Source organism: Xenorhabdus aichiensis (assembly GCF_028598775.1).
GTDB classification, from domain to species: Bacteria; Pseudomonadota; Gammaproteobacteria; order Enterobacterales; family Enterobacteriaceae; genus Xenorhabdus; species Xenorhabdus bovienii.
Genome location: NZ_JAQRFO010000011.1, coordinates 1 through 57671, shown reverse-complemented (window position 1 = coordinate 57671; position 57671 = coordinate 1). Strand labels below are relative to the sequence as shown.

Genomic DNA, 57671 nt, shown 5'->3' with positions numbered 1-57671 from the left:
GTAGTAATTCCCCTGATAGTCAGCGCGTAAACGCCAGGCACCATAATTTGCTCCTAGCGTGCCGTTTAGCCAGGCATTTTGTGATTGTGCATCATCAGTAGGCTTTGTGGCGTTTGCGCTAAGGTTATAATCAAGCAGCAGTCCCGGTATGCCATTATCCCAGAGGGAAGGGGGAGACCAAAAGGGATCGGAGTATTCCAGATATAACTGGGGAATGGTCATATTGAGCTGTGATTCAGCCATATCCGCGGAAAATTTCACTCCCTTTAAGGGCAAAAAGTCGACACACTGTCCTTGATGCCACAGGCCGGTATTATTAAGTGCTTTTTCTGTCAAACCGATTCTGTCGCGTAATTTTGGTGAAATACAGATTTCTGAGACAGTTTTATCTTCTATCTTTCGTGAATAAAAAGGAATCGCTGTTTCGTGGCTAATATCTTGCTCATTGACTCTCAGTGCTAATTGATATTGACCCGGCATCACATAACCCGCTTGTGAAAAACGAGATAAATCAATATTTTTCTTATCTTCGAGATCCAGCATATCGGCATTGAATTCCATTGCACCTGATTCTTGAATGTATAAAGTGATTAGAACTGATAATGCCAGCGGATAATTTATCTGCCGTCTTTTTGTTTTATTCATTTATTACGATTCCTGCATCAGATTCAAATGGGCTATTGTCAGCACAATTAGAAATTTCAGCCCTTATTCGTAATTGAGCTTAAAACGCAGAGCGGTATAATAATTACCGGGTGACAAGGGTTCTCCATTCGGAATTAAACTCAGTGTGTATTTCAGTTCGTGTCCATTACCATAAACAGGTATTGCCGGTAAACTTTCACCTGAACGCACCAGATATCCTCGTGAATCATGTATGGTTAACGCGGCTCCCTGTGTACTGCCAGATAAATGAAACCAATGAGGTTTCAGATCTCTCTGCCCTTCAAATGTTATTCGTGCAGGAAGTTGATATTCAGAATTTGATTGCTTTGCCAAAGAACAGTTAATTAACTTAATGACGATATCTTTTTGATTGCCTACGCCATCTTGATTGAGTTTTTTTGCAGGTATGACGCCCATATCCAAGGACTGCCAGGCATCTTCTAATGCGATGGTGCAGCTTGTAGAAACGACACTTCCACTGACATTGACCCAACTTTCATTCGGATTAAGCCCTCGTGTCCCTGCAATTCCGGATGCAGATAAACATAACCAGGACAAAGCGACAATACTGCTTAAGATAAGGTTTGGGTTTTCACTCATCATCACTGAGTCTCCTGCATTTTTGCAAAAACAGAAAAAAATGCCCCTGAAAATGGCGACCTGTGTCGTGCAGCACGCCATACTTCCGGTTGAGGCCATGTTTAAGGGTCAGTTATAGGTAATATCAAAGAGTGCCTTGCCTTGGAAATCACCCTCAGTCACTTCGGTGGCACCTTCTGCTTTTTTGGCATAAGCGATAAAGCCCAATGTATTTGTTCCTTTCTTGAGCCCCATAGAATCAATATCAGTTCCTATTAATATCGCCTTACCTTCATCCGTTGTCAGTTTAACCGAGACGTTTTTAGCCGCCCCAATCATCTTCAATTCTGATTTATTCGTGTCACTCATTCCCTTAAACTTAATGGTGAAATTTTTATCTTGATTAAAAGCACATTGTTCCAATTTGATTTTGAACTCTTGGGCATATTCATTCCCGGCATCGAGGTTGGCTTTTCCGATATGACCGAATTTAACCGTTTGATCAACGGAGTCATTTGCAATATTGCAGGGAGAATTTGTCACTATGCCTTGAAAATTTACTGTACCTGATTCTATGGCCGTTGCGCTTGTATTCTCTTCTGCCGCTTGTGCGCCAAACACGCCCATGCTGGCTATTGTGGTTGTAACTATGAAAAATTTTGTCAGTTTCATCTCGTTTCCTTAGTCGTGTTCACCTGTAGCTTGAAGAATTCACACCTTATTTTCGGGTAATGGAGAGCAACATCAGCATTGAATATCAATAATAAAAATCGATCAGTTATCAATAGTTGACAATTAGAACCAATTTGTTAACTGAAGATAATTAATCTAAAAAAATTAATTTATTTAAATAATAAAACCATCATATTGGATTAAATGAAATATTGATCTTTCGATTTCGAAAGTTGAATGATTTTTTAAAATTGGAAGCGAAATGATGAAATTTATCCACATTTAAATGTTAGATTGTCTAATAATAAACTCATGTTATTTTTTTAAGTTAAATCAATGGAATAAAGAAATGATTTTGCGGAATTTTAAAATTTGAACTACTTTAATATATAGAAATGTATGAGGTTACAGTTTGGTTCTAATTGTTAACTATTTTCGTTTCTTTTTATAAGCCAAAATCCTTGTGAAATACTTCTCATGAGATAGAGTACATCGCCTATTGCGGGATATGTCATTGCTAATTAAGTTGATAAAATCAATCTGTTATGTTTTTGTTTTTTTTCGGCTGATGATTTAAATAGATTATTTAAATGTTCGGATTTGCTCAAATCGCTCAAGTTATAGGATTTTTATTGCTGATTTTCTTTTTCATTCAGATTAATCATTGTGTTATCCATGAGTATCACAGTGATTACCTGAATTTAAGCATCAGCATATGCCAGCCAAACACTAACTGGCATACCTCACTAATCCTTAACCAACCAAATACGTCAGCATCTGCTGCTGCGGCATTAGGATCTCCTTGTAATATCGCAATGTGCTATATTAATAATATTTGAAAAAACCTTAGTATTTTATGTTTATATATGATAATGACTAATGAAACTTCCTTAAATTCAATGTAATCTATAAGAAGTTCTATAGATTGCGTGGTGAAATAGTATTTTTTCGGGAGGGAGGTAATAGATGATCAGTTTATTTTCGATAAAAAATTTTGGTCCAATAGAGGCTTGCGAAGGAGAACGTCTGGGTAAGATTAATCTCTTTATAGGGGAAAATAGTTGTGGAAAGACGTACTTATTGAAAATACTTTATTGTATTCTTCGTACGGAAGAAGAAACTGGACGAGGTAATGATAGGCGTGAATTTTTTGAGGTTCTGAGTGACAAATTATATTGGACATTCCAGACAGAAAAATTGGGAGAAATGGTAAGAAAAGGTAGTAGAAATCGGTTGTCTATATATACCAGAATGACTAATGGTGGAGAATTGAATTTTAAATTTGGACCGGACACGACTAATACAATTAGACCCGATCTCAATTCATTGACTGGCAGAGAGGCTAATTCAATATTTTTGCCACCTAAAGAAGTCCTTTCACTTTGGAATGTGATTATGAAAAGTGCATTGCAAGACAAAGTATTTGGTTATGATGCAACTTATTCTGATTTGGTTCTTGCACTCCAAAACCAAACACAGAAAGGGAGGAATTTTGAAAATTTTAAACAATCACGAAAATTACTGGAAGATATGTTCCAAGGTAAGATAGTGTTTGAAAGCGATAGATGGGTATATAAAAAAGGAAACGCAAGATTTTCAATTCATAATACTGCGGAAGGGATAAAAAAAATAGCTATTTTAGATACATTATTGGGTAATCGTTATCTTACACCTGATTCTGTCATTTTTATTGATGAGCCGGAATCTGCTTTACATCCAACAGCTATTGTACAATTGTTGGATATTGTTAAGCTGTTGGCACAGCAAGGTATTCAGATATTTATGGCCACACATTCTTATTATGTCATTAAGAAACTTTTACTTATTGCCAAATATGAATCAATGCCTATTCCTTGTTTCACTCCTGATGATAATGGTATTTGGAGACAAACCTGTTTACTAAAAGAGGGTTTGCCTGATAATGAGATTATAAATGAATCCATTCGCTTATTTGAACAAGAGTTTAATGGGATAAAATAATGGAACATATGGTAACGGTATCTGAATCAGGTATAGAGTTTGGCCCATTCCATCGTTCGAATGTATTTCAGATTGAGAATGTTCCTTATGTTAAAACTTTACAAGGTATAAAATCATGTGAGTTTGTTCTCTGGCGTGATGAGCAAAGGCATCTAATATTTTTGGAAGCTAAATCTTCTATTCCGAATAATACAAAATTACCTGACGAATATAATTTATTTTTTGCTAATATTTGTGAGAAATTTGATAATTCTGTTCAATTAATGACATTTGCTAGTTTGAATGCTTGTAGTGATATACGTGAATCACTGTCAGAGATTATGCGTAATATTGATTGGAAAGATATTAAGATACATTTGTATTTAGTTATCCCAAATGCACCTGATCAATTTTTATCACCGTTAACCGATAAAGCAAGGAGTGTTTTGAAACGCCAAATCAAGCTATGGAAAGCAGAGTTGTTTGTTATTAATAAACGATTGGCAAAAGATAAACACCTTCATAATACCCAGTGAATAGTGTTTATAAGCTGATTTTTATAATGTTGATACCCTTCATTTTTCAAATCACAGCTTTGTTGGCCGCAATTTGAAAGATGAAGGTAAAAATTTATTGGGTATATATTATCGGTATTATTACATGCCAGAAAACCGTGAATTGGCATGTATGATTTCTGTTTTTCATCCCACAATATACGTCAGCACCTGCTGCTGTGGCATCAACACAAAATTCCCATGAAATTGCGAGCCAGCCTGATATTCATCAGATAACGTTTTCAGCAATTTGATGCTTACTGTGTGATGACTCCAATCAATGGCTGTAATTTCTGCGGCATGAAAATCAAAAAAACGTTTCACATGGGGATAGAGTGCTTTGAAAAGGCTTTCTTTGATGGAAAAGGTAAGGGTGAATGCTTGAGCAAAAGAGAGTGTACATTCTTTCAGCAATTTTGCTTCGGTTTCACTAATGACAGTGCGTGAAACACTATCGATAGTATCCTGTTTAATTTCTTGTTCGATATCCACCCCAATTATCTGATATTTCTCGCGGGAAGCGGCAAAAACAATGGCGCAGTTGGCGGAGTGGGACAGGGAGCCGCAAACCTTATCAGGCCAGACAGGAGAGCGATCTGGCGCATTTATGACCTGAAATTCAGGATAGTCCATGCTATTTAAGATCTGTTGAGTGCAGTAGCGAGCCGCCAGATATTCAGCTTTCCGCTTGTTCACTGCGTTCTGTAGCCTTGCTGGATAGGTAATACCGTACTTATCAAATAATATATCCTGATAGCAAGCCTGATCATAATAAGTCTGCATGACCTGAATATCAGGGTATTTGGGTAAGTTGCCTCTCTGAATGATGGTGAAGAAGGGATCATCGATGGCAGTGGTTTTAACTGGGGTAAAAGTAATTTCTTTCATGATCAATAGAATATTATGGGTGAGTTATTATCTATTAATTTTGCCATACTTTAGTATTTGTTCACTAACTTACTGACTCTTTTTATACTCTTTCTTGTTATCATTTTTATTGTGTGAAACAGTGACACTAACAGAAACTGGCACACGGAAGAATGTGATATCGTGTTTATCGAATCTTTGCATGAGTCAATCAGATTGAGAAAGAGGTTAATATGGAAATATTAGTGACAGGTGGAATGGGATATATCGGCAGTCATACGTGTGTTCAGATGATGGAAGCGGGAATGACGCCGATCATTATCGATAACCTGTGCAATGCCAATCGCGAAGTATTGGCGCGCATTGAGGCATTGACGGGTGTGATGCCCCTGTTTTATGAAGGGGATATTCGTGATGAATCATTCCTCGATACTATTTTTTCCCGCCATCAAATTCAGTCGGTGATTCATTTTGCAGGTTTGAAAGCGGTTGGGGAATCCGTCGCCAAACCTATTGAATACTATGATAACAATGTCAATGGCACGTTGGTGCTGGTGCGCAGCATGCATAAAGCGGGCGTAAAAAGCATTATTTTCAGTTCATCAGCAACGGTGTATGGCGATCCGGAGATTGTTCCAATTACAGAGCAATCCGCCGTAGGGAATACCACTAACCCTTATGGCACCAGCAAGTATATGGTTGAGCGTTGTCTGTCTGATCTTCATCACGCCGAAAGTGATTGGTCGGTAGTCTTGTTACGTTACTTTAATCCGGTTGGTGCACATCCTTCTGGCACTATGGGCGAAGATCCGCAGGGCATTCCCAATAATTTGCTGCCATACATCGCTCAAGTGGCAGTAGGCCGCAGGGAAAAGCTGTCCGTTTATGGCGGTGATTACTCAACGTATGACGGTACAGGCGTTCGCGATTATATCCATGTTATGGATTTGGCTGATGGGCATATTGCGGCACTGAATGCCGTTGGCAAGAAATCAGGTCTGCACATCTACAATCTGGGAACCGGAAAAGGGACTAGCGTATTGGAAATGGTTACGGCATTTAGCCATGCTTGTGGCAAACCCGTTCCTTATGAAATTTGTCCGCGTCGTCCGGGTGATATCGCCGAATGTTGGTCAAGCCCGGAAAAAGCGGAACGTGAGTTGGGCTGGAAAGCCAGCCGCACTCTTGTTGAAATGACGGCTGATGCATGGCGCTGGCAATCCCAAAATCCTAATGGTTATACCCAATAGGCTTCAAAAGGGAATCCCTCTCCTGAGTCACGTCAGCGTGAAGGTGAGGGAGGATGGTTAAACAGATACTGTGAATTTCTGCATTATTACCCATTTCTTTACCAACTGTTGTTATCCATCACAATAAGAGGAGTATGGTTATGAGTTCTAACCCGCAGCAAGAAACTAACCCGCAGCAGTGGACTGCCGTTGATCATTATCTCAAAAAAAGTTTGTTAAAATCGGCACCACATCTCGAAAAGACACTCGAATATAACGTCAGCCAAGGATTGCCTGCTATTGATGTTTCCCCGCTTATGGGGCAGTTTTTAAGAATGATGGTACAGATCAGTGGAGCAAAACGTATTCTCGAAATCGGTACATTGGGCGGCTACAGCTCCCAATGTATGGCTAAGGAATTGCCTGATGACGGGCTACTTGTCACATTGGAAAAAGAACCCAGGATGGCTCAAGTTGCGCAGCATAATATCGACCAGGCGCAGCTTGCACACAAAATAAAGATTATTGTGGGAGATGCTCGTGAAACCTTGCCGACGCTGGTCACTGAGCCATCTTTTGATCTGATTTTTATTGATGCGGATAAGCAAAACAGTGAATTGTATCTCGATTGGGCCATTAAGCTGGGACGTCCGGGAAGTATTATCATCATGGACAATGTCGTTCGTGCCGGGGCTATTTTGCATCAGCAGCGTGATGAGCAGGTTGAAGGTATGCGTAAGTCGTTGGATACCATGCTTAACCGTCCTGAAATCACAGTAACGGCTTTACAGACAGTCGGTGAAAAAGGTTGGGATGGCTTTGCGTTATTACGGATAAACACGGAAAATCATTAAGCTGTTATCCTCGATTTTTCGGATATTTATTTGTGTATAAATATTGAAGATGAGTATTAAGGTTTACAAAAAGGATGGCTTATTTAAATCATAAACCATCCTTTAAAATAATAAATGAGCATGGAGTCTTTAATAAGACTGATAATTAATCGATAGTTTCTAAAGAGCAACTCATTAAATAAAACGTAATATTATTGTTTTTTGACCGCAGTTTTTTCAGATTTCCGAGCTAACTGACAGGCTTTACGTTCATCAGGCTCTCGGTCTTTAATCACTTTTGCTGTTTCATCCACGGTAGGGAGGGCAAAACCCATATCATCATAAGCACTAAAACCAATCAGGCGATAGCCACTTAGTTGGGTATTTACGGGAATGCGGAATTCTTTTTTCTCTCCCGGTGCCAGTGATTCAAATGATTGTACTGTCAGAGCCTGAGGTTCACATTTGGTATCCAGAGGCAAAACCGCCAGATAGCCTCCTGCTACAGGTTTATCACCTTTATTTTCCAGCGTGCCCCCTACAAAGAATTTGCCATTGGCTCCCAACCCCATGTGGAACAACAGGTGCGCTTCGCCTTTCGCCCATAAGGCAGAGCTAAACAGGCTACCCGCCAGTAACATCGCTCCGTATGTGTAACTACGCCATTTCATTTTTATTCTCCTATTGAGTGAATTCCTGACATGAAATAGGTATTGCAGTGGTTAGAAAAAAAATCAAGTTAATCTGGCTGATATCAATTTGTATATCGGGTTATTTATTCATATTTACACAATGACTACTAGCTGTGCCATTACCTGTTGTAACTCGTGTGAATTCATCTGGGTCCAATATAGCAATGTAGCTGGTTAAATAGTGGTTGCAACCTATGCTGTCGGCTATGCTCAGCGCTTCTGGAGGATTAAGGAGGGTGATATTAGGTAGTGATTTGTATTCGTAGTCCCATTGCTGAGAAATATCAAGCACCTGAAAATCAGGCGGTAAATTGGGAACGATATCTTTTGCATAGTTGAATACTTCATAGTGGCTAAAATTATTATCAACATATTCAACAAATTCATTATTTCCGGGTCTCGGGCAAGCAAACAAACAGGCAGAATGATTGGGTGCTAAAAAAGCGATATCACACATCAAATAAGAAGCGATGGCGGCTCCAAGACTATGAGCGAGTATTGTGAATTGGCCGTTTATGCCTATGATTTGAGTAATCGCATCGGCCAGTTTTAGTTGGCTATAATCGCAATCACATTCAGAATTAAACGCAATGAGTTTCAGTGAGTCGTAAACGCTATAAAAACCGCGGCTTACTTTCCGTTCTGGGGCACTAGACCAAGGCGATGTAAAAATGGCAATGATATCATGGAGATCCTCCAGAAGGTTTGTGTCATCCGTTCCTCGGAATATAATGACATACTTTCCCGGTGCGTTCTTCTTCTCTGCAATATATCCGTAACAGACACTCTCCGGCAGTGTGAATAACATTTTTTTTTCTACTGAGAAAGAGGTGTCATCTCCGGAAATATAAGCGATAAGATTCCATCCATCTTCTTTGATACGTGGATCAGCGGGAGGAGTGGGATTATTGTAATGTTTTTCATTCATATCATAGGCATACATGATTAATGATGCTAATTTTGCTGCTTCAATGTGCGTATACATAACATATCTCCTCTGTATTATAGAAAAAGCAGAAAGATGATAATTTAAGCGAATTTCATCTTGAAGAAATTGTAGGGAATTTGGGCGTGTAGTGTGGAATTTTAAAGCGTCATTGATGATCTATTGATGTTAAAGAAATACCCTTTTCATCGGGTTGACCGGGTATTTAGTCAAAATAACGACCTATCTATTAATATAGAATTAATTACATTTTGTTATATATAGTTTTTATTTGTTCTTTTAAATTCATTGCTATGCGGCGTTATTCTTTACCAATCTGAAAGTTTTAGTTTGCAAATATCACTGATTATCAAGAGGCTAATATGGCTGTACCACGTTCGGTTCTTGAACTGATTGGGAATACTCCGCTACTGGAGTTGACCCATCTGGATACTGGCCCATGCCAGTTGTTTATCAAGTTGGAGAACCAAAATCCGGGTGGCTCTATTAAAGACCGAGTGGCCCTTTCAATGATTGAAAAGGCTGAAAAGCAGGGATTGTTGCAGCCAGGTGGAACCATCATTGAAGCGACGGCTGGTAATACCGGTATAGGGCTGGCGCTGGTTGCTGCCATGAAAGGCTATAAACTGATTCTGGTTGTGCCTGATAAGATGAGCCGAGAAAAAATTTATCACTTGCGGGCATTAGGGACGGATGTGCGTCTGACTCGTTCTGATGTCGGCAAGGGGCATCCTGAGTATTATCAGGACTACGCGCTGCGTTTATCAAAGGAAATCAGTGGCGCCTATTATATCGATCAGTTCAACAATTCCTCGAATTCATTGGCTCATGCGACGACGACAGGCCCCGAAATCTGGCAACAGATGGAGCATAACGTGGATGCTGTGGTGGTTGGTGTGGGTTCTGGTGGTACGCTTGGCGGTTTGAGCCAATACTTCAGGGAAGTCTCCCCCGATACGGAATTTGTTCTCGCTGATCCGAAAGGGTCAATTCTGGCAGATTATGTTGAGCACGGCCGTTACGACGAAGCCGGAAGCTGGTTTGTTGAAGGTATTGGCGAAGATTTTATCCCACCGCTCGGGGATTTTTCTCAAGTTCAGAATGCCTATCGGATTACTGATTCAGAAGCCTTTTCCAGCGCCAGAGATTTGCTCCTGCAAGAGGGCATTCTGGCGGGTTCATCTTCGGGAACTTTACTGGCCGCTGCTCTACGTTATTGCCGCGCCCAGAAGACGCCAAAACGGGTGGTGACGTTAGCCTGTGACAGTGGTAACAAATATCTGTCGAAGATGTTTAATGATTACTGGTTATTGGAGCAAGGGTTACGTTCACAGCCACAAGAGAACGATTTGAGTGATTACGTCACCTATCGTTATCGGGATGGTGCAACAGTTTCAGTTTCGCCGCAGGATACTCTGCAAATCGCTCATGGCCGAATGCGCCTGTATGACATTTCGCAGTTACCTGTGCTCGAAAATGAACAGGTTGTGGGCATCATTGATGAATGGGATTTAATGCATGCCATTCACTCAGATTCTCATAATTTCTCTTTGCCAGTCAGTAAGGCAATGACGGGTCAAGTTAATACCCTCAATAAAAAGGCTCCACTGGAGCAGTTGACTGCAACTTTTGATGCGGGTCATGTGGCTTTGATTGTGGATGATAACAATCGTTTTCTGGGTCTGGTTACCCGTACTGACGTGCTGAATGCATGGCGCCAACAACTCAATTGATTTCTCAGGAATAATTTAATGACTACAACTAAGTTTGATACAAAAAGCGTTCATGCAGGCTATGTCCCCGATCATACCGGTGCCGTCATGCCCGCTATTTATGCCACTTCCACTTATGCACAACCTGCTCCCGGCCAGCATACAGGCTATGAGTACTCTCGCAGCGGTAATCCAACCCGTGATGCTCTGGAACGTGCCATTGCTGAATTGGAGAACGGCACGCGTGGCTATGCTTTTGGTTCAGGGCTGGCCGCCAGTTCTACCATTTTGGAGCTACTGGATAAAGACAGTCATATTATTGCCGTAGATGATCTGTATGGCGGGACTTACCGATTATTGGAAAAAGTCCGTCGTCGGACGGCTGGCCTGCGTGTTACGTATGTTGAAGCGGGGAACACTGCTGCGCTGGAAGCCGCCATTGAGCCTGATACAAAAATGATTTGGGTGGAGACACCAACCAATCCACTGCTGAAACTGGCTGATCTGGCTGCCATTGCCCAGATCGCCCAGCGCCATAAGATTATCAGCGTGGCGGATAATACTTTTGCATCTCCCTATATCCAGCGTCCTCTTGATTTAGGTTTTGACATTGTTGTTCACTCAGCAACCAAATACCTGAATGGCCATTCCGATGTTGTCGCGGGCCTCGCCGTGGTGGGGAGCAATGCTGAGCTGGCGGAGCAGGTTGCTTTTCTGCAAAACTCCATTGGTGGCATTCTCGATCCTTTCAGCAGTTTCCTTGTCCTGCGTGGTATACGGACGCTGGCGCTGCGTATGGAACGGCATATCGATAATGCAGAGAAGATTGCACATTGGTTGGAGCAGCAACCTCAAATAGAGAAAGTGTTTTATCCGGGTCTGGCTTCCCATCCTCAGCATGAATTGGCAAAACGTCAGATGCAGGGTTTTGGTGGCATGATTTCCGTGGTGTTGAAAGGCGATGATGACTATATACGCCGAGTGATTAAGGAACTGAAATTATTTACGCTGGCAGAAAGTCTGGGTGGAGTAGAAAGTCTGATTGGCCAGCCATTTACGATGACCCATGCTTCGATTCCACTGGAAAAGCGTCTGGCATCAGGTATCACACCACAATTGATCCGTATTTCAGTCGGTATTGAAAACTCAGAAGATTTGATTGCTGATTTTGCTCAGGCGTTAGAAAAAGCCAGCCTGTAACAAAAATAAGATAATGAAAAACAGAATGCCAGCCGCTCTTCCTCGGCTGGCATTTTTGTGTTGCTCTTTTTTAGCGATTGTCTTATTGCCTTCTGCTGTAAATTATCCCTAAATATCTACTTGAGGATAAGGTATTATTCCTGCTGAATAAGGCAAAAAACTGACGTCAGATACCCAGTGAAAAGAGGATGATGTGTTATGGCAATTTTAAATATACTCACGATCCCTGATGAAAGATTGAGACAAAAATGTGTTGATGTCATGCATGTTGATGAAATACAAACACTGATTGATGACATGCTGGATACAATGTATGACACAGATAATGGCATTGGTTTGGCTGCACCGCAGGTTGGCCGAAAAGAAGCGGTGCTGATCATTGATATCTCACCCAATCGGGATCAGCCGATGGTGTTAGTCAATCCCAAGATTGTTGAAAAAGAGCGTCGGGTCGTGAATCAAGAAGGATGTCTGTCTATACCGGGATATTACGCGGATGTAGAAAGATTTGAAAAAGTGAAAGTGGAAGCACTGGATCGTCATGGCAAAGCGATTACGGTGGAAAGTGAAGATTTTCTATCGATTGTTATGCAACACGAAATTGATCATTTGAATGGCATTGTTTTTATTGATTATTTGTCACCCTTGAAAAGGCAGATGGCGCTGAAAAAAGTAAAGAAATTTTTGAGTAATAAGGCAAGTTAGCTATATAACGGAAAAGGAAAATATCACCATTCGTTTCATGGTAATATTATTCCTTAACTCAATATTTTAATTTTATATATCAGCGTTATTTAAATTATTACTGATAAATAAAAATAAAAAAGATACAGATTTATTTATAAATAATAATTATACGGGTTTGAGTACGGAATCTTGTGCTGTTTTAAATTAGAGTGGGCAATGTTTATCTAACTGAATTTAAATAAAATTATAGTATATGATATAAAAGAGGGAATTATCGTGGCTGGAAAAAATGATATTACATTTTATCAACAACCCAATTTTACTATCAGCTTGAGTTTGATAGATACAACTGATGCTAAGATTGGTGCCTATTTGATGATACTTGATGCTGAAGGGATCAATAACGCGCAGGTTTTCTCGATTAAAAGTGGAAGTGAAATGGAATATGTTCACATTCCATCAACGGCCAGCAGTAACCAATTTACATGCTCCATTTATATCAAAAAAGTGGATAATGGCAGTTATCCGCTGGTTGGCACTTTCTATCTTCGCTATCATCCGGCATCTGGGATTGTTGATATGACTGAAGTGAAAATATCGCCGGGTTCCCTGTTGAATTTGGAGGTAGACAGAGTGGATAACACTCAGTTTCACTTTAAACTGCAAGCGAAGTAATGCAATCAGGCGATGATTGGGAAAAGCCAGCCTGTTGTTTATGTATGTATTGATTGTGTGACCAGAATTCTGAAATGATATCAGTTTGCATAATGATTTATATAATAAATAATTATACATTTTTATTTAATTAATGAGTCTGGTCATGCCGATTTGTATATTGATATACGAAAATATTGAAATATTCTTAATTCTCTGGCATTGATAATATTATTTATTTTTATTATATAGATAATCGGCTGAAGGTACGTCGAGATATGGGAAACCGTTGACGTTTATTATTAAATATAGGGTTTAAACACCTGAAAATGTTGCTCGATGATATGATGAATTAAGCCGTGTGCGAATGTCCATCAAAAACGGGCATGATACATGCATTGTTTTCATAAGAAAAAATAACGAGCCAGCAGGGGGGCTGTGAAGTTTTTTTTCAAATAAAAACCGCGGGGAAGTGTCATGATGGGTTGACCAAATTCGCCAATCGCTTCTGTCAACGCTCGGCTATTGGCGGCTTTGGGACGTAATTGCAACACTTCTCCGTGACGTGCGGTGATATTCTCAACTTTGCCCAATACGATCAAATCCATTAATTCTTCCCAATCACGTCGCAATAGCTCTTCTTCAATCGGATCGGGGCTCCAGAGCAGTGGTGAACCGACACGGCGTTCGGCAAGTGGGATTTCCCTTTCCCCTTCAACAGGTATCCACAGGACACGGGATAATTTACGCTTGACGTGGCAATTTTCCCATCTAATGCCACTATTGCCCGTTAAAGGTGCAACGCAGACAAAGGTTGTTTCCAGTGGTGAACCGTTCTTATCTACAGGGATGGTTTTTAGTTCAATGCCAATATGTTCGAAATCTTGTTCTGGCTTACTGCCTGCACTTGCACCCAAATAATATTCAAGCAACATGCCAACCCAACCTTTATCCCGTTTGAGATCGGGAGGAATGGGCAGATTGGTCTGCGCAGCCAGCTCACCCATTGACAAACCAGCCAGAGAATTAGCTCGTTCGAGTAGTTGTTGTTCATTTTCAGGTGGACTGGGCGGTGTAAAGTACATGTTTATCGCATATATTTTTGATGGTTAAAAAATGTTCAGTATGATTAAGGAAAATCATTATGAACTTATCATTATGATGATTACCTTGATAATAGCATGATATACAAGATTTTTTAATTAGTGTTCACCGTATTAAAAATAGTCTTGTTATGATTGTTCACCTATTCCCAGCGATAATAAACAGGATCTTACACTATGTTATCCACAGATTTCTGGGATAAGTGATAAAAATTGAGATCACTGGTTTGATTTACAGCTCTGTTAAACCCTGTTTTCTACAAAAATAGACGATTTTTGCTTAACTAAAAGGCATATCCTGTGGATAAAATCATCATTGGTTGATATTTGCTCAGTGTGAACAAAATAGGAAATTATGATGACTGATATCGCTCGTAAAAAAGAGAATAAAATGAGTTAAAATAATGAAAAGTAATGAGTATTTATTTAAGTTTATAACGCGTTATAAAATATGAAAGAAAAATATACCCGTCTTACCCCTGTCTTTTTCACATACATATCCACAGAAAAAGTGAATAAAATAGTGGCCGCCAGACTAAAAATGTTTATAACTTTAGCTTTTTCTGTGAATTATCCTTGCAGCGGTGCAAACCACGCAGATTTAAAGTCAAACCATCCGAACGCGCTCATTTTTATTCCCCTTATGCTGTGCTGCCCCTGCATTTTTTTTAACAAAAGCATTTCATAGTAGGATGAAATGATGGCACCTCATCCTACTCGATATAGGTAGGTAGCGTCTGCTTTCAACGCAGAAATGCGGGTTGATGCTGTAATGCCTGCCCGATGTTATCGAATCTATTTACCATGCAGTGGTGCAAAGTGTTGGTGCCTTAAATCCCTTCGGCAATATAACGTGCAATGATATTGCCCATTTCATCGGTACTGACTGCTTTGTCATTATCGGCTAAATCTGTTGTGCGATAACCTTGCTCCAGTGCATGGTTAATAGCTTGTTCAATGGCGTCTGCGACATCATCACGCTCAAAACTGTAACGCAGTAACAGTGCGGTAGATAAAATCTGAGCGATGGGGTTGGCAATGTTTTTGCCTGCAATGTCAGGCGCTGATCCGCCCGCTGGCTCATATAAGCCAAACCCTTTTTCATTCAGGCTGGCGGAAGGTAGCATCCCCATTGAACCCGTGATCATGGCGCATTCGTCGGATAAAATATCACCAAAAATATTGGAGCATAGCAGAACATCGAACTGAGCCGGATTTTTGATCAATTGCATGGTGGCGTTGTCGATATACATGTGTTGGATTTCAACATCAGGGTACGCTTTTGCGACTTCGCTGACGACTTCATGCCACAGTACGGAACTTTGCAAAACGTTCGCTTTATCAATTGATGTGACCTTATGACGACGTTTGCGGGCAGATTCAAAAGCGATACGGGCGATCCGTTCTATTTCGAAACGATGGTAAATTTCGGTATCAAAAGCCCGCTCATATTTTCCTTTTCCTTCCCGTCCCTTAGGTTGACCAAAATAGATGCCACCCGTCAGTTCACGAACACATAAAATGTCAAAACCTCTCTCCGCGATATCTTGGCGAAGTGGGCAAAAAGATTCTAAACCCGCATATAAGCGCGCCGGGCGTAAATTGCTGAACAGTTTGAAGTGTTTGCGCAGTGGCAGCAACGCACCACGCTCTGGCTGTTCTGCGGGAGGCAAATGTTCCCATTTGGGGCCGCCAACGGAGCCAAATAGGAGTGCGTCGGCTTTTTCGCAACCGGCTATGGTTGTTTCAGGTAACGGGCAACCATGACGATCAATTGCAATGCCCCCTATGTCATATTCGCTGGTTGTGATGTGGAAGTTAAAGCGCTGGCGGATAGCATCTAACACTTTATAGGCTTGTCTCATGATTTCGGGGCCAATACCGTCACCAGGCAAAACCGCAATGTGATAGCTGCCAGAGTCTTGTTTGTGTGTAGTAGGGTGGTTTGACATTGTTATGCAGTTTCCTTTGTATTGTTATTGGGGAAATTGTTTTGGGAGGTATTGCTTTGTATGCGCTGTTTTTCTTTCTCGACTTGTTCGGCCTGCCAGATGCTATTCAGAATGGGGATCATGGCTTTGGCAGAGGATTCAATGATATCTGTTTCCAATCCCATGCCGTGGAAACGGCGCCCAGAATGTTCCACGATAATATTGACCTGACCGAGAGCATCTTTCCCATGTCCTTTGCCGGACAACTGGTAGGAGATCAGTTCGAGTGAATATCCGGTAATGCGGTTGATGGCTTGATAGATAGCATCAACAGTCCCATTGCCTGTAGCGGCTTCAGATTTGATCTCATCCCCGCAGGCCAGACGCACGGTCGCCGTTGGCACGATGTTGGTGCCGGACTGGGTGCTGAAATAGTCCAGACGGTAATGTTCATTCTCTTGCTGTTGTTGATTGATGAACACCAGCGCTTCCAGATCGTAATCAAACACCTGGCCTTTTTTGTCTGCCAGACGCAGGAAAGCTTTATACAGGGTATCCAGATTATAATCCTGCTCCTGATAGCCCATCTCAGACATACGGTGTTTCACGGCTGCACGGCCAGAGCGAGAGGTCAGGTTCAATTGGGTATCTTTCAGTCCGATGGATTCTGGCGTCATGATTTCGTAAGTTTCGCGGTTTTTCAGGACGCCATCCTGATGAATGCCTGATGAGTGGGCAAAAGCATTACTGCCGACAACCGCTTTATTGGCCGGAATTGGGGTATTACAGATCTGGCTGACCAATTGGCAGGTGCGGTAAATTTCCTTGTGGTTGATATTAGTGTGAACGCCTAATATTTGTTGGCGAGTTTTGATTGCCATGATCACTTCTTCCAGCGAACAGTTCCCCGCGCGTTCTCCTAAACCGTTGATGGTGCCTTCGATCTGACGGGCTCCGGCCTGAACCGCTGTAATCGAGTTCGCCACGGACATGCCCAAATCATCATGGCAATGGACAGAAATAATCGCTTTATCAATATTGGGTACCCGATCAAATAAATTTTGGATAATGCCGCCAAATTGATAAGGCGTGGTATAGCCAACGGTATCGGGAATATTAATGGTGGTTGCGCCCGCCTTGATTGCCTGTTCAACAATGTGACATAAGTTGTCGATATTCGAACGGCCGGCATCTTCGCAGGAAAATTCAATATCGTCGGTGTACTTACGAGCACGCTTGATGGAACGAACGGCCATTTCGACAACATCGTCAAATTCTTTTTTCAATTTATGTTCGACGTGCAGGCTGGAGGTCGCCAAAAACAGGTGCAGGCGGAAGGCTTCCGCGACTTTCAGGGCTTCGGCGGCAACATCAATATCATTATCAACACAACGGGATAATGCACAGATACGGCTGTTCTTGATCTCACGGGCGATGGTTTGAACCGACTCAAAATCGCCTGGGGAAGAAACGGGAAATCCCGCCTCAATAATATCCACCCCGAGTCTTTCCAGTGCATAAGCGACTTGCAGCTTTTCTTTTACACTCAGGCTGGCCTGTAATGCCTGTTCGCCATCGCGCAGTGTGGTATCGAAGATAATAACTTGCTGGCTCATGTTGTGCTCCTATCAATAGATTATTGTGTTTGATTCTTGAGCGCCGAGCCGGTATAAAAAAACCGCGCACGGCGCGGTTTTTTTCACATCTGATGGAGGTTAACTCTGTCTTTCCCCTACCAGCATACCGCACACATTAAAGGCGATGAGTAGTAGGCTTAGTAGGCGAATAGTGTGAATCATGTAAGCTAACCTTTATAAATCTGTTAATTGAATATGACGACCTCAAAGGACTTTTATTGATACGTTATCTTCAAAACAATGTCAAGCAGCGCAAATATGAGTCAAGAGTGAATGATACTCACCTCTGGTCATTTATCGAACTACTTTTAGTTTTGGTGACTATTTTTTACATTTTTAGCGATGTTTTTATCTATTATTTGTATCTATATATGAAGTAAAATTCGGCTCTAATGGATAATAAATAGGATATCTGTTATTTTATACAGTTGTTTTGTGCAGATGTTCACTGATGGATTAAGAGACAGGGATGAAATGGATGTTCACCGCAGTGTTTCTAGGTTAAGAAAACATAACCATATAGAATATTAATAAGATGTACCTCAATATATTGGAAGAACTAATTTTTGGTTAATATAGCCTGATAATTTTTCTGATAGATAGAAGGAACACCATTATTTTATTATGAATTGTTTCTACTCGTCATTATGACATTATTGGTTGCGCATTTTCACGCGTAAGTGACTAATGTAATTCGAGTTATTTCTCTTCATACATAAAACATTAATATTCATGCTTATAAGAATATTAGCGTCGTATAAATAAGAATGCATTGGTTATGCATATTTATTTTTGTACAAGGAAGGATCTCAATTTAATTTCTAACAAATTGGGGTGATTGATCTTATTAATTGGTGTGGCGGTTTACTGTGTCAAAATGTTGCATTGAGACACTACCAATATTCCGTTATTTAATGAGGTCGCTGCAATAAATTTAGTGGAGTGAAATAATGACTGGATATAATTCAGTAACGACAAGAAGAAAAGAATCATGTGAAATGCAATTGCGTAGTGTGGATCTCAATTTGCTTACTGTGTTTGATGCTGTAATGCAAATGCAGAACATTACGCGTGCGGCTCAGGCACTGGGAATGTCACAACCGGCTGTCAGTAATGCGGTAGCTCGCTTAAAAACTATGTTTGATGATGAGTTGTTTGTGCGCTATGGCCGTGGCATTCAACCAACGGCAAGGGCAAAACAGCTCTTTGGGCCACTCAGACAGGCACTTCAAATTGTCCATAATGAGTTGCCTGGCGTGGGGTTTGAGCCCGATAATAGTACGAGGGTATTTAACCTCTCTATTTGCAGCCCGCTTGATATTCGTTTAGCTGCCCAAATTGTTGGGGAAATAAAAAAACATTCGCCAAATATCGAAGTTGTCATTAAAACACAAATCAATGACAATATTGAGAAACAATTAAAATATCAGGAAATAGAATTCGTTATCAGTTATATACAATTAGACCAGCCTGATTTTCATAATTCTCCATTGTTTAATGATGAATTGGTTTTGGCCGTTTCCAAAACGCACCCTCGAATCGGTAAACGCATTAATCAGCAGCAATTGCAGGAAGAGAGGCATGCAATTGTGGCATTGGATAATGTAGATTCATTCAGTAAACCTTACTATGAAAGTAATGAATTGTTGCGTTCTGTTTCTTATCAGGGTACGGATTTAAATAGTGTTCTCAATATCGTGTCTCAGACTTATTTAGTCGCTATTGCACCGAAATGGATGGTTGAGCATTATTCTGAACAGTTAAATATACGTGCGATACCCTTGCCTAACGGCCGAATCTCCCGCCCCTGCTATTTGATATGGCACGGTTCGACAAACAGAGATAAAGGTCATCAGTGGATGAAATCGTTACTGAGCCATTTTGGTGAACAGGAATAAAACAAAATGCATGATGCTGCCAGAATCTGTTTCATCAGGTGTCATTTTGTCTGACGTCATGGTAACAGGCATTATTGTTGCAAATGATTAAGATTATCTAATGGAACCGATTGTCGGAGAGCGTGTGCGGTCTTACTGTTCTGCCTTTATGACGATATTTATCTCTATTTATCCCTAGCTATCCGATAAGTCCTGTAAAACTTCCCCCCTTAGGGGGGAGAAGAGAGTAAAAATACGCTTTCCCCTTCTACCAGGAATAGGTAGACTGCGCGAAAATAGCGAACACCTGTAAGCTGAAAAGCAGTCAGTGTGCTTGCTGAGTATGATAAACCTAAGACTTATACAGGAATATATCGTGATAACAGATTCCCTGCATTCCTATCACCTGATCAACCGGTTGCAGCAGCAAACCATTGAATATCCAGAAAAAATTGCATTCAGGCAATGGTCACCATCAGAGCAGCTTGAAATGAGTTGGCAAGACGTTACTTATAGAACGGAATCCATCGCAAAAGCTTTGTTGTCACTGGGTATAGAAATTCAGGAGAAAGTCGCTATTTTTGCGCATAACTGTATTGCATGGTCATTGGCTGATTTGGCTGTTCTTCAGTTACGTGCGGTTACAGTCCCTCTTTATGCGACCAGCAGCCGTGATCAGGCTGCCTTCATTCTCACGGATGCTGGTGTGCGGGTACTGTTTGTCGGTGAGCAAGAGCAATATAATGTTGCGATGACGTTGCTGGAATTGTGCCCTCAACTCAATCATCTTATTGTGCTGGATGAGTCCGTTGACTTGAAGGGCTGTCCGCAGGCGCAGCATTTATCTGCCTTCATTGCCAATGACCATGCACAATATCAGCCAGAGCTTGATAACCGCATTGCAGGGCAGGATTTAAATGATCTTTTCACCTTGATCTACACCTCCGGTACAACGGGAGAGCCAAAAGGAGTGATGTTGGATTACCACAATATCGCTTCGCAGCTTTACCTGCATGATCAGCGTCTGACATTGACCAGAGAAGATGTATCACTCAGCTTTCTACCTTTGTCCCATATCTTCGAGCGTGCATGGAGTTACTATGTCATGCATACAGGGGCGCTTAATGTCTATTTAACTGACACCAACTCTGTGCGCGAGGCGATGGCTGAAGTACGTCCAACTGTTATGTGCGCTGTTCCCCGTTTTTATGAAAAAGTGCACAGTGCAATTCTTGAGAAAGTTTCCCGTGCGCCATTTTTGCGCAGGATGATTTTCCGCTGGGCGATAAAGCGGGGAGAAAGCCGCTGGATGTGTCAGCTACAGAATAAAAAAGCGTGTCTCTTCTCTTTCTGTAGTGATCAACTGGCCGACAAACTGGTGTTGAGCAAGCTCCGTAACATATTGGGAGGACGAGTGCGTTTCTTACCCGTGGCAGGAGCACGCCTTGACGATGCTATTGCCCGGTTTTTCCTGTCCGCCGGCATCAATATCAAATATGGTTACGGCATGACAGAAACTTGTGCCACGGTGTCTTGCTGGGAAGAGAAGAACTATCTTCCCGGCTCGATTGGTACACCATTGCCGGGCGTTGATGTGCGCATCAGTGCCGAAGATGAAATTCAGGTACGTGGCCCTATTGTGATGAAAGGCTATTTCAACCGGCCGGAAGAAACGGTTCATGCTTTTACCGAAGATGGCTGGCTGCGTACGGGGGATGCAGGGGGATTGGATGAAACAGGCAATTTGTTCATCACTGAGCGCCTGAAAGATTTGATGAAAACCTCGACGGGAAAATACATTGCTCCGCAAATGCTTGAAGGGACTTTGGGACAGGATCGTTTCATTGAATATATTGCGGTTATTGCCGATTCCCGTAATTTTGTTTCTGCGTTGATTGTCCCCAGTTATGACGCATTAGAAGATTACGCAAAATCCATCCATCTTCATTATCGCGATCGTATCGAGTTGCTGAACAATCGTCAGATCATCGAACTGTTTGAACAACGTTTGGTGGAACTGCAAAAAAATATTGCCAAATACCATCAGGTAAAACGCTTTATCCTGCTGCCAGAAGCCTTCTCCATGGAAAAAGGCGAATTGACTCCCACACTGAAACTGCGCCGTAAGGTGATTTCGCAACATTATCACGATGAAATCGAATCCATGTATCGAGATTAATGTTCTCAGTATGTGAATTGATGTTTGCTAACGTTGGTGTCTAACGTTATGTTAATTAATCTAGTGTTATCGAATGAGCTAACACTAGATTGACTTTATATAAATAAAAAGTGGAATAAATAAGGTTGTTTTTAATGACGATTTTATGAAATTCCGACGATTAACTTGCAAACAGAGCCTGGAGGCAAACTCAATGGAGATGTTGTCAGGAGCCGAAATGGTCGTCAGATCGTTAATCGATCAAGGCGTTAAACATGTATTCGGTTATCCGGGTGGGGCAGTACTGGATATTTACGATGCCCTGCATACGGTGGGAGGAATTGAACATATTCTCGTTCGTCATGAACAGGGTGCTGTTCATATGGCGGATGGGTATTCCCGTTCAACGGGAAAAGCCGGGGTTGTTCTAGTGACATCCGGGCCAGGAGCAACCAATGCTATCACGGGAATTGCAACGGCTTACATGGATTCAATCCCGATGGTGGTTTTGTCTGGTCAAGTTGCCAGCTCCCTGATAGGTAATGACGCGTTTCAGGAATGCGATATGGTGGGAATTTCCCGTCCCATCGTTAAACATAGTTTTCTGGTGAAAAAAGCAGAAGATATTCCAAATACGATTAAGAAAGCCTTCTATTTGGCGACAACTGGCCGTCCTGGTCCGGTTGTTATCGATTTTCCCAAAGATACCGTCAATCCGGCACTGAAGTTTCCGTATGTTTATCCGGAAAAAATCAGCATGCGTTCTTACAACCCCACCGTTCAGGGGCATAAAGGGCAGATTAAACGGGCGTTGAAAACTCTGCTGGATGCGAAAAAGCCGGTGATCTACGTGGGTGGCGGTGCCATCAATTCGGCATGTTCATCAGAGTTGCTGAAATTGGCTGAACGTTTGCACATTCCGGTCGTCAGTTCGTTGATGGGGCTGGGCGCTTTTCCTGCCACCCATCGTCAAAGTCTGGGAATGCTGGGAATGCATGGCACGTTCGAAGCCAATAAAGCGATGCACAATTCTGATTTGATTTTTGCGGTGGGTGTGCGTTTTGATGATCGAACAACCAATAATTTGGAAAAATATTGCCCAGAAGCCACTGTACTGCACATTGATATCGATCCGGCCTCTATTTCAAAAACTGTGTCGGCGGATATTCCCATCGTTGGGGATGCCAAACAGATACTCGGCCAAATGCTGGAATTGATGAATACTCTGGAAGACACTCAGGACCCGGATGCATTGAAAGATTGGTGGCTTTCCATCGAACAATGGCGTAGCCGCAAGTGCCTTGGTTACGATCGCACCACCGCGAAAATCAAGCCACAGGCCGTGATTGAAACACTTTACCGTCTGACTGAAGGCAAGGCGTATCTCTCGTCAGATGTGGGTCAGCATCAGATGTTTGCCGCACTGTATTATCCCTTTGATGAGCCGAGGCGTTGGATCAACTCTGGTGGTTTGGGCACGATGGGATTTGGCTTGCCAGCCGCGCTTGGGGTGAAGCTGGCAAAACCCGATGCGACAGTCGTGTGCGTGACAGGAGATGGCAGTATCCAGATGAATATTCAGGAATTATCCACTGCATTGCAGTATGGCTTGCCTGTTCTGGTGCTGAATTTGAACAACCGTTTTCTGGGTATGGTGAAACAGTGGCAGGACATGATTTACGCGGGTCGTCATTCTCAATCCTATATGGAATCGTTGCCTGATTTTGTCAAATTGGCAGAGGCTTATGGTCATATTGGTGTTTCTATCCAAACCTACGAAGAGCTGGAAGATAAACTGGCTCAGGCTCTGCATGAAGTCACTAAAAACCAGCGGCTGGTTTTCGTTGATGTCACCGTTGATGAAACAGAACACGTTTATCCAATGCAGATCCGGGGTGGAGCAATGGATGAAATGTGGTTAAGCAAAACAGAGAGGACCTGATCATGCGCCGGATTTTGTCTGTATTACTTGAAAACGAATCGGGAGCGTTATCCCGCGTAGTTGGCCTGTTTTCTCAACGTGGCTATAACATTGAAAGCCTGACCGTCGCCCCTACGGAAGATCCAACGCTGTCACGCATGACTATCCAGACCAAGGGTGATGCCAAGGTATTAGAGCAAATTGAGAAACAACTGCATAAGCTGGTGGATGTTCTGCGGGTCAGTGAATTGACCGCAGGTGCTCATGTTGAACGTGAGATCATGCTGGTGAAATTGCAGGCCAGTGGCCATGGACGAGAAGAAATTAAGCGCAGTACGGATATCTTCCGTGGGCAGATTGTTGATGTGACGTCAACACTTTACACCGTCCAATTGGCAGGAACGAGTGAAAAACTGGATGCGTTTCTTGATGCTGTGCGCGATGTTGCTGAGATTCTGGAAGTGGCACGATCGGGCATTGTTGGCATCGCTCGCGGGGATAAAATTATGCGATGAAAAATCGCAATCTGCGGGTTAATATACAGATATTTAACGAACCCTACTGTAAAGTAGGGTTTTTTCATCATCTTACTGAGGGATTAATGTGAAACTGGATGAGATCGCCCGCTTAGCAGGGGTTTCACGTACTACGGCCAGTTATGTTATCAATGGTAAAGCCAAGCAGTACCGGGTCAGCGATAAAACAGTAGAAAAAGTGATGGCGGTGGTCAGAGAGCACAATTACCATCCCAATGCTGTTGCTGCCGGTCTTCGGGCGGGGCGTACTCGTTCAATTGGCTTAGTGATACCGGATTTGGAAAACACGAGCTATACCCGAATTGCCAACTATCTTGAGCGTCAGGCACGGCAACGTGGATACCAGTTATTGATCGCATGTTCTGAAGATCAGCCAGATAACGAAATGCGCTGTGTTGAGCATCTTCTGCAACGGCAGGTTGATGCCATTATTGTTTCCACTGCTTTGCCTCCTGAACATCCTTTCTATCAGCGTTGGACAAATCGTTCATTGCCAATTATTGCGCTTGATCGTGCATTGGACAGCGAACACTTTATCAGCGTTGTGGGGGATGACTTCGAAGATGCGAAAATGCTGGCACAGGAGCTGCGTCAATTTCCGTCAGAATCTGTTCTTTATCTGGGAGCATTGCCTGAATTATCGGTCAGTTTCTTACGTGAACAGGGGTTTCGTGAAGCATGGGAAAGTGATCAGCGTGAAGTGAACTACCTGTATGCGAACAGTTATGAACGTGACGCAGCGGCTGAAGTCTTTGCTTCATGGCTGGAAAACCATCCTGTACCTCAAGTACTTTACACAACCTCATTTGCCTTGCTGCAAGGCGTCATGGATACCCTCCTTAAGCGCAGTGGCCGGTTACCTGAGCAGTTGGTCATTGCCACGTTTGGTGATCATGAATTACTTGATTTCCTTGAATGTCCGGTGCTGTCCGTCGCACAACGCCACCGTGATGTGGCTGAATGTGCCCTTGAACTGGTATTGGCTAGTTTGGATGAAAAAAAGAGGCCAGAGCCAGGAATAACTCGAATGCGTCGTCATTTATGCCGTCGTGGAAGCCTGAGTAGAAAAGCGTGATTGAGTACCCTCATTGAACATGAGGGTGCCTTATTAATACGATCAAACTCTTTGAAATACGTTTGCTAACGTAACTTTAAGACTATTCTGACTAAAATTCTTTTGAACAGAGTTTTATGACCTGAAAATCCGATAACTTGTTACTAAAAATGGCAAGGTGAATGATCTGCACGTAAAGTCAGACGATTTACATCGTTTACTCCTGTGACGGAGGGATTTTTTTATTGATTTGATATTTAATGATTTTTTATCCCTAATAGTCATTAAATTTCAATTAGTTATTATTTTTTGTGGTGTTATAACTTAAATGTATTTTTATTACTAATAGATTTCATTTGGGTAACAATTAGTCTGTAATGAGACTTTAGTTACATAAATTAATTTAAGTGGTAATTATTTAACCTAAATTTTTTTTCTAAGAATATACTCTCCATCGTGGTTAATTTATTTAAAATTATCATAGTGTTATCTATTATTAATATTGCCAAATCTGAAAAATCTCTCTTCTTCTCTCTAAAATCTTTCTGTAAATCTAGCTAAAGCACATGGGCTCTGGCTTGACAAGGTTTTCATACCATCCGTAAACTCTTAATTGTGGTGATTTGTGGGATAATGTGGAGATTTTTACCATCAAGGGGTAACCTGAGTATGTTTCGTGGAGCAACACTGGTTAATCTCGATAGTAAAGGGCGACTCACTGTACCTGCCCGATATAGGGAAATGCTGAATGAGGAATCTAAAGGTCAAATGGTTTGTACCATTGATCTCCATCAGCCGTGCCTGTTGCTTTACACATTACCCGAATGGGAAATCATCGAAGAAAAGTTATCTCGCCTATCCAGCATGAATCTAGCCGAACGTCGCGTTCAACGTTTGTTATTGGGGCACGCCAGTGAATGCCAAATGGACAGTGCAGGGCGCCTTTTGTTAGCCAATACACTGCGGCAGCACGCAGGGTTAACAAAAGAGGTCATGCTGGTTGGGCAATTTAATAAATTTGAATTGTGGGATGAGCAAGCCTGGTATCAGCAAGTACAGAATGATATTGAGACTGAACAATCCACACAAGAACCTTTATCAGCAAGGCTACAGGATTTATCACTATAAATATGGCAAATAGTCATTATAAGCATACCAGTGTATTACTGGACGAAGCTGTCAATGGACTGAATATCCGAGAAAATGGAATTTATATTGACGGAACATTCGGGCGAGGAGGGCATTCTCGCCTGATTTTGTCTCAATTAGGGGCAGATGGGCGTTTAATTGCAATTGATCGCGATCCGCAGGCAATTGAAGCGTCGAAAGCCATTACTGACCCGCGTTTTTCCATTACTCATGGGCCATTTTCCGAATTGGCTACCTATATAGAAGAAGCGGGACTGGTTGGAAAAATTGATGGTGTGTTGCTGGATTTAGGGGTTTCCTCCCCACAACTGGATGATCCTGAACGTGGTTTTTCATTTATGCGTGACGGGCCACTGGATATGCGAATGGATCCTACCCGAGGGCAATCGGCCGCAGAGTGGCTGATGAAGGCCGAAGCCGATGATATTGCATGGGTACTGAAAACCTTTGGCGAAGAACGTTTTGCCAAACGTATCGCGAGAGCCATCGTAGCTCGCAATCAGGAAGGGTCAATCACGCGAACCAGAGAACTGGCGGAATTGATTGCTCAGGCAAGCCCGGTTAAGGAAAAGCACAAGCATCCAGCGACGCGCAGTTTTCAGGCTATCAGGATCTACATTAACAGCGAACTGGAAGAAATAGAACGCGCATTGAATGGCGCGTTGCAGGTTCTGGCACCGCAGGGGCGATTATCAGTCATCAGTTTCCACTCGTTGGAAGATCGCATTGTGAAGCGTTTTATCCGGCAGCATAGCCGGGGGCCACAGGTTCCAGCCGGTTTACCTCTCACTGAAGCGCAGTTAAAAGCTCAGGGGGGACGCAGCCTGAAATCAATTGGCAAACTGAAGCCTTCAGAGGACGAAGTGGCAATAAACCCAAGAGCGAGAAGCTCTGTGTTGCGATTTGCTGAAAAGGCAGGTGAGTAAATGGCAGGTGAGCGTCATGGATTAGTGGGGGTCATTGGCCGGGATTTAATCCGCAATGCCAAGATCCCACTGGTTTTGCTGGTAGCGGTAATCATTTCAGCCGTCAGCGTTGTGACGGTTGCCCATAAAACCCGCTTATTGATAGCGGAAAAAGAGCGCTCGGCGATTGATTTTGATTCTCTGGATATTGAGTGGCGTAACCTGCTCCTTGAAGAGAATGCCCTAGGTGATCACAGTCGTATTGAAAATATAGCGACTGAAACATTGCATATGCAACATGTTGATCCAGCGCAAGAAAATATTGTGATAACTCAATAAGTTCAGTTGACAACTAAAAGGTAGGCGATGAAAGCTACACGCTCTTTAAAGTTGAAGAAGCAAGAAGATAAAGCCAGTTTTGTAAGCTGGCGCTTTGCTTTGCTGTGTGGGGGCATTTCGTTTGCTTTGTTCGGGCTTTTGATTCGTGTTGCTTACTTGCAGATTATCAATCCTGACCGTTTGCTAAAAGAAGGTGACTCCCGTTCCTTACGTGTCCAGTCCATTCCGACTACTCGCGGTATGATAACCGATCGGAATGGGCGGCCTCTGGCTGTCAGTGTACCGGTTGATGCAGTTTGGGCTGACCCTAAAGAAGTCTTTGAAAAAGGCGGCATAACGGATGATACGCGCTGGCAAGCATTGGCTGACACGCTTTCCATACCGCTTAATCAACTGACCCGTAAAATTCAGGATTATCCACAGGGGCGTTTTGTCTATCTTGCCCGTCAGGTCAATACCTCCATTGGTGATTATGTCGAAAAATTAAGATTGCCTGGCATCTATTTGCGCCAAGAGTCCCGCCGTTATTATCCGGCAGGGCAGGTGACCGCACACATTATTGGCGTGACCAATATTGACGACAAAGGCATTGAGGGAGTGGAAAAGAGCTTCGACAGCTGGTTGACGGGTAAGCCGGGGAGCCGAATTGTCCGCAAGGATCGTACTGGACGGGTCATTGAAGATGTTTCGTTCACTGACAGTCAGGCTGCCCACAATCTGGCTCTCAGCATTGATGAGCGTCTCCAGACTTTGGTCTACCGTGAACTGACCAAGGCAGTGATACTTAATAAGGCTGAATCTGGTACGGCCATATTGATTGACGTAAAAACCGGCGAAGTTCTGGCGATGGCAAACAACCCATCCTATAACCCGAATAATCTGGCGGGAACGCCGCAAGATGCGATGCGTAACCGTGCCATCACGGATATTTTTGAACCCGGTTCTACGGTAAAACCGCTAGTGGTGATGAGTGCGTTGAATCTTGGCATTGTTAAAGAAAATTCGGTGCTGGATACCAAACCTTATCGATTGTCGTATGGCGCACGTTCGCATCAAATCAAAGACGTTGCCCCGCGTGCTGAATTAACCATCACTGGGATTTTACAGAAGTCGAGTAACGTGGGTGTTTCTAAACTGGCGTTAGCGATGCCTGCCTCGGAGCTGGTAAATGTTTATTCCCGCTTTGGGATGGGAAAACCGACCAATTTGGGGCTGGTCGGAGAAAGTAGTGGCATATATCCAAAAAGAGAACGGTGGTCAGATCTTGAGAGGGCCACCTTTTCTTTCGGCTACGGGCTGATGGTAACACCGTTACAGTTAGCGCGAGTCTATTCAACGATAGGCAGCTTTGGTATCTATCGCCCGCTGTCAATTACCAAAGTAGACCCTCCTATACCGGGAACCCGCGTGTTTCCTGAACCTATTATGCGCACCGTTGTTCACATGATGGAGAGCGTGGCACTACCCGGCGGCGGCGGGGTACGCGCCGCGATAAAAGGTTATCGTATCGCAATCAAAACGGGAACGGCGAAAAAGGTGGGGCCGGATGGAAAATACGTTAACAAATATATTTCCTATACCGCAGGGATTGCCCCTGCAAGTAATCCACGGTTTGCATTGGTTGTGATCATCAATGATCCACAAGCCGGTAAATATTATGGCGGTGCGGTTTCAGCGCCCATCTTTGGCACCATCATGAGTGGTGTTTTACGTACGATGAACGTTGAACCCGATGCACTGCCTGCGGATGATAAAAAAGAATTTGTGATTGATAATAAAGAGGATAAAAGTGGCAGATCGTAATTTACGCGATTTACTGGCTCCATGGGGTGTTGATACACCGGAGCTTCCGCTGCGCGAAATGACATTAGACAGCCGTAAGGCGGCTGCCGGAGATCTGTTTGTTGCAGTTAAAGGGCACCAGACAGATGGCCGAAAATATATTCCTCAAGCCATCGCTCAAGGTGTTGCCGCGGTGATTGCAGAAGCGAAGGGAAAAACGGATAACGGCACCATTCAAGCAATGCACGGTGTTCCAGTTATCTATCTGGATGATCTCAATAATAAACTGTCAAAATTGGCAGGCGAATTTTACCAGCATCCGGGTAATAAACTGAAACTCGTCGGAGTCACTGGAACCAACGGCAAAACCACGACGACACAATTGCTGGCACAATGGAGTCAGGGTCTCGGGGAAATCAGTGCCGTAATGGGAACGGTAGGAAATGGCCTGCTGGGAATGATAGTTCCAAGTGAAAATACCACGGGTTCCGCCGTTGACATCCAGCTCGATTTACAGCAGCTCGTTAATCAAAAAGCCACTTTTGCCGCGATGGAAGTTTCTTCACACGGTCTAGTGCAGGGGCGAGTGGCAGCCCTGCCGTTTCAAGCCGCCGTTTTTACCAATTTAAGCCGTGATCATCTTGATTATCATGGTGATATGGAAAATTACGAAGAGGCCAAATGGTTGTTGTTCAGCAGCCATGATGTAAAACAGAAAATCATTAATGCCGATGATGACGTGGGGCAAAAATGGCTTGCCCGCTTATCAGAAGCGGTGGCCGTCACGATGGAAAATCGCCTGCCGGAAAATTGGTCAGGGCGCTGGTTATCCGCCAGTGACGTCCACTATCACGACAAAGGTGCATCCATTACGTTTACCTCTTCTTGGGGGCAGGGAACGATAAACAGCCCTCTGATGGGCGCGTTCAATGTCAGTAATCTGCTGCTGGCACTCGCTACCTTGCTGTCACTGGAATATCCACTGCAAAAACTACTGGAAACCGCTTCCTGTCTGGAGCCTGTCTGTGGGCGCATGGAAGTCTTTGCTGCGCGAGGTCGTCCGACGGTCGTGGTGGATTATGCCCATACACCTGATGCTCTGGAAAAAGCCCTGTCTGCGGCACGATTGCACTGCAAAGGCCAACTTTGGTGTGTGTTCGGCTGTGGTGGTGATCGGGATAAAGGTAAGCGTTCATTGATGGGTGGTATCGCCGAGCAGGGCGCTGATCGAGTGGTAGTGACTGATGACAATCCCCGCAGTGAAGAACCCCATTCTATTGTTGAAGATATTCTAACCGGTTTCATCGATCCGGGTCGGGCGATGGCGATTCACGGGCGTGTTGAGGCGGTGACCAGTGCCATTATGCAGGCTGCTGAAGAGGATGTCGTACTGGTGGCGGGTAAAGGTCATGAAGATTATCAATTAGTAGGTAGCCGCCGTTTAGATTACTCAGATCGTCTGACCGTTGCGCGTCTGCTGGGGGTAATTGCATGATCCCGCTGACACTCAAGCAATTGACAGAGCTGACAGGCGGCGTGCTATATCACATTTCCGAACAGCAGGCGGCTACTTGCCAAATCAATACCGTGGAAACTGATAGCCGCAAAATGGTGCATGGAGGACTGTTCATTGCCTTAAAAGGGGAAAAGTTCGACGCTCATGATTTCGTGTCAGATGTCGCGAAACTGGGAGCCGGTGCTTTGTTGGTCAACCGCTGCCTTGAAATTGACTGCCCTCAAGTGGTAGTGGAAGACACCCGTTTGGCGATGGGCAAACTGGCGGCTTGGGTTCGCCAGCAAAGTAAAGCACGGATAGTGGCATTGACTGGCTCATCGGGCAAAACGTCGGTCAAAGAGATGACGGCGGCGATTCTGCGTCAACGCGGTCATACCCTTTATACCGCAGGTAACTTCAATAACGATATTGGCGTGCCATTGACACTGTTCAGGCTGACGGAAGCACACCAATTTGCCGTGATTGAGCTAGGTGCCAATCACATTGGCGAAATCGCCTATACCGCTGAAATGACCCGTCCTGAAAGTGCGCTGGTGAATAACCTGTTTGCGGCTCATCTGGAAGGCTTCGGCTCTTTGGCGGGGGTTGCTAAGGCAAAAGGCGAAATTTTTGCAGGGCTTTCATCAGCAGGAACCGCCATCATCAATCTCGATAGCAATGATTGGGCACATTGGCAGCAGGGTATGAGCGAACCGCAGGCTGTATGGCGGTTTTCTGTTTCACCTGTGCCAGAAGCTGACTTTTACGCCACTGACATTCAGGAGCAACCGCTGGCAACGAGTTTTTGTCTGCATACACCGATTGGAAATATCGAGGTAACACTGCCACTGCCAGGGAAACACAATATTGCCAATGCATTGGCCGCCAGTGCGCTGGCGATCTCTGTGGGTGCTTCTCTCAGTGATATTCGTGCCGGGTTATTAGAACTGAAGGCTGTTTCAGGACGCTTATTCCCGATTCAACTTGCAAAGGGAAAAATCGTGCTGGACGACACGTATAACGCCAATATCGGTTCCATGATTGCTGCCGCCGATACCTTGTCACAGATGCCCGGTTATCACGTGATGGTCGTCGGCGACATGGGGGAATTGGGAGACCAGACTGTTGAGTGTCACCGTCAGGTTGGTGAAGCCGTGGCATCGACAAAAATAGACAAGATAATGAGCGTCGGTGAGTTCAGTTCTCATATCAGTGAGACAAGCGGCCGGGGGCAGCATTTCGCAAACAAGGCGGAATTAGTTGCAGCGCTGTTTCCTTTACTGGAGCAACACGAAATGATTTCCATATTAATTAAAGGTTCACGCAGTGCCGCAATGGAAGAGGTAGTGAACACACTGAAGGAGAACTTCCAATGTTAGTTTGGTTAGCTGATTACTTGGTTAAATATCACACAGTCTTTCACGTCTTCTCCTATCTGACGTTCAGGGCCATTGTCGGCTTACTGACTGCATTATTTATCGCATTGTGGGTGGGACCAACTTTAATCGGCTACCTGCAAAAATTGCAGATTGGTCAAGTTGTGCGTGACAACGGCCCAGAATCCCATTTCAGTAAGCGCGGTACACCGACAATGGGTGGGTTGCTGATTCTATTCTCTATCACCATGTCCATATTACTGTGGACGCGTCTGGATAACCCTTATGTCTGGTGTGTGCTAGCCGTTCTACTGGGTTACGGCGTGGTGGGATTTGTCGATGATTATCGCAAAGTCGTTCGTAAAGATACCAAAGGGCTGATTGCTCGCTGGAAATATTTCTGGCAGTCAGTTATCGCATTGGGTGTGGCGTTTGCCATGTACAGTATGGGTAAAGATACTGCCGCGACACAACTGATCGTGCCATTTTTCAAAGAAGTCATGCCACAACTGGGGCTGCTTTACATCCTGCTGGCGTATTTCGTGATTGTGGGAACCAGTAATGCCGTTAATCTGACCGATGGGCTTGATGGTCTGGCTATCATGCCAACTGTGTTCGTCGCAGCGGGTTTCGCCATCGTGGCATGGGCGATGAGTAACGTGAAGTTTGCCCTTTATTTGCACATCCCTCATTTAGTCCATGCGAGTGAGCTGGTGATTGTTTGTACCGCGATTGTTGGGGCTGGGTTGGGCTTCCTATGGTTCAACACCTATCCGGCGCAAGTTTTCATGGGGGATGTCGGTTCACTGGCTTTGGGCGGTGCGTTGGGAACTATTGCGGTTTTGCTGCGTCAGGAATTCCTGCTGATCATCATGGGCGGGGTATTTGTCGTAGAAACACTATCCGTCATTTTGCAGGTGGGATCGTTCAAGCTTCGGGGACAGCGTATTTTCCGCATGGCTCCGATTCACCATCACTATGAATTGAAAGGCTGGCCGGAACCACGCGTTATTGTGCGGTTCTGGATTATTTCCCTGGTGCTGGTACTGATTGGTCTGGCAACGTTGAAGGTACGTTAATCATGGCTGAATATTTGGGTAAAAAAGTCGTTATTGTTGGACTGGGGCTGACGGGTCTCTCCTGCGTTGACTTTTTCATGGCACGTGGTGTGACTCCACGTGTGATGGATACCCGCCTAGTGCCACCGGGCAGCGATAAGCTGCCTGATGACGTTGAGTGTCACACTGGTAGCCTGAATACACAATGGTTGATGGACGCAGATTTAATCGTTGCCAGTCCGGGTATCGCACTGGCAACACCTGAGTTACAGGCAGCGGCCGATGCTGGCATTGAAATTGTCGGTGATATTGAATTGTTTTGCCGTGAGGCGACGGCACCGATTGTCGCCATTACGGGTTCAAATGGTAAAAGCACCGTCACGACTCTTGTCGGGGAGATGGCAAAAGAAGCCGGATGGCAGGTTGGTGTGGGAGGAAATATTGGTGTTCCTGCACTGGAACTGCTGAAACAGCCTTGCCAGTTGTATGTATTGGAACTTTCCAGTTTTCAGCTTGAAACTACTTACAGCCTGAAAGCTGCCGCAGCGACTGTTTTGAATGTCACTGAAGACCATATGGTTCGTTATCCGGACGGGTTGTCGCAGTATCGTGCAGCAAAACTGCGTATCTATGATCAGGCAAAAGTGTGCGTGGTAAATGAACAGGATGAATTGACATTGCCGGAAGCAGGTAAAGATAGCCGCTGTATCAGTTTTGGTGTGGATAGTGGTGTTTACCAGCTTGAGAGTGGACGTCAACAACTGGTGGTTAACCATCAATCTTTATTGGAAACCCGTCAGATTCGGTTGACAGGGCAACATAACTACACCAACGGCTTGGCAGCACTGGCGTTGGCTGATGCCGTAGGTATTCCTCGCGAAGCCAGTCTTCAGGCATTGCAGACTTATCCGGGGTTGGCACACCGTTTTCAAGTAGTGCATATGAGAAATGGCGTTCGTTGGGTAAATGATTCTAAGGCAACAAACGTCGGCAGTACCCAGGCAGCACTCAGTGGACTGACATTGGAGGGTACGCTCTATCTTTTACTCGGCGGGGATGGAAAAGCTGCTGACTTTACTCCACTGCAACCTTATGTATCGGGAAATAACATTCGCCTTTATTGCTTTGGTTGTGATGGAAATCAGCTGGCCCAATTGCGTCCTGAAATTTCCACGTTGACAGAAACGATGGAACAGGCAATGAGGGAAATTGCCCCGAAGCTGATGGCTGGCGACATGGTGCTGTTGTCACCCGCTTGCGCGAGCTTTGACCAGTTCCACGGTTTTGAACATCGCGGCCATGAATTTGCCCGTTTGGCAGAGGAGCTAGGCTAATGACTATTCCAGGCCTCGGTAAATTTAAAAATTGGCTGACGGGGAACGTGGAGACCGATGCCACGGATATCGTCATGTATGATCGTACCTTGGTCTGGATGATATTGGGATTGGCTGTGATAGGTTTTGTGATGGTGACATCAGCCTCAATGCCAGTGGGTCAGCGTCTCGCACAAGATCCGTTTATTTTTGCACAGCGTGATGCAATTTACTTGGTGCTGGCGTTTATATTATCACTCATCACCTTGCGCATCCCAATGGAGTTTTGGCAGCGTTACAGCAACATCATATTGCTGGGCACGATCATCATGCTTGTTGTGGTACTGCTGGTTGGCAGCTCTGTCAATGGTGCATCGCGCTGGGTGGCGATTGGCCCATTGCGTATTCAGCCAGCGGAATTATCGAAGTTGTCACTTTTTTGTTACCTATCGAGCTACCTGGTGAGAAAAGTAGAGGAAGTGAGAAACAATTTTTGGGGTTTCTGCAAGCCTATGGGCGTAATGATTGCGCTGGCTATTCTGCTATTGGCGCAGCCCGATTTGGGAACCGTTATTGTTTTGTTTGTGACAACGCTGGCGCTGTTGTTTCTGGCCGGTGCCAAATTGTGGCAGTTCCTTGCCATCATTGGCTGTGGAATATTTGCCGTCTGCGTGTTGATTGTTGCTGAACCTTATCGTATGCGTCGAGTAACCTCTTTCCTTAATCCGTGGGATGATCCGTTCGGCAGCGGTTACCAGTTAACACAATCGCTGATGGCATTTGGTCGTGGGGACTTTTTCGGACAGGGATTAGGAAATTCAATCCAGAAAATGGAATACCTGCCCGAAGCGCATACTGACTTTATTTTCTCCATTCTGGCCGAAGAATTAGGTTATTTGGGTGTGGTTTTAGTGTTGTCAATGGTATTCTTCGTCGCCTTTCGCGCAATGATGATTGGTCGCCGCGCATTACAGCTTAATCAGCGCTTTGCTGGTTTTTTGGCTTGTACAATCGGCATCTGGTTCAGCTTTCAGACATTCATTAATGTCGGTGCAGCGTCAGGTATGTTGCCAACGAAAGGTTTGACATTACCTCTTGTGAGTTACGGTGGTTCGAGTTTGATCGTGATGTCAACGGCCATCGTCTTATTATTACGAATTGATTATGAAGTGCGTCTGGCAAAAGCACAGGCGTTTGTAAGGAGCCCCAAATGAGCGGCAGAAACCGGCGTTTAATGGTAATGGCAGGCGGTACGGGAGGCCATGTTTTTCCGGGGCTGGCGGTTGCCCAACATTTAAAAGAACAAGGCTGGGAAATTCGCTGGTTGGGAACCGCTGATCGCATGGAGGCGGATTTGGTTCCTAAACAGGGTATTGATATTGAATTTATCCAAATTTCAGGATTGCGTGGCAAAGGAATAAAAGCACTCTTTGCGGCTCCTGTCCGAATTTTTAAGGCGATCCGGCAGGCAAAAACGATCATGCGCCGCTATCAGCCGGACGTTGTTCTGGGTATGGGCGGCTATGTCTCAGGGCCTGGTGGAATTGCTGCATGGCTGTGTGGCATTCCGGTTGTTCTGCATGAACAGAATGGTATTGCCGGATTGACCAACCGCTGGCTGGCCAAAATTGCGAAAACGGTCTTGCAGGCATTTCCCGGCGCATTTTCTGATGCACCTGTGGTCGGTAATCCTGTGCGTGAAGATGTACTGGCGCTGCCAGTGCCTGCACAGCGTTTGGCAGGAAGAGAAGGATCTGTCCGTGTACTGGTCGTTGGAGGTAGTCAGGGTGCAAGAATTCTGAATCAAATCATGCCAGAAGTGGCTGACCGTATGGGTGATCACATCACTATATGGCATCAGGCAGGAAAAGGTGCGCAGGAAGAAACACACGAAAAATATGAAAATTCAGCTAAATCTGAATTCAAAGTGACTGAATTTATTGATGATATGGCGCAGGCTTATGCGTGGGCTGATATCGTGGTGTGTCGTTCGGGTGCATTGACGGTCAGCGAAGTTTCTGCGGCAGGATTACCTGCGATCTTTGTGCCATTTCAACATAAAGATCGCCAGCAATATTGGAATGCTTTGCCGCTGGAAAAAGCGGGGGCGGCAAAAATACTTGAACAGCCTCAATTTACGGCCGAGGCCGTAGTGGATTTGCTCACGCAGTGGCAGCGTCCACAATTGCTGGAAATGGCAGAAAAGGCGCGTTCAGTTGCCATCGTCAATGCAACTGAGCGTGTGGCAGCAGCGTTGATCGACGCTGTTGAAAATCATTCAGGCCGTTCCAAGTAGAACGGCGACGTAAACATAACTAGTGAAGATTAAAACGTGAATACACAACAGTTGGCGAAATTAAGAGTTTCCGTGCCTGAAATGAGAAAAGTCAGGCACATCCACTTTGTCGGCATTGGTGGTGCTGGCATGGGTGGTATCGCCGAGGTGTTGGCTAATGAAGGTTATCAGATAAGTGGTTCTGATTTGGCACCCAATTCCGTCACACAACAGCTGATCGCACTGGGTGCAACTATTTATTTCAACCACCGTTCGGAAAACGTACGAGATGCCAGTGTGGTTGTTGCATCCACGGCAATCCCTGCGGATAACCCAGAAATTATTGCTGCCCGTGAAGCACGTATCCCGGTTATTCGCCGGGCGGAAATGCTGGCAGAACTGATGCGTTATCGGCATGGTATTGCTATCGCGGGAACGCATGGAAAAACAACGACGACAGCGATGATTGCGGGTATTTATGCTCAGGCTGGTCTTGACCCTACATTCGTCAACGGGGGGCTGGTTAAGGCCGCAGGCACACATGCCCGTCTTGGAACCAGCCGTTACCTGATTGCTGAAGCGGATGAAAGCGATGCTTCTTTCCTGCACTTGCAGCCTATGATGGCAGTTGTTACCAATATTGAAGCTGACCACATGGATACCTATCAGGGGGATTTCGAAAATCTGAAACAGACATTCGTTAATTTCCTGCATAATTTGCCGTTTTATGGTCGTGCCGTGATGTGCATTGATGATCCTGTCGTGAAAGAGTTAATTCCCCGCATTGGGCGTTATATCACGACCTATGGTTTCAGCGAAGAAGCAGACATCCGCATTACGCATTACGAGCAGAAGGGAGCGCAAGGGTTTTTCACCATCAGCCGTGATGACTTGCCGGAACTGCATGTTGTATTGAATGCACCGGGGCGTCATAACGCGCTGAATGCGACCGCCGCTGTCGCTGTAGCGACAGAAGAAGGGATCAATGACGCTGCTATTCTGGCTTCACTGGCTGAATTTCAGGGAACGGGGCGCCGCTTTGATTTTCTGGGTGAATTCTCCCTCAAACATATCAATGGCAAAGAAGGTAGCGTGATGCTGGTGGATGATTATGGTCATCATCCAACCGAAGTCGATGCCACGATTAAGGCTGCGAGGGCGGGTTGGCCAGATAAGCGTATTGTGATGCTGTTCCAGCCGCACCGCTATACGAGAACTCGTGATTTATATGATGATTTTGCCAATGTTCTGAGTCAGGTGGATGTTCTGTTGATGCTGGATGTGTATTCGGCAGGTGAAACCCCAATTCCGGGTGCTGATAGCCGCTCTTTGTGCCGTACCATTCGTAGTCGTGGGAAATTGGACCCGATTTTTGTGTCAGATCCAGAGCAAATTTCAGCCATGCTGTCACAGGTAACAGAAAACAATGACTTAGTGTTGGTTCAGGGTGCCGGTAATATCGGTAAAATAGCGCGCAATTTGGCTGAAACAAAATTACAGCCGTCTTTTAATGAGGGAGAGCATCATGGTTGAGAAGGTCGCTGTTCTATTGGGCGGAACATCCGCTGAGCGGGAAGTTTCACTGCAATCAGGACAATCTGTTGTGGCTGGGCTGAAAGAAGCAGGCATTAATGCGTATTCAGTCGATACAAAAGACTTTGATGTGACTAAACTCAAAGGAGAAGGGTTCAGCAAAGCCTTCATCGCTCTGCATGGGCGTGGTGGTGAAGATGGTACGCTGCAAGGTGTACTGGAGTTTTTGCAGATCCCTTATACCGGCAGTGGTGTTATGGCATCAGCTTTGTCAATGGACAAATTGCGCACAAAACAGTTATGGCAGGGAGCAAAGTTGCCAGTTTCTCCGTATGCCGTAATTAATGCTCAAAAATTTGAACAAGTTAATGATTTTCAACTCCAAGAATATGTTCGAGAATTAGGGCTTCCATTAATGGTGAAGCCGAATCTGGAAGGCTCCAGTGTCGGTATGACTAAAGTGAGTGATTATTCCGAGTTGCGTGGGGCATTGGAACTCGCGTTCCAGTACGACACGGATGTGCTGGTTGAAAAATGGTTGTTTGGTCCTGAATATACCGTGGCATTCTTGGGCGATGAGGTTTTACCCTCTATCCGTATCCAAGCGCCGGAAGTGTTTTATGACTACGATGCGAAATATCTTTCCAATGAAACGAAATATTTCTGCCCAAGTGGCTTGAGCGCGGAAAAAGAGCTGGAGTTGGCAGATATTGCATCAAGAGCATATAAGGCGCTGGGATGCAGTGGTTGGGGTCGGGTTGATATTATGGATGATGGCAATGGTAATTTCTATCTGTTGGAAGTAAATACATCCCCAGGTATGACCAGCCATAGCCTAGTACCGATGGCCGCACGTCAGTCCGGACTCAGTTTTTCACAACTCGTGGTGAAAATTCTGGAGTTGGCCGATTGATATGTCACAGGCAGCCCGGAATACCCGGGAGCGAGAAAGTGAAACGCAAAGCTCCCGCCCCAGTAATGGCTATCATCTAGCAGGGATTGTTTTCTTCCTGATGGTGATTGGCACCATCGTATGGGGAGGCTGGATGACATTGGACTGGATGAAGGATTCAAACAGATTAGCGCTCTCAAAACTGGTGTTGACTGGCGAACGCCATTACACCACGAATGATGATGTCAGGCGAGCAATAATGGCATTTGGCGCGATCGAGACATTTATGACACAGGATGTCAACATTATTCAGGGTCAGATAGAACGACTACCGTGGATTCGGCAAGTCACTGTGCGTAAACAATGGCCTGATGAACTAAAAATTCATCTGGTAGAATACGTACCTTATGTGCGTTGGAATGATACGCACATGCTGGATGCAGAAGGAAATGTATTTAGTTTGCCGATAGAGCGTAGTGTCAAAGGGCATTACGCCATGCTTACTGGCCCTGAAGGTAAAGAGAAAGAGGTATTGGCAGAATATAACAAAGTAGCGCCCTTGTTTACTGAACATAAAATGAAATTGAAAACGGTGATCATGACGGAGCGTAATGCTTGGCAATTAATTCTGGATAACGACATTCGGCTGGAACTGGGAAATAAAAATGATGTGAAGCGGATTAAACGTTTTATTGAACTTTATCCTGTGTTGCAGAAAAACACGGAGAAACGCGTGGCTTATGTAGACTTACGTTATGACAGCGGCGCTGCGGTAGGTTGGGCTCCTTTATTAATTGATGCGCCGGTTTCAATCAACGGGCAGAAAAATAACAGTGACTGGCAATAATACAGAGACAGGCAGAATAACAATGATCAAATCAACGGACAGAAAATTGGTAGTTGGCCTTGAAATCGGGACAGCAAAGGTATCTGCCCTGGTTGGTGAAATTCTGCCCGATGGTATGGTTAATATTATCGGAGTGGGAAGTTGTCCATCCCGCGGTATGGATAAAGGTGGTGTCAACGACCTTGAATCGGTCGTTAAATGCGTACAGCGTGCGATTGATCAGGCTGAATTAATGGCGGACTGCCAGATATCTTCAGTTTATCTGGGACTTTCCGGTAAGCATATCAGTTGCCAGAACGAAATTGGCATGGTGCCGATTTCGGAAGAAGAAGTGACACAGGACGATGTGGACAGTGTTGTCCACACGGCCAAATCGGTTCGTGTTCGTGATGAACACCGTATTTTGCATGTGATCCCACAGGAATACGCTATCGATTATCAGGAAGGGATCAAAAATCCGGTCGGGCTTTCTGGCGTGCGTATGCAGGCAAAAGTTCACTTGATTACCTGCCATAACGACATGGCAAAAAATATTGTAAAAGCTGTTGAACGTTGTGGACTGAAAGTTGATCAACTTATTTTTGCGGGTCTGGCGGCAAGTTATGCTGTTCTGACCGAGGATGAACGTGAATTGGGCGTCTGTGTCGTTGATATCGGCGGCGGCACAATGGATATCGCTGTATACACTGGCGGCGCATTACGCCATACCAAGGTGATCCCTTATGCAGGAAATGTTGTCACCAGTGATATCGCCTATGCGTTTGGAACGCCTCCAAGTGATGCTGAAACCATCAAGGTTCGTCACGGTTGCGCATTGGGTTCGATAGTCAGCAAGGATGAAAGTGTAGAGGTTCCAAGCGTGGGAGGGCGTCCTCCCCGTAGCCTGCAACGCCAGACATTGGCTGAGGTGATCGAACCTCGTTATACCGAACTGCTGAATTTAGTGAATGATGAAATTCTGCGATTGCAGGAACAATTACGTCAGCAGGGAGTAAAGCACCATCTGGCAGCAGGGATTGTCTTGACCGGGGGAGGAGCTCAAATAGATGGCGTGGCCGAATGTGCTCAGCGGGTATTCCATACCCAAGTACGTATTGGCCGTCCCCTGAACATTACTGGTCTGACGGATTATGTGCAGGAGCCTTGCTACTCAACGGCAGTCGGGCTTCTGCATTATGGCAAAGAATCTCACCTTGGTGGCGATTCTGATGCCGATAAAAGAACGTCAGTGAGCGGCTGGTTCAAAAAAGTCAGCAGCTGGCTGAGAAAAGAATTTTGATTTTTTATACAGAGGCCGCGACAATGACGCCGGCCTCGACATAAAGGCACAAAACGGAGAGAAATTATGTTTGAACCACTGGAATTAACCAACGACGCGGTGATTAAAGTCATCGGCGTCGGCGGCGGCGGCGGTAATGCTGTTGAGCACATGGTGCGTGAGCGTATTGAAGGTGTAGACTTCTTTGCGATTAACACCGATGCTCAGGCGTTGCGCAAAACAGCTGTCGGTCAGACTATCCAGATTGGCAACGGCATTACAAAAGGATTGGGCGCTGGTGCAAACCCTGAAGTCGGCCGTACCGCGGCAGAAGAAGATCGCGAAGCATTGCGTACTGCTCTGGAAGGTGCCGACATGGTATTCATCGCTGCAGGCATGGGCGGTGGTACAGGAACTGGCGCAGCCCCCGTTGTGGCTGAAATTGCCAAAGAGCTTGGTATTCTGACCGTTGCTGTCGTTACCAAGCCATTCAATTTCGAAGGCAAGAAGCGAATGGCCTTCGCGGAACAGGGGATCACTGAACTGTCCAAACATGTGGACTCACTGATCACCATTCCAAATGACAAATTATTGAAAGTGCTGGGTCGCGGCATTTCCCTGCTGGATGCATTCGGTGCAGCCAATGACGTCCTGAAAGGGGCAGTTCAAGGTATCGCTGAACTGATTACTCGCCCAGGACTGATGAACGTTGACTTCGCTGACGTTCGTACCGTGATGTCTGAAATGGGATACGCCATGATGGGATCAGGTATTTCGCAAGGTGAAGATCGTGCAGAAGAAGCGGCTGAAATGGCTATTTCCAGCCCGTTACTGGAAGATATTGATCTTTCTGGTGCACGTGGCGTGCTGGTTAACATTACTGCCGGCTTTGATTTGCGTCTGGATGAGTTTGAAACGGTGGGTAACACAATTCGTGCATTTGCCTCTGACAATGCGACGGTGGTTATCGGTACGTCACTGGATCCAGACATGAACGATGAGCTGCGTGTAACGGTTGTGGCAACAGGTATTGGGATGGACAAGCGTCCTGAAATTACGCTGGTGACCAATAATAAAGTCTCTCAGTCAAATACACTGGATCGCCGTTACCCGCAGATGTCTGGTGGAATCCCGTCATTGTCTGAAGAGAAAAAACCCGCTGCAAAAGTGGTCAATGATCAAAATGCGCAGACAAGCAAAGAGCCTGATTATCTAGATATTCCAGCGTTTTTGCGCAAACAGGCTGATTAATAGCTAAAAGATAGGATTCTCCGCTTTTTGTGCTAAACTGTCCTGCCAATTATGTTTTATAGTAATTGGCAGGATGGGTAACATTGCGAGATATAATGATGATCAAACAAAGGACATTAAAACGGACTGTTCAAGCGACCGGCGTTGGTTTGCACACCGGTAAAAAAGTCACGCTGACAATGCGTCCAGCGCCGGCTAATACCGGGGTCATCTATCGTCGTACTGATTTGAATCCACCGGTAGATTTTCCGGCGAATGCTAAATCCGTGCGTGATACCATGCTCTGTACTTGTCTGGTAAATGAACATAATGTGCGAATTTCAACCGTTGAGCACTTGAACGCGGCGCTCGCAGGTCTGGGTATCGATAACATTGTTATTGACGTCGATGCACCAGAAATCCCGATTATGGATGGTAGTGCCAGCCCGTTTGTTTTTCTGCTGTTGGATGCAGGCATTGAAGAGCTGAATGTCGCGAAGAAATTCGTACGCATGAAAGACACCGTTCGCGTAGAAGATGGTGATAAATGGGCTGAATTAGCACCATATCACGGTTTTAGTCTGGACTTTACCATTGACTTCAACCATCCGGCTATTGATTCCAGTTCACAACGTTATAGTTTGGATTTCTCTGCGGATTCGTTTGTCCGCCAGATTAGCCGTGCACGTACTTTTGGATTTATGCGCGATATTGAGTACCTGCAATCCCAAGGCCTGTGCCTCGGTGGCAGTTTCGATTGCGCCATTGTGGTAGATGACTACCGCGTACTCAATGAAGATGGTCTGCGTTTTGAAGATGAGTTCGTCCGTCATAAAATGCTGGATGCCATCGGTGATCTGTTCATGTGTGGCTATAACATCATTGGCGCATTTACTGCGTTCAAATCAGGCCATGCATTGAATAATAAGCTGCTGCAAGCAGTCTTGGCGCATGAAAGTGCTTGGGAATTTGTCACGTTTGAAGATGAAGCTGAAATGCCGCTGGCTTTCCGTGCTCCATCGACAGTGCTGGCATAGTAGCCAAAAAGTGTGCTGAAAACATTCCTATGATGAATCAATGGGTTCTGTTATCTATCACGCTTTTTTCGCTGATGTTTTTTATTCAGCGCTAGCGCTTCTTTTTGGCTGTACTGGTACCCTCTCCGGCCAGCGCAGCCAATCTCTCTAATTTCCTTTTCAATTTTTCAGGGCTGCGTTCAGCCAATACCATTAATGTTTCTGCACTTGCATGGCTCAATTGGCGCTTTGGTAAATTCTGATTATCATTATTAGGTGCTGTTGTTGACGATCTTGCGAACTCTTGCGCATTATTACTACGTTTGACCATTAATGATGGATTAATCCTGATGTCGATAGAGGATAAAGATGGTAGAATTTCGCTTCTCAGTGTCGAAAGCAAAACGGGCACTTCATAGCGAAGTCTGGTCATCCAACTGGCATTTCCTGCTTCCAGTACCAGAATATGTTTGCGATAATTGGCGACCCTGCACCATGGATGCAGTTGTGCGGGCAATAAACTGAGAATGGCACGGTTGAGTTTCAAAAGTGCAATAGCATGTTGTTGAATGATTTGAAGAGGGCTTTTACCGACAGCTGCCTCGTCTTCAAACAGCGTATCCAGTGATTGTGGTCGGCTATCTCGCATAATAAAGGCAGTTCCAGTATTTATTAATGAAGGGTGAATGAGTATTTTAAATCTTTGGCGACAATTTGGTAGGCGTTATTTTTGGTCTCACCTTTTACTGGGCATAGTCGCCACAGGAATTGGTGTTCCTGCTGTTTTAGCTGGAACGACAGAAAGCCTTCCCCATAGTAATACTTCTTCCAGCCAAAGGAACCAAAATCAGGCATTTTCCTCGTTTGATCACTTATTTCAATTACAAAGTGTCCAGCGTCAACCTTCGAATCACTTGAATTACTGGCAGCAACATGCTGTTCGCAACGTTATTCGTCGGCTTTCTTTTGCTTTTTCTATTACTGGCCCTACCCAACACGAAGTAGCAAAAGAAAGCATTCGAGTTTCTTCTCCATGCATGCAACAGCTTATGTTGGATACGTTGCATGCTATGCTGATACAAGCACCGTCACAATTTGAATCCATCCTTGATATTGAAATAACGGCGACTATTCTTCCTGATTCCCACACACCGGCACTCTGGGTAGCTAAAACTCAGGGAATTCGCGCGGGGCCAACAGCTAACCATTTATCTTTGCTTTAACTCGCCTGTCTTACTTTTTGTTTTTTTGATGAGACAGCTTTGTTTAGACAGTCTAGAAGACACAATTGGTTGGCCGCAACTTTGGCCTTATCTGAGATGTATTAATTATGATGATTAAATTACTCACTAAGATTTTTGGTAGCCGCAATGACCGCACCTTACGCCGTTTGCGTAAATCGGTTGATATTATCAACCGTATGGAGCCTGATTTTGAGAAGCTCTCCGATGAAGAACTAAAAGCAAAAACAGATCAATTCCGTGCACGCCTGAAAGAAGGTGAATCACTGGAGAAAATCTTGCCTGAAGCCTTTGCTACCGTGCGTGAAGCCAGTAAACGTGTATTTGGCATGCGTCACTTTGATGTGCAGTTACTGGGTGGGATGGTGCTGAACGAACGCTGTATTGCGGAGATGCGTACAGGTGAAGGTAAAACTCTGACCGCAACACTGCCAGCTTACCTTAATGCTTTGAGTGGACGTGGTGTCCACGTTGTGACCGTGAACGACTATCTGGCACAGCGTGACGCTGAAAACAACCGGCCGTTGTTTGAATACCTCGGTCTGACCGTCGGTATTAACCTGCCAAACATGCCAGCACCTGCCAAACGCGAAGCCTATGCCGCAGATATTACTTACGGCACCAACAATGAATATGGTTTCGACTATCTGCGAGACAACATGGCGTTTAGCCCAGGAGAGCGGGTACAACGCAAACTGCACTATGCGTTGGTGGATGAGGTGGACTCGATCCTGATCGATGAAGCCCGTACTCCATTGATTATTTCTGGGCCAGCGGAAGACAGTTCTGAACTTTACATCAAAGTTGACAAACTGATTCCTAAACTCATCCGTCAAGAAAAAGAGGATTCAGAAACCTTCCAGGGAGAAGGTCACTTCTCGGTTGATGAAAAAACACGTCAGGTTAATCTCACTGAGCGTGGCCTGGTTCTGGTTGAAGAACTGCTGATTGGCGCCAAACTGATGGATGAAGGCGAATCACTGTATTCACCGACCAACATCATGCTGATGCACCATGTAACAGCAGCGCTGCGTGCCCACGTTCTGTTTACCCGCGATGTAGATTACATCGTCAAAGATGGTGAAGTCATCATTGTTGATGAGCACACAGGGCGTACCATGCAGGGGCGTCGCTGGTCTGATGGGTTGCATCAGGCTGTTGAGGCAAAAGAAGGTGTTGAAATTCAGAATGAAAACCAGACACTGGCCTCTATTACATTCCAGAACTACTTCCGTATATATGAAAAACTGGCGGGTATGACGGGAACCGCCGATACAGAAGCCTTTGAATTCAGTTCTATTTATAAACTGGATACTATCGTTGTTCCGACAAACCGCCCGATGATCCGTAAAGATTTGCCGGATCTGGTCTACATGACCGAAGCGGAAAAAATCGATGCGATTATTGAAGATATTAAAGAGCGTACCATCAATGGTCAGCCTGTACTGGTAGGGACAATTTCGATTGAGAAGTCGGAAGTGATTTCCAAAGCATTAACCAAATCAGGTATTGGACATAACGTTTTGAATGCCAAATTCCATGCAATGGAGGCGGATATTATCGCGCAGGCCGGGCAGGCTGGCACGGTCACTATTGCAACTAACATGGCTGGACGTGGTACGGATATTGTGTTGGGCGGAAGCTGGCAGTCTGAAATTGCCAAACTGGAAGAACCAACCCAAGAGAAAATCGAACAAATCAAAGCGGCATGGCAAGAGCGTCATGATGGAGTACTTGCGGCGGGCGGTTTGCATATCATTGGTACAGAGCGTCATGAATCACGCCGTATCGATAACCAGTTACGTGGCCGTGCGGGGCGTCAGGGGGATGCAGGTTCTTCGCGCTTCTATCTCTCAATGGAAGACTCCTTGATGCGTATTTTTGCTTCCGATCGTGTCACGGGCATGATGCGCAAACTTGGTATGCAGCCGGGTGAAGCGATTGAACACCCATGGGTTACTAAAGCGATTGCGAATGCCCAGCGTAAAGTAGAAAGCCGTAACTTCGATATTCGTAAGCAATTGCTGGAATATGATGATGTTGCTAACGATCAGCGCCGTGCGATTTATGCCCAACGCAACGATCTGCTTGATGTGAGTGATGTCAGCGAAACCATTGCCAGCATTCGTGAAGATGTCTTTAAGGTAACGATTGATGCCTATATTCCGCCACAATCTCTGGAAGAAATGTGGGATATAGAGGGTTTGCACGAGCGTCTGGTAAACGACTTTGATCTGGATATGCCGATTAAAGAATGGCTGGACAAAGAACCCGAATTGCACGAAGAAACGCTGCGCGAACGTATTCTTGAAAAGGCGATTGAAGTTTACAAACAGAAAGAAGAAATCGTCAGTACAGAAATGATGCGTAACTTTGAAAAAGGCATCATGTTGCAAACCTTGGATACGCTGTGGAAAGAGCACTTGGCTGCGATGGACTACCTGCGCCAAGGTATTCACCTGCGTGGCTATGCACAGAAAGATCCAAAACAGGAATATAAGCGCGAATCTTTCGCCATGTTTGCTAATATGCTAGAATCACTGAAATATGAAGTGATCAGCACATTGAGTAAAGTTCAGGTCAGAATGCCGGAAGAAGTGGAAGCCCTTGAACATCAGCGTCGTGAAGAAGCTGAACGTTTGGCAAGGAAACAGCATTTGAGCCATGAAGTTGAGCAAGGCGCTTTGATGTCAGAAACAGAAGCACAGATGGCGAGTGGCGTACGTAAAGTGGGACGCAACGATCCTTGCCCATGTGGTTCAGGCAAAAAATTTAAGCATTGCCACGGCAGTTTATAATAAAAATCAGTAATAAAAAGCCAGCGACTCATTGTCGTTGGCTGATTGGATAAAACCCTCAAAATTCATCTCTCAGAGAATGATTTGAGGGTTTTTTTCATTTTATGGTTGGCTGAACGCTGCTGCCCAGTAGCAATTCCTGCATATTGCCAATATTTGCAATGAACTGATCATCGTGGGAAATCAACACCATGGCACCAGTATAACTATGCAGCGCTTTCTGGAGTAGTTCACGTGATTCAATGTCTAAATGATTGTCAGGTTCATCCAGCAGTAGCAGGGCAGGAGCATAAGGCCCACAAAACAAGCAGGCAAGAGCGACCTTGAGTTGCTCTCCTCCACTCAAGTAACCTGCCGGTTTCAAGGCTTCTTCACCACGTATGCGCAGTTGTGCCAGTCGGGTACGATAGCGATCTTCAGGCCAACCGGGTGACTGTAATTGAAAGTTATGCAGTGCGGATTGGTTTTTATCAAGAAATGAAAAGTGTTGATCCATCAGACGATAGGAAGGCGTTATTCGGCAAGTGCCTTGTTTGGCAGGGAATAAACCTGCCATCACTTTTAGCAAGGTAGATTTTCCGCTGCCATTTTTCCCCGTGATAGCGAGGCGATCACTATGATTCATCGTTAAACTGATGGGAGAACTTGAGCCAAAAGGTAAAATGACATTTTGCAGATAAAGTAACGGGGCAGTCGCTACTTGCGGCGCAGCAACCGTGATTGACAGAGGATCGATGATTTCCAGTTTTGTTCTGGCATCTGTGGCCAGAGAAGCGCTTCGCTGTAATCGTTCCTCATGTTGTTTAGCCTGTCGTGACAGCGAGGCTTCTGAGCGCCCTAATTCCCGATCAAGAATGATTTTACTTTGATTGGCGTTTTCCCGCCGTTGTTTACCCTGGCTTTGTCTTTTACTGGCTTTTTCTCGATCTTTTTGCTTATCACGCAAGGCTTGTTTGAGGTTTTTACGAGTCTGATCAACCTCGCGCTGTACACCTAACCGTAGCTGTTCCTTACTTTCTAACCACGTTTCCCATCCACCTGTGCTGCGGCATAGCCCTAACCCACTGAGTTCGTAGACAACTGACACATGTTGTAATAATTGGGGATCATGAGTAATCAGTAAAATACCGCCACTGAAAGTTGTCAGCCATTGAGCCAACCAGAGACGCCCTTGTCGATCAAGGTGATTGCTGGGTTCATCCAAAATCATAAACTCCGCTCCCTGATGTTTTAGTGCCAGCAGTCTGAGACGAGTCTGTTCTCCACCGCTGAGAGAACTAAAAGGCTGGTTTAATACTTCAGAGCGCAATTCTCCTTCTGCCAATAGGGATTCAACTTGAAATTGCCAATCCCAATGATTTTCCATGACATCAAAATCTGTCATATCACCGACGCCCGCTAGAATGCGTTCATTGGCTTTCATGATCTCAGTTAGTCCTAACATCTCAGCCGCATTACCTGAAAAGGATGTTAGGCCTTGTGACAGATAGCCAACATCGCAGAAATGTTTCACACTGCCTTCTGTCGGTGGTATTTGCCGAGCCAATATTGATGCTAGCCAAGATTTACCAATACCGTTACGACCGACCAAAACGTGTTGTTCCGCGTTCAAAACCATATCAATACCAGAAAACAGAGGAGTGATTTCACCAGAAAATTGATAGGCGATTTGCTTTGCTTCGATCAATGGTTGACCTTCATATTGCATGAATGATGCTTCCTTGATTTTTAAAGTATGGTTGTATGCTTTCTAGGTCGGATTTTATTTGTTGGCTAATCTCTCTCAGATACCGTTTACCAGAATGTGTCCACATAATAGGCTTTTATTCGGCTGAAGCTTGGCAAAAAGCGATAAGACGTGATTACGGTTCTGATGAGATTAATCCTGTTTCTTTCTCATATGACTGTTTATTATAGTCTGCAAGAAATAATCACATTGATTAATTAATCAACTGCAAGAAAAACCATTATGGAAAAAAAACATCTGCATATTGCGGCCGGCATCATTAAAAATACCAATGATGAAATTTTTATCACCCAGCGTCATGTTGATTCACATATGGGCGGCTTTTGGGAATTTCCGGGAGGAAAACTTGAACAGGGAGAAACTTCGGAGCAGGCGCTCATTCGGGAACTGAAGGAAGAAGTGGGGATCACGGTAACCCATTGTGAATTGGTGGAAACTATCACTCATGAGTTTTCTGACAGAAATATCACACTCTATTTTTACCTTGTGGATCAATGGAAAAATGAGCCATTTGGTAAAGAGGGGCAACCTTCCCGTTGGGTTTTGCAAACCGAATTGATCGCTGATGAATTTCCGCCGGCAAACCGCAGCATAGTGGCTTTGCTCAACAAAAGTGGATCTCATTAAAAAATAAATAATTAACGGTAGCGCCGAATACAATCGGCGCTACTTTGATGGTTATTACCGATCTGGTTCTTCGCTCCAGCTATCGTTTTCTGAACTGTCGTCCTGGCTGGCGATTTTCTTTTCTTCACTGGCCCATTCGCCTAAGTCGATTAGTTGGCAACGTTTACTGCAAAATGGGCGATATGGGTTGATTTCTCCCCATATTACCGTTTTAGCGCAAGTCGGGCATGCGACGGTCAATACTTCAGACATCTTTACTTTCTCCTGCTTGATTTGAAGGCTATGTTAACAGCAGGCTAATTCAAATGACAAATGCGCAGGTACAACACCGTGTTCGCTATCCATCGGCAGAAAGCGGATGGCAAAGCGGGTCTTGTGACCGGATATTTGCGGATAGACCAGCGCATCCAGTACGACATCTAACTTTAATCTCAATAAGTCAGATTCATCAGCATTTCCCTGATAGAAGCCGTTGTGGCTGATTTTTGGGGAAAATATAGCGGATTGGCGTATTAATTCCAGGATGCTTTCCAGTGCTTGCTGTAATGGACGCAGGCCGTCCAGCCAAGAGTTGACGGTTTTATCTCTGACAGACTGTGGTAAATGCAGCCACAGGTGTAGCGTGGGCAAGTCAAAACTGCAACATCCTCCCGGGATGCTAAGCCGTTGACGCACAATGCTGATGATACGATCTTCTTTAATGTGCTGGCTGAGACGTGGAGCCTTATTCAAGGCGATGCTCCGTTCCTTGAGTTGCTCTATCAGTATGTGGATCATCGCCGTGTCAACATCGGGCGAACCGAGCCATTGCTTTAGTTTTGCCTGTTGGCGATCCAGCTCTTTCAATAATTCAGAGCGAACTTCGCCGCGTTCCAGTATTTCGATTAATTCGGCAATCGTGCGGAAAAACGCGAGGCAACTCGCCGATGAATCTAAATGCCGCTGTTTTTCCAGTTGTTGCAGTGAAGAATCAATCCTCAACCATGAACGCATTTTTTCATTAAGTGGGTGTTCAAAGATAATAGTGGAGGTTGCATCACTCATTACGATTTTCCTGTCTGACTGATTCTGCTTGTTTTAAATACTGTTGGTGTAATTCGACCACACGGGAGATGATATCCTGCTCATTGTGATGGTTGAATATGATATCGTCCGCTTTTTCCAGCCTTTCATGACGGTTGGCCTGTGCAGCCAGAATGTTCTCGACTTGCTCACGACTCACTCCGTCACGTGTCATTGTTCGGCTGATCTGTACTTCAGGGGGAACATCAACAACTAAAATACGATCTGCTAAATGCATTAAATTATTTTCAATTAACAGAGGAACGACCCAAATGGCATAAGGGGCAGTGACTTGGCTTAGTTGCTGTTGGGTTTCTGTGTGTATCAGCGGGTGGAGAAGTGCACTGATCCACTGTTTTTCTGTTGGAACTGCAAAAATTTTTTGGCGCAGAAGGACGCGATTTAGACTGCCATCCGGCAGCAATATGTCAGCACCAAAGTGCTCTGCGATTGTCTGCAATGCGGGGGAGCCTGGAGCAACAACTTCTCTGGCGATAATATCTGCATCAATAAGTGGGACACCAAGGGATGAAAATACATTAGAGATAGTCGTTTTACCGCTACCAATTCCACCTGTGAGTGCAATAATATAACTCATTCTATCCCTTAAAATATTTCTGATAGCATATTTAAATTGTAACTCAAGGGAGTCAGATGGGCTATAAACAAACGGGTATAATTCCTGCTTTTGCGATCCCCGAAGAGAGGTAGTGGAACATGTAAATGAACTGTTACGTTAGTATTGTACCTAACTGAAAAACAGGCAGGTACATAGCCAGCAATAATAAACCAACAATCACTGCCATTATCAGCATTAGTACGGGTTCAAGTAATTGCACTAGACTATCAGCGAGGCTGATTGATTGTTCTTGATACCATGCCGCTAGATTCCCCAAAAATAATTCTAATTCTCCTGATTCTTCACCTATCATGACAAACTGCTGACATAATGGTGGAAAGTACATTTCTTTTTTTAAAGCATCACTCATGGGTATACCTTGCTGAATTTGCCTGTACAGATTTTTTACCCCTGCCATGAATACAGGGTGGTGAGTCGCGTTCAGAGCACATTCCAGCCCTGTCGTTAGTGTTAGACCTGCTTTTTGTGTCATAAACAGAATATGAAATATCTGGTTGGTTTGTTGATAAATGGTGAGTTGCTTAAAAAGAGGGAGTTTCAGAAGGAACATCTTTTCTTTTATTTGCAGTGTGGGAAATTGATGGCGCAGCCATAGGTAGCTGATTATCAATAGAGAGGCTATTGCCAAAAGTAATACACCGTGATTAATCAGGAAATCAGAGGCTGATAAAACCCACTGCGTTAAGAGAGGCAGTGAGGCATCAAACGAAGAATAAACTTGCTTGAATTCCGGTAGAACAAAAATCAGCATCAGTAAAATGACAAGAATAGTTACAAAGGCTACGATTAAGGGGTAACGGTAAGCCTTCTGGATTTTCTTACGTAATATATTTTGTTGTTCCAATCGGTTAATAATCAATTGACAGCAGGTTTCAAGTTGGCCGGTTTCTTCGCCTACCGCGATAAGCTGGCGAAATAGGGGCGAAAATAGCCGGGGATAGTGTCCCAGTGTCGTGGAAAATGACTCCCCTTGGCTGATTTTTTGAATAATATCCGTTAATACACATCGCCAAAGCATTTGTTTGCATTCCTGCAATAAGAGAGTAAGCCCCTTTAATAGGGGAATACCTGATGCCAGTAATGTGCTTAATTGATGAATGAAATGTAAGCGATAAGCGATTTCCTTTTCGCTGTAATGAATGAGTTTTTTGCATTTAATGGTATAAGGTTGCAAATCAAGGTGACTCAGATGTTGAAACACGTTTTGTTTGCTCTGACCGATGCTTTCCCCTTTTACAATGTTTCCTTTTCTATTGACCGCTTGCCATTGATAAATATATTCCATTTTCATGCTGTTTCCTGACCTGTAATCTGATAAATCTCTTCCAGTGTCGTTATGCCTTTTTCCACCAAGACCAGCCCTGCGGAAAAAAGAGTTGAATGCTGTTGTGCAGCGAGCAGCTGTGGAAGGTTGTCAATCGAGTGTTCTGACAGGGCCTGTTGGAGGGCTGGCTTGATTTCAAGAAACTCGTAGATGGCTGTCCTGCCATAATAGCCGGAAAAACAGTGTTCACAGCCAACCGCAAGCCATTGTCTTATAGAAATAGATTGTTTTACGGAATCGGGTTGTTTTATTGAAACGGATCGTTCTATGGGAACAGGTTGCTTTATAGGAATAGCGCCATTGGAGACATTGATGGCAGTGTGCTCTTTATCTTGCTGGCGGCAATGGGGGCAGAGTGTACGTACCAGCCGCTGTGCAATAATCAATTTCACGCACGATGCTGTGGTATAGCCTGAAATCCCCAAATTTTGCAGGCGGGATAATGTATCAATTGTCGAGTTGGTATGCAGTGTCGATAAGACCAGATGACCTGTTTGCGCTGCTTTCATCGATATCTCGGCGGTTTCATTGTCACGGATTTCACCGACCATAATGATATCGGGATCTTGCCGTAATAATGCTCTGAGAACTTTGGCAAAATCGAGGCCAATTTTGTTGTTTACTGGTGTCTGGTTGATGCCATTTAAGGGAATTTCTACCGGATCTTCGACGCTACAGATATTCTTCTTCGCCTGATTTAAATATTGCAGACAGCTATACAGTGTGACGGTTTTGCCGCTTCCTGTCGGGCCTGTCACTAGGATCATACCTTGCGGTAAGTGGATTTTTTGTTTTAAAAGTTGCAATTGAGGCTCTGGCAGGCCAAGTTGCTCCAGCGATAGCTGGTGTATGGTATTTAAAACGCGCAGGACAATCTTTTCTCCATGTAGAGTTGGCAACGTTGATATACGTATTGCATAACTGCTTTTGTTATCATTCCAGTCAAATTGCCCATCCTGCGGCTGGCGTTTTTCAGCAATATTGAGTTTTGCCATGATCTTCAAGCGGGCTGGAATGCCGGTATTCATTTGGGGAGAAGGTGATGATACAGCGTGCAGGATCCCATCAACCCGAATACGTATCCGATAGCCACGTTGAGAAGGTTCAAAATGAATATCTGAGGCTCTTTTTTGTATTGAGGTTGATATCGTTTGATTAATTAATTGAATAACTGGCGTGTCCATATCTTCAGAATGGGCATCGTTTGTTTGTATTTCATTGTGATTGGAATAGGGGACATCCAGTTTTTCGATACGATAATGTTCCTCATCATCATTTTCAGAACAGTGATTTTCTGCACAAGATACCAATGCATTTCCTTGTGTCAGCATGGATTCGATTTTTGCTTTTGGCCAAATATCTACATTAATGATTGAGCCAGAAATAAACCGTAATGCAGCAATGAAATCTTCATTGGGTGATTTGCTACAGGCAATAGTCATGGTATGGATCTCTCTTTTTATAATAATGGCCTGATGTCGTTGACACAGTTCATTGATTTCCCTTTCCATTAATACATTTTCCTTGTTTCTCATTTTCTATATTCCTTTAATGCTGAAGCAATTTGAAAATCTTATTTTTCGAGATGATATGTTTGAAAATAGAATAGTTTTAAAATTTAACTGTTTAAAATTTAAAAGTTTCCTGACATTTCAATTTTAAGGATTCATTTTTAGTATCACAAATGGTACGCCAGTAGATAACGCCGGTTTTGGTATCTTGGGTTGGTTTTAAGGTGGTAGTGAGCCCATTGAGATTCTGTTGCCCGGCGATGATTATTTCTCCGTCCTTTACCGTAACGGTGCTGATATAGCGGCTATTATGACCTGATGGGATTGATGCATGGCCAGTATTGCAGTCTTTATAGTTTTCTGTTTCAAAACGACAAAGTTCAACGCCAGATTTATAAGGCACAATAGTTTGTAGCATATCGGTTAATGCTGCTTTTTGGATATATCCCTGATAACTGGGAATAGCAATTGCGCCAAGGATAGACACAATCGCCATAACAACCATCAATTCCATTAATGTAAACCCTTGTTGGTTCATTCTTCCTCCTTTGTGTGTTTTCTCATGGTATGGCGCATGATCTCCGATAGATGTCGGCGTTCATAAGGATGGCAAAAACAGAGAAAAATAAAATAGCTTCAGTAATAGTTATGGAAATAGCTCGAAAAAATAACTATTCGTTACATTTTTTACAGATGAATTTTCGAGCTGGTTCGCAAATGAAAAACACGCCAGAAATAGTACTCGATTGAAAATGCTAACATGTTAACCTGTTACACTTTGAGTGGTGCCATTCCACTTGGTTGGGAATATTGCTGTTGAGATATTGAGGAGAGTAGAAGAATGAAGCTGCATGAAGGGTGGATTGATGGTGCAAGGAAGGTTATCTCTCCATATTATGATCTGCGTCCAGAAGGTGAAATCCCATCATTACTGGTCATTCATAACATCAGTTTACCTCCCGGCAAGTTTGGCGGGCCTTATATCGATCAGCTATTTATGGGAACGCTGAATTCAGATGAAGATCCGTTCTTTAATGAGATAAAGGGATTATGTGTTTCTGCTCATTGCTTAATCCGCCGCGATGGAGAAATTGTGCAATATGTCCCTTTTGATAAAAGAGCTTGGCATGCTGGCGTATCCTGCTACTGTGACCGTGAGAAATGTAATGACTTCTCGATAGGTATTGAGTTGGAAGGGACGGATTATGAGCCATTTAGTGAAATCCAGTACCTCAGATTGGCGGAAGTTACCCAACTGCTTATCTGTCACTTTCCTGATATCCGCAATAATATTACGGGGCACAGTGATATCGCTCCGGGTAGGAAAACCGACCCAGGGCCTTATTTTTATTGGGAACACTATCGGCAACTATTGAAGGAGTGAGTTGAATGACTCTCTTTATTCTATTGTTAGTACTGGCATGGGAACGTGTTTTTAAGATGGGCGACCATTGGCAGTTGGAACGCTATTTGTCCCCTTTGTTTGCCAGGATGAAATTATTTTCATTATGGAGCAGTTTGGGTATGACCCTGCTGGTCGTATTACTGACCTGGAAACTTATTGATGTTTTGAGTGATGTGGTTTTTGGTGTACCGGGAATTCTGCTGTATATCATGATCAGCTTGTTATGTATTGGTGCAGGGTCTCTGCGTTATGACTATCGGGAATATCTTCGAACTGTACGTCTTGATGATCTGGATCAGCAAAATAATCATCTTGCCCGTTTGACGATGATACAGGGAACTTTACCTGATACCACAAAAGATGAGCGGCTGCGTGAGATACAGAATGCATTGATCTGGATAAATTTCCGTTATTATCTTGCACCGATTTTCTGGTTGGTCGTGATGGGAAAATTAGGCCCTGCAATCTTAGTGGGGTACGGTTTTTTGAGGGGTTATCAAGGATGGTTGGCACAACACGGAACGGCTGTGCAACGTGCACAAACTGGGGTTGATAGTTTGCTGCACTGTCTAGATTGGGTTCCTGCACGTCTGGCGGGGATCGCTTATGCTTTATTAGGGCATGGGGAAAAAGCATTGCCAGCTTGGGTTGCATCCCTCAGTGATTTTCGGACATCGCAATATAAGGTGGTAAGTCAATTGGCTCAGTTTGCTTTAAGTAAGGAACCTCATCTTAATCCAATAGAAACTCCTGTTGCGGCTGTTAGGTTGGCGAAAAAGGCGACATTGACTATTGTGATTATTGTTGCATTGTTGACGATCTATGGAGCATTAGCTTAACGAATGAAAAAAAGTTACTGGGGGAATGAAAGCCTCCAGCAAAACAACAAGTTGGAAGATGAAGGATATATATAAATGTGAAAGGGGTCTGGTTTTAAGATTCCTTTCTTTTTAAATCATTCGATTAATAATATATTTTATTTTTTGTCTGCTTTGTTTATTTATTATTTAAATTTATGAGTTATGATGTTATATAGTGAAAGTAATTAGATGAACATTGCTCCATAATAAATGTTTTTTCACTGAGATTTGTATTTAATTGATTAATTTTATATTTATTGATGAAGTGTTATTCTTCTAAATATTATGATTTCGCTTTTTTATATGGGTACATGAATTGATAAATAGTCTGGATTATTCAGGTTAAAATAGAAATACCTTCCAGATTATAATATGGCCTAATTGTTTTTCCTATATGTAAATATATTTCTAAATTTGAAATATATAACGATATGAAAACACTTAAACACTTAAACACTTAAACACTTAAACACTTAAACACTTAAACACTTAAACACTTAAACACTTAAACACTTAAACAC

51 protein-coding genes (1 of these 51 running past the window's edge) are annotated in these 57671 nt (G+C 44.2%); 34 read left to right on the top strand and 17 right to left on the bottom strand.

Features of this window, described 5'->3' with window-relative positions; genetic code table 11:
• From PSI22_RS07240 to PSI22_RS07230, 3 genes are all read right to left on the bottom strand, one after another.
• A protein-coding gene (locus PSI22_RS07240) for a fimbria/pilus outer membrane usher protein (RefSeq protein WP_273579178.1) crosses the window boundary here: on the bottom strand, nt 1–645 show its beginning. 1932 nt of this gene lie to the left of the window's left edge; 645 of the gene's 2577 nt are visible here — the first part of the coding sequence; it begins with the start codon at nt 643–645; the stop codon falls past the left edge of the window.
• Nucleotides 646–708: 63 nt separating this feature from the next.
• Nucleotides 709–1269: a fimbrial protein gene (locus PSI22_RS07235; protein ID WP_273579177.1), complete on the bottom strand. Its 561-nt coding sequence runs from the start codon at nt 1267–1269 to the stop codon at nt 709–711.
• Between the two features lie 105 nt (nt 1270–1374).
• Nucleotides 1375–1917, bottom strand: a complete 543-nt coding sequence (locus PSI22_RS07230) for a fimbrial protein (protein ID WP_273579176.1) — start codon at nt 1915–1917, stop codon at nt 1375–1377.
• Nucleotides 1918–2883: 966 nt separating this feature from the next.
• On the opposite strand from PSI22_RS07230, the gene PSI22_RS07225 reads away from it, so the two are divergent.
• Together PSI22_RS07225 and PSI22_RS07220 are read left to right on the top strand one after the other, a co-directional pair.
• A complete protein-coding gene (locus PSI22_RS07225; RefSeq protein ID WP_273579175.1) occupies nt 2884–3897 on the top strand; it encodes an AAA family ATPase in 1014 nt (337 codons plus the stop codon).
• Nucleotides 3897–4412, top strand: a complete 516-nt coding sequence (locus tag PSI22_RS07220) for a hypothetical protein (RefSeq protein ID WP_273579174.1) — start codon at nt 3897–3899, stop codon at nt 4410–4412. Before PSI22_RS07225 ends, PSI22_RS07220 begins: the two co-directional genes overlap by 1 nt.
• 165 nt (nt 4413–4577) lie before the next feature.
• Here the strand turns inward: PSI22_RS07220 and PSI22_RS07215 are convergent, their stop codons facing one another.
• Nucleotides 4578–5318, bottom strand: a complete 741-nt coding sequence (locus tag PSI22_RS07215; RefSeq protein WP_273579173.1) for a 4'-phosphopantetheinyl transferase family protein — start codon at nt 5316–5318, stop codon at nt 4578–4580.
• 212 nt (nt 5319–5530) lie between these two features.
• Here PSI22_RS07215 and galE point away from each other — a divergent pair, with 212 nt between their 5' ends.
• Nucleotides 5531–6547, top strand: a complete 1017-nt coding sequence (gene galE, locus PSI22_RS07210) for a UDP-glucose 4-epimerase GalE (RefSeq protein ID WP_273579172.1) — start codon at nt 5531–5533, stop codon at nt 6545–6547.
• 140 nt (nt 6548–6687) lie between these two features.
• A complete protein-coding gene (locus PSI22_RS07205; protein WP_273579171.1) occupies nt 6688–7380 on the top strand; it encodes an O-methyltransferase in 693 nt (230 codons plus the stop codon).
• A gap of 191 nt (nt 7381–7571) precedes the next feature.
• Here the strand turns inward: PSI22_RS07205 and PSI22_RS07200 are convergent, their stop codons facing one another.
• Both PSI22_RS07200 and PSI22_RS07195 read right to left on the bottom strand, forming a co-directional pair.
• A complete protein-coding gene (locus PSI22_RS07200) occupies nt 7572–8030 on the bottom strand; it encodes a membrane-associated Zn-dependent protease 1 (RefSeq protein ID WP_273579170.1) in 459 nt (152 codons plus the stop codon).
• Between the two features lie 100 nt (nt 8031–8130).
• Nucleotides 8131–9036, bottom strand: coding sequence for a lipase family protein (locus PSI22_RS07195; RefSeq protein ID WP_273579169.1), 906 nt, complete (start codon nt 9034–9036; stop codon nt 8131–8133).
• A gap of 323 nt (nt 9037–9359) precedes the next feature.
• On the opposite strand from PSI22_RS07195, the gene PSI22_RS07190 reads away from it, so the two are divergent.
• The 4 genes from PSI22_RS07190 to PSI22_RS07175 all read left to right on the top strand — a co-directional run bounded on the left by PSI22_RS07190 (nt 9360) and on the right by PSI22_RS07175 (nt 13271).
• Entirely contained in the window at nt 9360–10730 is a 1371-nt protein-coding gene (locus tag PSI22_RS07190; RefSeq protein WP_273579168.1) for a pyridoxal-phosphate dependent enzyme, read from the top strand.
• An 18-nt stretch (nt 10731–10748) separates the two neighbouring features.
• A complete protein-coding gene (locus PSI22_RS07185) occupies nt 10749–11909 on the top strand; it encodes a trans-sulfuration enzyme family protein (protein WP_273579167.1) in 1161 nt (386 codons plus the stop codon).
• Between the two features lie 198 nt (nt 11910–12107).
• Nucleotides 12108–12614, top strand: coding sequence for a peptide deformylase (def, locus tag PSI22_RS07180; protein ID WP_273579166.1), 507 nt, complete (start codon nt 12108–12110; stop codon nt 12612–12614).
• Nucleotides 12615–12872: 258 nt separating this feature from the next.
• Nucleotides 12873–13271: a hypothetical protein gene (locus PSI22_RS07175; RefSeq protein ID WP_273579165.1), complete on the top strand. Its 399-nt coding sequence runs from the start codon at nt 12873–12875 to the stop codon at nt 13269–13271.
• Between the two features lie 383 nt (nt 13272–13654).
• On the opposite strand, the gene mutH is transcribed toward PSI22_RS07175, so the two are convergent.
• From mutH to leuA, 3 genes are all read right to left on the bottom strand, one after another.
• A complete protein-coding gene (mutH, locus tag PSI22_RS07170) occupies nt 13655–14335 on the bottom strand; it encodes a DNA mismatch repair endonuclease MutH (RefSeq protein WP_306310526.1) in 681 nt (226 codons plus the stop codon).
• An 848-nt stretch (nt 14336–15183) separates the two neighbouring features.
• Entirely contained in the window at nt 15184–16305 is a 1122-nt protein-coding gene (gene leuB / locus PSI22_RS07165) for a 3-isopropylmalate dehydrogenase (protein WP_273579164.1), read from the bottom strand.
• Between the two features lie 2 nt (nt 16306–16307).
• A complete protein-coding gene (leuA, locus tag PSI22_RS07160) occupies nt 16308–17900 on the bottom strand; it encodes a 2-isopropylmalate synthase (RefSeq protein ID WP_273579163.1) in 1593 nt (530 codons plus the stop codon).
• A gap of 971 nt (nt 17901–18871) precedes the next feature.
• Between leuA and leuO the strand changes: the two genes are divergently transcribed.
• The 21 genes from leuO to lpxC all read left to right on the top strand — a co-directional run bounded on the left by leuO (nt 18872) and on the right by lpxC (nt 43956).
• On the top strand, nt 18872–19819 hold the full coding sequence (leuO, locus tag PSI22_RS07155) for a transcriptional regulator LeuO (protein ID WP_273579162.1): 948 nt from the start codon (nt 18872–18874) through the stop codon (nt 19817–19819).
• Between the two features lie 322 nt (nt 19820–20141).
• On the top strand, nt 20142–21977 hold the full coding sequence (locus PSI22_RS07150) for an AMP-dependent synthetase/ligase (RefSeq protein ID WP_273579161.1): 1836 nt from the start codon (nt 20142–20144) through the stop codon (nt 21975–21977).
• Between the two features lie 193 nt (nt 21978–22170).
• Nucleotides 22171–23898, top strand: a complete 1728-nt coding sequence (gene ilvI / locus PSI22_RS07145; protein WP_273579160.1) for an acetolactate synthase 3 large subunit — start codon at nt 22171–22173, stop codon at nt 23896–23898.
• 2 nt (nt 23899–23900) lie between these two features.
• Nucleotides 23901–24392, top strand: coding sequence for an acetolactate synthase small subunit (ilvN, locus tag PSI22_RS07140; RefSeq protein ID WP_273579159.1), 492 nt, complete (start codon nt 23901–23903; stop codon nt 24390–24392).
• 88 nt (nt 24393–24480) lie between these two features.
• On the top strand, nt 24481–25488 hold the full coding sequence (gene cra / locus PSI22_RS07135; protein WP_273579158.1) for a catabolite repressor/activator: 1008 nt from the start codon (nt 24481–24483) through the stop codon (nt 25486–25488).
• A 648-nt stretch (nt 25489–26136) separates the two neighbouring features.
• Nucleotides 26137–26595, top strand: coding sequence for a division/cell wall cluster transcriptional repressor MraZ (mraZ, locus tag PSI22_RS07130; RefSeq protein ID WP_273579157.1), 459 nt, complete (start codon nt 26137–26139; stop codon nt 26593–26595).
• Between the two features lie 2 nt (nt 26596–26597).
• Nucleotides 26598–27542 carry a 16S rRNA (cytosine(1402)-N(4))-methyltransferase RsmH gene (gene rsmH / locus PSI22_RS07125; protein ID WP_038257630.1) on the top strand — a complete coding sequence of 315 codons (945 nt, stop codon included), beginning with the start codon at nt 26598–26600 and terminating at the stop codon, nt 27540–27542.
• Nucleotides 27543–27860 carry a cell division protein FtsL gene (gene ftsL, locus PSI22_RS07120; protein WP_273579156.1) on the top strand — a complete coding sequence of 106 codons (318 nt, stop codon included), beginning with the start codon at nt 27543–27545 and terminating at the stop codon, nt 27858–27860.
• A gap of 27 nt (nt 27861–27887) precedes the next feature.
• Entirely contained in the window at nt 27888–29663 is a 1776-nt protein-coding gene (ftsI, locus tag PSI22_RS07115) for a peptidoglycan DD-transpeptidase PBP3 (protein ID WP_273579155.1), read from the top strand.
• The gene (gene murE / locus PSI22_RS07110) at nt 29650–31137 is read left to right on the top strand and encodes a UDP-N-acetylmuramoyl-L-alanyl-D-glutamate--2,6-diaminopimelate ligase (protein WP_273579154.1); all 1488 of its coding nucleotides are present in this window, start codon (nt 29650–29652) and stop codon (nt 31135–31137) included. The genes ftsI and murE overlap by 14 nt, the downstream gene beginning before the upstream one ends.
• Nucleotides 31134–32516 carry a UDP-N-acetylmuramoyl-tripeptide--D-alanyl-D-alanine ligase gene (gene murF, locus PSI22_RS07105; protein ID WP_273579153.1) on the top strand — a complete coding sequence of 461 codons (1383 nt, stop codon included), beginning with the start codon at nt 31134–31136 and terminating at the stop codon, nt 32514–32516. Before murE ends, murF begins: the two co-directional genes overlap by 4 nt.
• Nucleotides 32510–33592, top strand: a complete 1083-nt coding sequence (mraY, locus tag PSI22_RS07100; RefSeq protein WP_012989819.1) for a phospho-N-acetylmuramoyl-pentapeptide-transferase — start codon at nt 32510–32512, stop codon at nt 33590–33592. Before murF ends, mraY begins: the two co-directional genes overlap by 7 nt.
• A 2-nt stretch (nt 33593–33594) precedes the next feature.
• Complete coding sequence (murD, locus tag PSI22_RS07095; RefSeq protein ID WP_273579152.1) at nt 33595–34905, top strand: UDP-N-acetylmuramoyl-L-alanine--D-glutamate ligase; 1311 nt, start codon at nt 33595–33597, stop codon at nt 34903–34905.
• Nucleotides 34905–36098 carry a cell division protein FtsW gene (gene ftsW, locus PSI22_RS07090; protein ID WP_273579151.1) on the top strand — a complete coding sequence of 398 codons (1194 nt, stop codon included), beginning with the start codon at nt 34905–34907 and terminating at the stop codon, nt 36096–36098. The genes murD and ftsW overlap by 1 nt, the downstream gene beginning before the upstream one ends.
• On the top strand, nt 36095–37180 hold the full coding sequence (gene murG / locus PSI22_RS07085; RefSeq protein WP_273579150.1) for an undecaprenyldiphospho-muramoylpentapeptide beta-N-acetylglucosaminyltransferase: 1086 nt from the start codon (nt 36095–36097) through the stop codon (nt 37178–37180). The genes ftsW and murG overlap by 4 nt, the downstream gene beginning before the upstream one ends.
• A 36-nt stretch (nt 37181–37216) precedes the next feature.
• Nucleotides 37217–38692, top strand: coding sequence for a UDP-N-acetylmuramate--L-alanine ligase (gene murC / locus PSI22_RS07080; protein WP_273579149.1), 1476 nt, complete (start codon nt 37217–37219; stop codon nt 38690–38692).
• Complete coding sequence (locus tag PSI22_RS07075) at nt 38685–39605, top strand: D-alanine--D-alanine ligase (protein ID WP_273579148.1); 921 nt, start codon at nt 38685–38687, stop codon at nt 39603–39605. Before murC ends, PSI22_RS07075 begins: the two co-directional genes overlap by 8 nt.
• Before the next feature lies 1 nt (nt 39606).
• Nucleotides 39607–40431 carry a cell division protein FtsQ gene (gene ftsQ, locus PSI22_RS07070; protein ID WP_273579147.1) on the top strand — a complete coding sequence of 275 codons (825 nt, stop codon included), beginning with the start codon at nt 39607–39609 and terminating at the stop codon, nt 40429–40431.
• Between the two features lie 22 nt (nt 40432–40453).
• Nucleotides 40454–41710, top strand: coding sequence for a cell division protein FtsA (ftsA, locus tag PSI22_RS07065; protein WP_038209103.1), 1257 nt, complete (start codon nt 40454–40456; stop codon nt 41708–41710).
• A gap of 66 nt (nt 41711–41776) precedes the next feature.
• A complete protein-coding gene (gene ftsZ, locus PSI22_RS07060; protein ID WP_038257648.1) occupies nt 41777–42940 on the top strand; it encodes a cell division protein FtsZ in 1164 nt (387 codons plus the stop codon).
• 98 nt (nt 42941–43038) lie between these two features.
• A complete protein-coding gene (lpxC, locus tag PSI22_RS07055; protein WP_273579216.1) occupies nt 43039–43956 on the top strand; it encodes a UDP-3-O-acyl-N-acetylglucosamine deacetylase in 918 nt (305 codons plus the stop codon).
• Nucleotides 43957–44047: 91 nt separating this feature from the next.
• On the opposite strand, the gene PSI22_RS07050 is transcribed toward lpxC, so the two are convergent.
• Complete coding sequence (locus PSI22_RS07050) at nt 44048–44584, bottom strand: DUF721 domain-containing protein (protein WP_273579146.1); 537 nt, start codon at nt 44582–44584, stop codon at nt 44048–44050.
• 37 nt (nt 44585–44621) lie between these two features.
• Between PSI22_RS07050 and secM the strand changes: the two genes are divergently transcribed.
• A complete protein-coding gene (secM, locus tag PSI22_RS07045; protein WP_273579145.1) occupies nt 44622–45158 on the top strand; it encodes a secA translation cis-regulator SecM in 537 nt (178 codons plus the stop codon).
• A 107-nt stretch (nt 45159–45265) separates the two neighbouring features.
• Entirely contained in the window at nt 45266–47974 is a 2709-nt protein-coding gene (gene secA / locus PSI22_RS07040; protein ID WP_273579144.1) for a preprotein translocase subunit SecA, read from the top strand.
• A gap of 97 nt (nt 47975–48071) precedes the next feature.
• Here the strand turns inward: secA and PSI22_RS07035 are convergent, their stop codons facing one another.
• On the bottom strand, nt 48072–49682 hold the full coding sequence (locus PSI22_RS07035; RefSeq protein ID WP_273579143.1) for an ATP-binding cassette domain-containing protein: 1611 nt from the start codon (nt 49680–49682) through the stop codon (nt 48072–48074).
• Between the two features lie 261 nt (nt 49683–49943).
• Between PSI22_RS07035 and mutT the strand changes: the two genes are divergently transcribed.
• Nucleotides 49944–50348, top strand: coding sequence for an 8-oxo-dGTP diphosphatase MutT (gene mutT / locus PSI22_RS07030; protein ID WP_273579142.1), 405 nt, complete (start codon nt 49944–49946; stop codon nt 50346–50348).
• Nucleotides 50349–50402: 54 nt separating this feature from the next.
• Here mutT and yacG read toward each other — a convergent pair whose 3' ends face one another.
• The 6 genes from yacG to ppdD form a co-directional block, all read right to left on the bottom strand.
• Nucleotides 50403–50600 carry a DNA gyrase inhibitor YacG gene (gene yacG / locus PSI22_RS07025; protein ID WP_012989804.1) on the bottom strand — a complete coding sequence of 66 codons (198 nt, stop codon included), beginning with the start codon at nt 50598–50600 and terminating at the stop codon, nt 50403–50405.
• Nucleotides 50601–50633: 33 nt separating this feature from the next.
• Nucleotides 50634–51392 (bottom strand): cell division protein ZapD, encoded by a 759-nt coding sequence (gene zapD / locus PSI22_RS07020; RefSeq protein WP_273579141.1) that lies wholly within the window; start codon nt 51390–51392, stop codon nt 50634–50636.
• Complete coding sequence (gene coaE / locus PSI22_RS07015; RefSeq protein ID WP_273579140.1) at nt 51385–52008, bottom strand: dephospho-CoA kinase; 624 nt, start codon at nt 52006–52008, stop codon at nt 51385–51387. Before coaE ends, zapD begins: the two co-directional genes overlap by 8 nt.
• Nucleotides 52009–52141: 133 nt before the next feature.
• Entirely contained in the window at nt 52142–53341 is a 1200-nt protein-coding gene (gene hofC / locus PSI22_RS07010) for a protein transport protein HofC (protein ID WP_273579139.1), read from the bottom strand.
• The gene (gspE, locus tag PSI22_RS07005) at nt 53338–54909 is read right to left on the bottom strand and encodes a type II secretion system protein GspE (RefSeq protein WP_273579138.1); all 1572 of its coding nucleotides are present in this window, start codon (nt 54907–54909) and stop codon (nt 53338–53340) included. Before gspE ends, hofC begins: the two co-directional genes overlap by 4 nt.
• A gap of 91 nt (nt 54910–55000) precedes the next feature.
• The gene (gene ppdD / locus PSI22_RS07000; RefSeq protein WP_273579137.1) at nt 55001–55423 is read right to left on the bottom strand and encodes a prepilin peptidase-dependent pilin; all 423 of its coding nucleotides are present in this window, start codon (nt 55421–55423) and stop codon (nt 55001–55003) included.
• A gap of 303 nt (nt 55424–55726) precedes the next feature.
• Between ppdD and ampD the strand changes: the two genes are divergently transcribed.
• On the top strand, nt 55727–56269 hold the full coding sequence (gene ampD, locus PSI22_RS06995; protein WP_012989798.1) for a 1,6-anhydro-N-acetylmuramyl-L-alanine amidase AmpD: 543 nt from the start codon (nt 55727–55729) through the stop codon (nt 56267–56269).
• A 5-nt stretch (nt 56270–56274) separates the two neighbouring features.
• On the top strand, nt 56275–57129 hold the full coding sequence (gene ampE, locus PSI22_RS06990; RefSeq protein ID WP_273579136.1) for a beta-lactamase regulator AmpE: 855 nt from the start codon (nt 56275–56277) through the stop codon (nt 57127–57129).
• Nucleotides 57130–57671: the final 542 nt, after the last annotated feature.

Excerpts from the sequence above, each read along its gene's own strand:
- PSI22_RS07235 (WP_273579177.1), bottom strand. The coding sequence starts at position 1,269 with ATGATGAGTGAAAACCCAAACCTTATCTTAAGCAGTATTGTCGCTTTG.
- PSI22_RS07230 (WP_273579176.1), bottom strand. The coding sequence starts at position 1,917 with ATGAAACTGACAAAATTTTTCATAGTTACAACCACAATAGCCAGCATG.
- PSI22_RS07225 (WP_273579175.1), top strand. The coding sequence starts at position 2,884 with ATGATCAGTTTATTTTCGATAAAAAATTTTGGTCCAATAGAGGCTTGC.
- PSI22_RS07220 (WP_273579174.1), top strand. The coding sequence starts at position 3,897 with ATGGAACATATGGTAACGGTATCTGAATCAGGTATAGAGTTTGGCCCA.
- PSI22_RS07215 (WP_273579173.1), bottom strand. The coding sequence starts at position 5,318 with ATGAAAGAAATTACTTTTACCCCAGTTAAAACCACTGCCATCGATGAT.
- galE (WP_273579172.1), top strand. The coding sequence starts at position 5,531 with ATGGAAATATTAGTGACAGGTGGAATGGGATATATCGGCAGTCATACG.
- PSI22_RS07205 (WP_273579171.1), top strand. The coding sequence starts at position 6,688 with ATGAGTTCTAACCCGCAGCAAGAAACTAACCCGCAGCAGTGGACTGCC.
- PSI22_RS07200 (WP_273579170.1), bottom strand. The coding sequence starts at position 8,030 with ATGAAATGGCGTAGTTACACATACGGAGCGATGTTACTGGCGGGTAGC.
- PSI22_RS07195 (WP_273579169.1), bottom strand. The coding sequence starts at position 9,036 with ATGTATACGCACATTGAAGCAGCAAAATTAGCATCATTAATCATGTAT.
- PSI22_RS07190 (WP_273579168.1), top strand. The coding sequence starts at position 9,360 with ATGGCTGTACCACGTTCGGTTCTTGAACTGATTGGGAATACTCCGCTA.
- PSI22_RS07185 (WP_273579167.1), top strand. The coding sequence starts at position 10,749 with ATGACTACAACTAAGTTTGATACAAAAAGCGTTCATGCAGGCTATGTC.
- def (WP_273579166.1), top strand. The coding sequence starts at position 12,108 with ATGGCAATTTTAAATATACTCACGATCCCTGATGAAAGATTGAGACAA.
- mutH (WP_306310526.1), bottom strand. The coding sequence starts at position 14,335 with ATGTACTTTACACCGCCCAGTCCACCTGAAAATGAACAACAACTACTC.
- leuB (WP_273579164.1), bottom strand. The coding sequence starts at position 16,305 with ATGTCAAACCACCCTACTACACACAAACAAGACTCTGGCAGCTATCAC.
- leuA (WP_273579163.1), bottom strand. The coding sequence starts at position 17,900 with ATGAGCCAGCAAGTTATTATCTTCGATACCACACTGCGCGATGGCGAA.
- leuO (WP_273579162.1), top strand. The coding sequence starts at position 18,872 with ATGACTGGATATAATTCAGTAACGACAAGAAGAAAAGAATCATGTGAA.
- PSI22_RS07150 (WP_273579161.1), top strand. The coding sequence starts at position 20,142 with ATGATAAACCTAAGACTTATACAGGAATATATCGTGATAACAGATTCC.
- ilvI (WP_273579160.1), top strand. The coding sequence starts at position 22,171 with ATGGAGATGTTGTCAGGAGCCGAAATGGTCGTCAGATCGTTAATCGAT.
- ilvN (WP_273579159.1), top strand. The coding sequence starts at position 23,901 with ATGCGCCGGATTTTGTCTGTATTACTTGAAAACGAATCGGGAGCGTTA.
- mraZ (WP_273579157.1), top strand. The coding sequence starts at position 26,137 with ATGTTTCGTGGAGCAACACTGGTTAATCTCGATAGTAAAGGGCGACTC.
- rsmH (WP_038257630.1), top strand. The coding sequence starts at position 26,598 with ATGGCAAATAGTCATTATAAGCATACCAGTGTATTACTGGACGAAGCT.
- ftsL (WP_273579156.1), top strand. The coding sequence starts at position 27,543 with ATGGCAGGTGAGCGTCATGGATTAGTGGGGGTCATTGGCCGGGATTTA.
- ftsI (WP_273579155.1), top strand. The coding sequence starts at position 27,888 with ATGAAAGCTACACGCTCTTTAAAGTTGAAGAAGCAAGAAGATAAAGCC.
- murF (WP_273579153.1), top strand. The coding sequence starts at position 31,134 with ATGATCCCGCTGACACTCAAGCAATTGACAGAGCTGACAGGCGGCGTG.
- mraY (WP_012989819.1), top strand. The coding sequence starts at position 32,510 with ATGTTAGTTTGGTTAGCTGATTACTTGGTTAAATATCACACAGTCTTT.
- murD (WP_273579152.1), top strand. The coding sequence starts at position 33,595 with ATGGCTGAATATTTGGGTAAAAAAGTCGTTATTGTTGGACTGGGGCTG.
- ftsW (WP_273579151.1), top strand. The coding sequence starts at position 34,905 with ATGACTATTCCAGGCCTCGGTAAATTTAAAAATTGGCTGACGGGGAAC.
- murG (WP_273579150.1), top strand. The coding sequence starts at position 36,095 with ATGAGCGGCAGAAACCGGCGTTTAATGGTAATGGCAGGCGGTACGGGA.
- PSI22_RS07075 (WP_273579148.1), top strand. The coding sequence starts at position 38,685 with ATGGTTGAGAAGGTCGCTGTTCTATTGGGCGGAACATCCGCTGAGCGG.
- ftsQ (WP_273579147.1), top strand. The coding sequence starts at position 39,607 with ATGTCACAGGCAGCCCGGAATACCCGGGAGCGAGAAAGTGAAACGCAA.
- ftsA (WP_038209103.1), top strand. The coding sequence starts at position 40,454 with ATGATCAAATCAACGGACAGAAAATTGGTAGTTGGCCTTGAAATCGGG.
- ftsZ (WP_038257648.1), top strand. The coding sequence starts at position 41,777 with ATGTTTGAACCACTGGAATTAACCAACGACGCGGTGATTAAAGTCATC.
- lpxC (WP_273579216.1), top strand. The coding sequence starts at position 43,039 with ATGATCAAACAAAGGACATTAAAACGGACTGTTCAAGCGACCGGCGTT.
- PSI22_RS07050 (WP_273579146.1), bottom strand. The coding sequence starts at position 44,584 with ATGCGAGATAGCCGACCACAATCACTGGATACGCTGTTTGAAGACGAG.
- secM (WP_273579145.1), top strand. The coding sequence starts at position 44,622 with ATGAGTATTTTAAATCTTTGGCGACAATTTGGTAGGCGTTATTTTTGG.
- secA (WP_273579144.1), top strand. The coding sequence starts at position 45,266 with ATGATGATTAAATTACTCACTAAGATTTTTGGTAGCCGCAATGACCGC.
- PSI22_RS07035 (WP_273579143.1), bottom strand. The coding sequence starts at position 49,682 with ATGCAATATGAAGGTCAACCATTGATCGAAGCAAAGCAAATCGCCTAT.
- mutT (WP_273579142.1), top strand. The coding sequence starts at position 49,944 with ATGGAAAAAAAACATCTGCATATTGCGGCCGGCATCATTAAAAATACC.
- yacG (WP_012989804.1), bottom strand. The coding sequence starts at position 50,600 with ATGTCTGAAGTATTGACCGTCGCATGCCCGACTTGCGCTAAAACGGTA.
- zapD (WP_273579141.1), bottom strand. The coding sequence starts at position 51,392 with ATGAGTGATGCAACCTCCACTATTATCTTTGAACACCCACTTAATGAA.
- coaE (WP_273579140.1), bottom strand. The coding sequence starts at position 52,008 with ATGAGTTATATTATTGCACTCACAGGTGGAATTGGTAGCGGTAAAACG.
- hofC (WP_273579139.1), bottom strand. The coding sequence starts at position 53,341 with ATGAAAATGGAATATATTTATCAATGGCAAGCGGTCAATAGAAAAGGA.
- gspE (WP_273579138.1), bottom strand. The coding sequence starts at position 54,909 with ATGAGAAACAAGGAAAATGTATTAATGGAAAGGGAAATCAATGAACTG.
- ppdD (WP_273579137.1), bottom strand. The coding sequence starts at position 55,423 with ATGAACCAACAAGGGTTTACATTAATGGAATTGATGGTTGTTATGGCG.
- ampD (WP_012989798.1), top strand. The coding sequence starts at position 55,727 with ATGAAGCTGCATGAAGGGTGGATTGATGGTGCAAGGAAGGTTATCTCT.
- ampE (WP_273579136.1), top strand. The coding sequence starts at position 56,275 with ATGACTCTCTTTATTCTATTGTTAGTACTGGCATGGGAACGTGTTTTT.